Source organism: Acinetobacter lactucae (assembly GCF_001605885.1).
GTDB lineage: Bacteria > Pseudomonadota > Gammaproteobacteria > Pseudomonadales > Moraxellaceae > Acinetobacter > Acinetobacter lactucae.
In genome coordinates this window covers 1-57,671 of sequence record NZ_LRPE01000036.1, presented here as the reverse complement: position 1 = coordinate 57,671, position 57,671 = coordinate 1, and the positions used below count along the sequence as shown (strand labels likewise).

At 38.8% G+C, this 57,671-nt stretch carries 43 protein-coding genes, 3 tRNA genes and 1 pseudogene (1 of these 47 running past the window's edge); 28 read left to right on the top strand and 19 right to left on the bottom strand.

Annotation, left to right across the window (positions count from 1 at the left end):
• From AWW73_RS13330 to AWW73_RS13320, 3 genes are all read left to right on the top strand, one after another.
• Positions 1 to 217: the final stretch of an OmpW/AlkL family protein gene (locus AWW73_RS13330; RefSeq protein ID WP_057105052.1), read on the top strand. Its footprint begins 854 nt before the window's first position; only the last 217 of its 1,071 coding nucleotides appear in the window; the start codon falls outside the window, past its left edge; it ends in the stop codon at positions 215 to 217.
• Between the two features lie 405 nt (positions 218 to 622).
• Positions 623 to 1,969, top strand: a complete 1,347-nt coding sequence (locus AWW73_RS13325) for an MFS transporter (protein ID WP_057105053.1) — start codon at positions 623 to 625, stop codon at positions 1,967 to 1,969.
• Positions 1,970 to 2,140: 171 nt separating this feature from the next.
• Entirely contained in the window at positions 2,141 to 3,355 is a 1,215-nt protein-coding gene (locus tag AWW73_RS13320) for an MFS transporter (RefSeq protein WP_062849886.1), read from the top strand.
• Between the two features lie 243 nt (positions 3,356 to 3,598).
• Here the strand turns inward: AWW73_RS13320 and sthA are convergent, their stop codons facing one another.
• Positions 3,599 to 5,011 carry a Si-specific NAD(P)(+) transhydrogenase gene (sthA, locus tag AWW73_RS13315; protein WP_002118117.1) on the bottom strand — a complete coding sequence of 471 codons (1,413 nt, stop codon included), beginning with the start codon at positions 5,009 to 5,011 and terminating at the stop codon, positions 3,599 to 3,601.
• A 196-nt stretch (positions 5,012 to 5,207) separates the two neighbouring features.
• Here sthA and lipA point away from each other — a divergent pair, with 196 nt between their 5' ends.
• From lipA to AWW73_RS13300, 3 genes are all read left to right on the top strand, one after another.
• Entirely contained in the window at positions 5,208 to 6,221 is a 1,014-nt protein-coding gene (gene lipA, locus AWW73_RS13310) for a lipoyl synthase (protein WP_002118167.1), read from the top strand.
• A 278-nt stretch (positions 6,222 to 6,499) separates the two neighbouring features.
• Complete coding sequence (locus tag AWW73_RS13305) at positions 6,500 to 8,962, top strand: acyl-CoA dehydrogenase (protein ID WP_062849885.1); 2,463 nt, start codon at positions 6,500 to 6,502, stop codon at positions 8,960 to 8,962.
• 106 nt (positions 8,963 to 9,068) lie between these two features.
• The gene (locus AWW73_RS13300; protein ID WP_000043120.1) at positions 9,069 to 9,452 is read left to right on the top strand and encodes a carboxymuconolactone decarboxylase family protein; all 384 of its coding nucleotides are present in this window, start codon (positions 9,069 to 9,071) and stop codon (positions 9,450 to 9,452) included.
• A gap of 34 nt (positions 9,453 to 9,486) precedes the next feature.
• Here AWW73_RS13300 and AWW73_RS13295 read toward each other — a convergent pair whose 3' ends face one another.
• Positions 9,487 to 10,023 (bottom strand): cysteine peptidase family C39 domain-containing protein, encoded by a 537-nt coding sequence (locus tag AWW73_RS13295; RefSeq protein ID WP_062849884.1) that lies wholly within the window; start codon positions 10,021 to 10,023, stop codon positions 9,487 to 9,489.
• Between the two features lie 223 nt (positions 10,024 to 10,246).
• On the opposite strand from AWW73_RS13295, the gene ahcY reads away from it, so the two are divergent.
• The 6 genes from ahcY (at position 10,247) to AWW73_RS13265 (ending at position 20,101) form a co-directional block, all read left to right on the top strand.
• Positions 10,247 to 11,629, top strand: a complete 1,383-nt coding sequence (ahcY, locus tag AWW73_RS13290; protein WP_062849883.1) for an adenosylhomocysteinase — start codon at positions 10,247 to 10,249, stop codon at positions 11,627 to 11,629.
• A 70-nt stretch (positions 11,630 to 11,699) separates the two neighbouring features.
• Entirely contained in the window at positions 11,700 to 12,536 is an 837-nt protein-coding gene (gene metF, locus AWW73_RS13285) for a methylenetetrahydrofolate reductase [NAD(P)H] (RefSeq protein ID WP_062849882.1), read from the top strand.
• Between the two features lie 18 nt (positions 12,537 to 12,554).
• Positions 12,555 to 13,277 carry a 16S rRNA (uracil(1498)-N(3))-methyltransferase gene (locus AWW73_RS13280; protein ID WP_062849881.1) on the top strand — a complete coding sequence of 241 codons (723 nt, stop codon included), beginning with the start codon at positions 12,555 to 12,557 and terminating at the stop codon, positions 13,275 to 13,277.
• Between the two features lie 134 nt (positions 13,278 to 13,411).
• Positions 13,412 to 16,264, top strand: coding sequence for a putative bifunctional diguanylate cyclase/phosphodiesterase (locus AWW73_RS13275; protein WP_062849880.1), 2,853 nt, complete (start codon positions 13,412 to 13,414; stop codon positions 16,262 to 16,264).
• Positions 16,265 to 16,500: 236 nt separating this feature from the next.
• Complete coding sequence (locus AWW73_RS13270; protein ID WP_002118176.1) at positions 16,501 to 18,771, top strand: NADP-dependent malic enzyme; 2,271 nt, start codon at positions 16,501 to 16,503, stop codon at positions 18,769 to 18,771.
• 91 nt (positions 18,772 to 18,862) lie between these two features.
• Positions 18,863 to 20,101, top strand: coding sequence for a multifunctional CCA addition/repair protein (locus AWW73_RS13265; protein WP_062849879.1), 1,239 nt, complete (start codon positions 18,863 to 18,865; stop codon positions 20,099 to 20,101).
• A 43-nt stretch (positions 20,102 to 20,144) separates the two neighbouring features.
• Here AWW73_RS13265 and AWW73_RS13260 read toward each other — a convergent pair whose 3' ends face one another.
• Positions 20,145 to 21,320, bottom strand: coding sequence for a S1C family serine protease (locus AWW73_RS13260; protein WP_031948946.1), 1,176 nt, complete (start codon positions 21,318 to 21,320; stop codon positions 20,145 to 20,147).
• Positions 21,321 to 21,514: 194 nt separating this feature from the next.
• On the opposite strand from AWW73_RS13260, the gene AWW73_RS13255 reads away from it, so the two are divergent.
• The 6 genes from AWW73_RS13255 (at position 21,515) to AWW73_RS13230 (ending at position 24,104) form a co-directional block, all read left to right on the top strand.
• Positions 21,515 to 22,273, top strand: coding sequence for a Nif3-like dinuclear metal center hexameric protein (locus AWW73_RS13255; RefSeq protein ID WP_016145940.1), 759 nt, complete (start codon positions 21,515 to 21,517; stop codon positions 22,271 to 22,273).
• A 145-nt stretch (positions 22,274 to 22,418) separates the two neighbouring features.
• Positions 22,419 to 23,045 carry a superoxide dismutase gene (locus tag AWW73_RS13250; RefSeq protein ID WP_016145941.1) on the top strand — a complete coding sequence of 209 codons (627 nt, stop codon included), beginning with the start codon at positions 22,419 to 22,421 and terminating at the stop codon, positions 23,043 to 23,045.
• Positions 23,046 to 23,191: 146 nt separating this feature from the next.
• Positions 23,192 to 23,267 (top strand) — tRNA-Asn (locus AWW73_RS13245).
• Positions 23,268 to 23,275: 8 nt separating this feature from the next.
• A tRNA-Asn gene (locus AWW73_RS13240) sits at positions 23,276 to 23,351 on the top strand.
• Between the two features lie 178 nt (positions 23,352 to 23,529).
• Positions 23,530 to 23,605: transfer RNA gene (locus AWW73_RS13235), tRNA-Asn, on the top strand.
• 55 nt (positions 23,606 to 23,660) lie between these two features.
• Complete coding sequence (locus AWW73_RS13230) at positions 23,661 to 24,104, top strand: DUF2726 domain-containing protein (protein WP_062849878.1); 444 nt, start codon at positions 23,661 to 23,663, stop codon at positions 24,102 to 24,104.
• Positions 24,105 to 24,108: 4 nt separating this feature from the next.
• Here the strand turns inward: AWW73_RS13230 and AWW73_RS13225 are convergent, their stop codons facing one another.
• From AWW73_RS13225 to glnA, 5 genes are all read right to left on the bottom strand, one after another.
• Complete coding sequence (locus tag AWW73_RS13225) at positions 24,109 to 24,309, bottom strand: hypothetical protein (RefSeq protein WP_031965257.1); 201 nt, start codon at positions 24,307 to 24,309, stop codon at positions 24,109 to 24,111.
• A gap of 103 nt (positions 24,310 to 24,412) precedes the next feature.
• Positions 24,413 to 25,720, bottom strand: a complete 1,308-nt coding sequence (locus AWW73_RS13220; RefSeq protein ID WP_057105063.1) for an alpha/beta hydrolase family protein — start codon at positions 25,718 to 25,720, stop codon at positions 24,413 to 24,415.
• A gap of 109 nt (positions 25,721 to 25,829) precedes the next feature.
• Positions 25,830 to 26,708 carry a 4-hydroxybenzoate octaprenyltransferase gene (ubiA, locus tag AWW73_RS13215; RefSeq protein WP_016145945.1) on the bottom strand — a complete coding sequence of 293 codons (879 nt, stop codon included), beginning with the start codon at positions 26,706 to 26,708 and terminating at the stop codon, positions 25,830 to 25,832.
• A complete protein-coding gene (locus tag AWW73_RS13210) occupies positions 26,705 to 27,214 on the bottom strand; it encodes a chorismate--pyruvate lyase family protein (RefSeq protein ID WP_016145946.1) in 510 nt (169 codons plus the stop codon). The genes ubiA and AWW73_RS13210 overlap by 4 nt, the downstream gene beginning before the upstream one ends.
• Positions 27,215 to 27,339: 125 nt before the next feature.
• Positions 27,340 to 28,755, bottom strand: a complete 1,416-nt coding sequence (gene glnA, locus AWW73_RS13205; protein ID WP_002052696.1) for a type I glutamate--ammonia ligase — start codon at positions 28,753 to 28,755, stop codon at positions 27,340 to 27,342.
• Positions 28,756 to 29,505: 750 nt separating this feature from the next.
• Between glnA and AWW73_RS13200 the strand changes: the two genes are divergently transcribed.
• The 4 genes from AWW73_RS13200 (at position 29,506) to AWW73_RS13185 (ending at position 34,475) form a co-directional block, all read left to right on the top strand.
• Positions 29,506 to 31,065: a peptide MFS transporter gene (locus tag AWW73_RS13200; RefSeq protein WP_081409627.1), complete on the top strand. Its 1,560-nt coding sequence runs from the start codon at positions 29,506 to 29,508 to the stop codon at positions 31,063 to 31,065.
• Positions 31,062 to 32,864, top strand: a complete 1,803-nt coding sequence (locus AWW73_RS13195; protein ID WP_062849876.1) for an aminopeptidase P family protein — start codon at positions 31,062 to 31,064, stop codon at positions 32,862 to 32,864. Before AWW73_RS13200 ends, AWW73_RS13195 begins: the two co-directional genes overlap by 4 nt.
• Before the next feature lie 320 nt (positions 32,865 to 33,184).
• On the top strand, positions 33,185 to 33,646 hold the full coding sequence (locus AWW73_RS13190; RefSeq protein ID WP_062849875.1) for a GNAT family N-acetyltransferase: 462 nt from the start codon (positions 33,185 to 33,187) through the stop codon (positions 33,644 to 33,646).
• 244 nt (positions 33,647 to 33,890) lie between these two features.
• On the top strand, positions 33,891 to 34,475 hold the full coding sequence (locus AWW73_RS13185) for an anthranilate synthase component II (RefSeq protein ID WP_039250772.1): 585 nt from the start codon (positions 33,891 to 33,893) through the stop codon (positions 34,473 to 34,475).
• Between the two features lie 97 nt (positions 34,476 to 34,572).
• Here AWW73_RS13185 and AWW73_RS13180 read toward each other — a convergent pair whose 3' ends face one another.
• Together AWW73_RS13180 and AWW73_RS13175 are read right to left on the bottom strand one after the other, a co-directional pair.
• Positions 34,573 to 37,344: a M1 family metallopeptidase gene (locus tag AWW73_RS13180; RefSeq protein WP_081409626.1), complete on the bottom strand. Its 2,772-nt coding sequence runs from the start codon at positions 37,342 to 37,344 to the stop codon at positions 34,573 to 34,575.
• Positions 37,345 to 37,351: 7 nt separating this feature from the next.
• On the bottom strand, positions 37,352 to 40,084 hold the full coding sequence (locus AWW73_RS13175) for a TonB-dependent receptor plug domain-containing protein (protein WP_062849874.1): 2,733 nt from the start codon (positions 40,082 to 40,084) through the stop codon (positions 37,352 to 37,354).
• A 357-nt stretch (positions 40,085 to 40,441) separates the two neighbouring features.
• Here AWW73_RS13175 and trpD point away from each other — a divergent pair, with 357 nt between their 5' ends.
• Genes trpD through AWW73_RS13160 form a run of 3 tightly spaced genes read left to right on the top strand, consistent with a single transcriptional unit; the run spans position 40,442 to position 43,012 of the window.
• Positions 40,442 to 41,491 carry an anthranilate phosphoribosyltransferase gene (trpD, locus tag AWW73_RS13170; protein ID WP_081409631.1) on the top strand — a complete coding sequence of 350 codons (1,050 nt, stop codon included), beginning with the start codon at positions 40,442 to 40,444 and terminating at the stop codon, positions 41,489 to 41,491.
• A gap of 9 nt (positions 41,492 to 41,500) precedes the next feature.
• On the top strand, positions 41,501 to 42,307 hold the full coding sequence (gene trpC, locus AWW73_RS13165) for an indole-3-glycerol phosphate synthase TrpC (RefSeq protein ID WP_062849872.1): 807 nt from the start codon (positions 41,501 to 41,503) through the stop codon (positions 42,305 to 42,307).
• Positions 42,308 to 42,316: 9 nt separating this feature from the next.
• Positions 42,317 to 43,012, top strand: coding sequence for a Smr/MutS family protein (locus tag AWW73_RS13160; RefSeq protein WP_061875710.1), 696 nt, complete (start codon positions 42,317 to 42,319; stop codon positions 43,010 to 43,012).
• A gap of 10 nt (positions 43,013 to 43,022) precedes the next feature.
• Here AWW73_RS13160 and xdhC read toward each other — a convergent pair whose 3' ends face one another.
• From xdhC to xdhA, 3 genes are read right to left on the bottom strand one after another with little or no spacing between them, the layout of a single operon-like run.
• On the bottom strand, positions 43,023 to 44,006 hold the full coding sequence (gene xdhC, locus AWW73_RS13155) for a xanthine dehydrogenase accessory protein XdhC (RefSeq protein WP_062849871.1): 984 nt from the start codon (positions 44,004 to 44,006) through the stop codon (positions 43,023 to 43,025).
• A 6-nt stretch (positions 44,007 to 44,012) separates the two neighbouring features.
• Positions 44,013 to 46,388: a xanthine dehydrogenase molybdopterin binding subunit gene (xdhB, locus tag AWW73_RS13150; protein ID WP_062849870.1), complete on the bottom strand. Its 2,376-nt coding sequence runs from the start codon at positions 46,386 to 46,388 to the stop codon at positions 44,013 to 44,015.
• A 1-nt stretch (position 46,389) separates the two neighbouring features.
• On the bottom strand, positions 46,390 to 47,889 hold the full coding sequence (xdhA, locus tag AWW73_RS13145) for a xanthine dehydrogenase small subunit (RefSeq protein WP_062849869.1): 1,500 nt from the start codon (positions 47,887 to 47,889) through the stop codon (positions 46,390 to 46,392).
• A gap of 261 nt (positions 47,890 to 48,150) precedes the next feature.
• On the opposite strand from xdhA, the gene folE reads away from it, so the two are divergent.
• Positions 48,151 to 48,699, top strand: a complete 549-nt coding sequence (folE, locus tag AWW73_RS13140) for a GTP cyclohydrolase I FolE (protein ID WP_171068079.1) — start codon at positions 48,151 to 48,153, stop codon at positions 48,697 to 48,699.
• Positions 48,700 to 48,850: 151 nt separating this feature from the next.
• Entirely contained in the window at positions 48,851 to 50,002 is a 1,152-nt protein-coding gene (blaADC, locus tag AWW73_RS13135) for an ADC family extended-spectrum class C beta-lactamase (RefSeq protein ID WP_061875706.1), read from the top strand.
• Between the two features lie 66 nt (positions 50,003 to 50,068).
• Here the strand turns inward: blaADC and AWW73_RS13130 are convergent, their stop codons facing one another.
• The 4 genes from AWW73_RS13130 to hemE all read right to left on the bottom strand — a co-directional run bounded on the left by AWW73_RS13130 (position 50,069) and on the right by hemE (position 54,517).
• On the bottom strand, positions 50,069 to 51,952 hold the full coding sequence (locus AWW73_RS13130; protein ID WP_478209473.1) for an Lnb N-terminal periplasmic domain-containing protein: 1,884 nt from the start codon (positions 51,950 to 51,952) through the stop codon (positions 50,069 to 50,071).
• 70 nt (positions 51,953 to 52,022) lie between these two features.
• Entirely contained in the window at positions 52,023 to 52,493 is a 471-nt protein-coding gene (locus tag AWW73_RS13125; RefSeq protein ID WP_003650547.1) for a DUF3015 family protein, read from the bottom strand.
• 149 nt (positions 52,494 to 52,642) lie between these two features.
• Positions 52,643 to 53,437, bottom strand: coding sequence for a DUF817 family protein (locus AWW73_RS13120; RefSeq protein ID WP_062849867.1), 795 nt, complete (start codon positions 53,435 to 53,437; stop codon positions 52,643 to 52,645).
• Between the two features lie 6 nt (positions 53,438 to 53,443).
• On the bottom strand, positions 53,444 to 54,517 hold the full coding sequence (hemE, locus tag AWW73_RS13115) for a uroporphyrinogen decarboxylase (protein ID WP_062849866.1): 1,074 nt from the start codon (positions 54,515 to 54,517) through the stop codon (positions 53,444 to 53,446).
• Positions 54,518 to 54,819: 302 nt separating this feature from the next.
• Here hemE and AWW73_RS13110 point away from each other — a divergent pair, with 302 nt between their 5' ends.
• Entirely contained in the window at positions 54,820 to 56,058 is a 1,239-nt protein-coding gene (locus AWW73_RS13110; protein ID WP_062849865.1) for a L,D-transpeptidase family protein, read from the top strand.
• Positions 56,059 to 56,176: 118 nt separating this feature from the next.
• Here AWW73_RS13110 and basJ read toward each other — a convergent pair whose 3' ends face one another.
• Together basJ and AWW73_RS13100 are read right to left on the bottom strand one after the other, a co-directional pair.
• Positions 56,177 to 57,346 carry an acinetobactin biosynthesis isochorismate synthase BasJ gene (basJ, locus tag AWW73_RS13105; RefSeq protein ID WP_062849864.1) on the bottom strand — a complete coding sequence of 390 codons (1,170 nt, stop codon included), beginning with the start codon at positions 57,344 to 57,346 and terminating at the stop codon, positions 56,177 to 56,179.
• Positions 57,347 to 57,469: 123 nt separating this feature from the next.
• A pseudogene (locus AWW73_RS13100) lies at positions 57,470 to 57,671 on the bottom strand (phosphopantetheinyl transferase); the annotation flags it as partial.

Here is a 57,671-nt window from a genome sequence, read left to right as displayed (position 1 = left end):
TGAGGCTTCAGATGCAATTGCACCTGTTGCAACTTTAGGTTTTACTTATGACTTCAATGATAAATGGTATGCCGTTGGTTCTGTCTCTTATGCCCACCTAAAAACAGATACAACCATTACAGTCAATGATGCTAAATATGGTGAATTAATTAATGCAAAAGCAGATATCGAAATTAATCCAATTTTAGGTTATGCAGGAATCGGTTACCGCTTCTAACTTTTGTTTCACGCAAAGCTATAAAAACTTATGCACGTTTTTATAGCTTTTTTTAATCTGAGCTCATCTACACTTTGCTTCTTTTTAAATCAAAATGCTAAAAAAATGAGCATTTTTTAATAACAATATAGATAAATTTAACTTTCGCCCTTTCTTATTCTCCAATTTTGTTTTTGTATCCAATTTTTAGATAGAGAAACTAAATTAGGAAAATTAAACACTAATTTTTTCTTTTTAGTAAAATTATTTTTTTGGCACAAGCTTTGCTTTATTCATAGCAAGATGAGTCAACGTTGATTCAATGAATAAACCAAGACGGCCAATGATGTCCGCTCTGATCGGTATGCAGATAGGCAATAACTTGCCATGCAAATTAAAATTTCGTTCAGTTCAGGGGGACGGCGTATGTCTTCAAATATCAATCTAGATGCAAAAAAAGCAACTGAGATTAAATTATTCAGTTTTTCTACTCCAGCGATGCGTGCCTTCCATATGACATGGCTCGCATTCTTTGTGTGCTTCTTCGCATGGTTTGCCTGCGCTCCACTCATGCCAGTGATTAAAGGTGAGTTCGGCTTAACCAAAGATCAAATTGCTAACATTAATATTGCTGCCGTTGCGATTACGATTTTAGTACGACTTGCCGTCGGTCCACTTTGTGATAAATATGGTCCACGCATCACCTACACTGCACTATTACTATTAGGTAGTATTCCAGTATTTGGTGTAGCAGCTGCAAATAGTTATGAGTCTTTCCTTTTTTTCCGCTTACTTATTGGTGCAATTGGTGCAAGCTTTGTAATTACGCAATATCACACAAGCATTATGTTTGCGCCTAATGTTGTAGGCACAGCAAATGCAGCTGCTGCTGGTTGGGGTAACGCTGGTGGCGGTGCAACCCAAGCTCTCATGCCTTTATTACTCGGTGCAATTGTCATGTTCGGTGTCGAGCAAACTATGGGCTGGCGTGTTGCATTAATCGTACCAGGCATCATGATGGTCATTGTGGGTATTCTTTACTGGAAACTCACCCAAGACTGCCCTCAAGGAAACTTTAAAGAAGTTCGCGCGCAAGGCATTGAAGTTGGTAGTGGTAAAAAAGGTGGCATGGCAATTTTAATGCAAGCTGCGCGTAACTACCGTGTCTGGATTTTATTTGTGGCTTACGGAGCATGTTTCGGAATCGAAATTTTTATCCATAACGTTGCAGCTATGTATTATGTTGATCATTTCAAAATGGATTTAAAAACTGCTGGTCTAACTGCAGGAATATTTGGTCTTCTTGCATTATTTGCTCGTGCACTTGGCGGTATTATTTCTGATAAAGTCGCACTCAAAAAAGGGTTGGATGGCCGCACTAAAGTACTGGTGCTTATGATTTTGGGTGAAGGTTTGTTCTTAATACTCTTCTCTCAAATGAATGTGGTTACCCTTGCAATTATTTCCATGACGATTTTTGCACTGTTTACTCACATGGCTTGTGGTGCGACATATGCTCTCGTACCATTTATTGATCGTAATGCATTAGGTGGTGTTGCAGGCATTATTGGTGCGGGTGGTAACGTTGGTGCTGTTGCAGCAGGCTTCTTATTAAAAGGTGTACTAGATATTCAAACCTGTTTATTTATTTTAGGTGGATTAGTTATCGTAGCTGGCTGTAGCGTAATTCTAATTCGATTCACGACTGAACATAAAGAAAAGGAACAAGTCCTTTTTGAACAAGCATTACTTGAACGTAATTCTGCAGCTTAATTTCTACAAGAAGCAGAGATCAAAATGATATCTGCTTCTTTACAGTCCTTATAACGCAATATATGTCTTAAGAACTTTTTAATTTTGCTTAAATATTCCCTCAGCTATATCGATATTGTTCGATATATCTTCTACAATAAATGATCATATTATTATAATTTTCCATTACTCATGACTAAAACTGGTAATCAATTTTCTCAGTCACTCATCTACATGCTGATTGGCAGTGCAATTATTCTGGCACTTTCATTAGGTGTACGACATGGTTTCGGTCTTTACCTTGTACCCATGAGCCATGAGTTTGGCTGGGGACAACATGTTTTTAGTCTAGCAATCGCCATGCAAAATCTAATCTGGGGTGCGGTTCAACCTTTTACTGGAGCAATCGCAGATAAGTATGGCAGCAGAATTGTAGTTGCTGTTGGCGGACTACTTTATACCCTAGGTTTACTCTTAATGGCTTTTAGCTCAAGTGTACTCATTTTGAATTTGAGCCTAGGTCTTATTATTGGTTTGGCTTTATCAGCAACTTCTTTCACGGTATTACTTAGTGCAGTAGGCCGAGCTGCTCCTCCAGAAAAAAGAAGTATGGCAATGGGTATTGCTAGTGCAGCAGGCTCTTTTGGTCAGTTTATTATGCTGCCTTCCACTCTCCTCTTACTTAAAACAGTGGGATGGTCAGCAGCTTTAATGGTAAGTGCGTTATTAATTGCTCTTATCATTCCCTTGGCTTGGATGTTAAAAGGCTCTAGCACTCAAACACCAAAAGCAATTGCACAACCTCAGCTCACCTTTAAACAAGTACTGAATATTGCCAGAAAACATAAGCCCTTCTGGTGGTTAGCTTTAGGCTTTTTAGTATGTGGATTCCAAGTTGTGTTCTTGGGTGTGCATTTACCTGGCTATTTAATTGACCACGGCTTTGATGCAGCTACTGGTACTGTATTTCTTGCTTTAGTTGGGTTATTTAATATTGTGGGAACTTATGGAGCAGGTTGGCTGGGAGATCGATTCTCAAAACCTAAATTATTAATGGCACTTTACGGTAGCCGTGGCATCGCAATCATCGCCTTTTTACTATTACCTCTAAGCACTTATACGGTATATGCTTTTGGCGTCATTATGGGGCTATTATGGCTCTCTACAGTTCCTCTTACAAATGGCATTGTGGCAAATATGTTTGGCGTTAAATACCTTTCAATGCTCAGTGGTATTGTGTTTTTCACTCATCAAGTCGGCTCTTTCTTTGGCGGTTGGCTCGGCGGTGTTAACCATGACTTAACAGGTAATTACAATGCGATTTGGCTATGTTCAATAGCTTTGAGTATATTAGGGGTAATCGTACATTTCTTTGTAAATGAGGAGGCTGTTATTCATGACGTATAATGCCTTACTTTTGAAAACAATTATGACTTTGCTCGTGATTACCCTGCTGGCCTGTTCAATCATTTTATGGAAACAAACTCCTGATTTATTTGTATATTTTAATCAAGCATTTTGTGCCCACTAGAAATCTAAGCAGTCAGACGCATACTGTGAATTGTCATAAAAATATAAAAAACCTATGGTCTAATGAAAATAAAAAAGCCCGCAAGTTTGCGGGCTTTTTTATGGAAAACTTATTTAAAATCAAAACAAACGGTTCATACCATTAAGTGCAGCTACACGGTATGCTTCAGCCATTGTTGGGTAGTTAAAGGTCGTTTCAACGAAATATTTCAGAGTATTGTTTGGACTGTGCATAACTGCTTGCCCAATGTGGATAATTTCGGCAGCATTATTACCAAAACAGTGAATACCCAAAATTTCCATAGTGTCGCGATGGAAAAGAATTTTTAACTCACCTACTGTATCACCAGTAATTTGTGCACGAGCCAAATGACGGAAAGAAGCTTGACCCACTTCATACGGAATTTTCTCTTCCGTTAATTCCTGTTCATTTTTACCAATTGATGAGATTTCCGGAATGGTATAGATACCCGTCGGGATATCACGTACTGGCTTCGCGTCTTCACCACTCATGTTTGCACCCGCACAACGCCCTTGGTCATAAGCAGCAGAAGCAAGTGATGGCCAACCAATCACGTCACCAGCAGCATAGATATTTTCAACTTCGGTTTGGTACTGATCATTTACTGAAAGCTGACCGCGGTTGTTTGGAACTAAGCCAACGTTCTCAAGACCTAAACCTTCTGTGTTTCCTGAACGACCGTTACACCAAAGAATCGCATCGGCTTTAATCTTTTTACCACTTTGTAGATGCAACACAACATGGTCATCAAACGTTTCTAGGTGATCCATTTGTTCATTGTGGCGAATTAATACACCTTGTTCACGTAAGTGATAAGACAAAGCATCAGCAATTTCATCATCTAAATAGCTTAAGAGTTTTTGCTGAGTATTGATCAAGTCAACTTTATGATCTAGACCAATAAAGATTGAGGCATATTCACAGCCAATAACGCCTGCGCCGTAAATAATGATTTTTTGAATTGAGTAATCAAGATCAAGGATTTTGTCCGAATCGAATACGCGAGGGTGATCAAAGTCTAGACCTTGCGGATGATAAGGACGGCTACCTGTCGCAATCACGATTTGTTTACAAATAATGGTTTCTTTAATGCCTTCATGGCTAAAAACTAAAACTGTATTTTTATCTTGAATATATGCACGGCCATGAAATACGCCGATTTTGTTGCGATCGTAAAAACGTGTGTGCGTATCAACCTGTTGTTGAATTACTTTATGTGCATTACGCAACACCTGTTTCATGGTGAATTGTTTCCATTCACCTACTTTTTGAAACATTGGATCACGCTGGTAGCGAATAATACTAGAAACTGTTTGACGCAATGCTTTACTTGGAATAGTACCTACGTGTGCACAGTTACCACCGAGTTGATCACGTACATCTACAATTGCAACACGCTTACCCGCTTTTGCAAGCTTCATTGCCGCGCCTTCACCTGCAGGTCCAGAACCGAGAACTACCGCATCGTATTTAACGAAATTCCCACTAACGACCTCTTTTTTACGTGGCATTGAAAGCTCCTTCCTCACTTGAATGACCATATTTTATAATAAATTATGGCTAATATGCGGTGAATTTATGTATTTCTCAACCCTATATTTCTGAATAACCACATTTATTATATGAATAGTTATTTTCCGCTATTAACTGCAGAAGTTCGCTATAATACAATGTCAATGTCTCTATAAACGAGTGGAAAAGTTAAATATGTCAGAACACCGTAAACCTGAACAGGGTGTAAAACTTCGTGGCGCAGAAAAAGTCGCAAGAATTCCTGTAAAAGTTGTACCTACGGTTGAAGTGCCGCGTAAACCTGACTGGATTCGTGTCAAGATGACGGCACCAGAAGAAGTTCAGCGTATTAAAACCACTTTACGTGCTCAAAAACTCCATACCGTTTGTGAAGAAGCTGCTTGTCCAAACCTGCCAGAATGTTTTGGTGGTGGTACAGCAACATTCATGATCATGGGTGATATTTGTACACGTCGTTGCCCTTTCTGTGATGTAGCACATGGTCGTCCAAATGCACTCGATGCAGATGAACCTCGTCACATGGCAGAGACAATTGCTAATCTTAAACTTAAGTATGCAGTAATTACTTCGGTTGACCGTGATGACTTACTTGATGGTGGTGCACAACACTTTGTGGACTGTATCAAAGAAGCTCGTGCACTAAGCCCAAATACATTGCTTGAGATTTTGGTACCAGATTTCCGCGGACGTATGGATATTGCTTTACGCATTATGACTGAATGTCCGCCAGACGTATTTAACCACAACATCGAGACTGTACCGCGCCTTTATAAAGCAATGCGTCCAGGTTCAGACTATCAACATTCTTTAAACTTATTAAAAATGTTTAAAGAATATTGCCCAGACATTCCAACAAAATGTGGTTTGATGGTGGGTATTGGTGAAACTGAAGAAGAAGTTATTGCCTTGCTTGATGACTTACGTGCTCACGATGTTGACTATGTGACTATTGGTCAATATTTACAGCCATCTAAACAACATGCACCAATTGACCGCTTTGTAACGCCAGAAGAGTTCGAACGTTATGCAGAGCATGGCCGTAAACTTGGCTTTAGAAATATTTGGTCTGCACCAATGGTTCGCTCAAGTTATTTTGCTGATCGTCAATACCACGGTGAACCAGTACCAGAAGTTCGTCGTAAAGTAGATCCAGCTAAAAAAATTGCCGTTCAAGTTGTCGAAGCTTAAAAATTCAAATCAATGAAAGCCCTCTAGTTCAGAGGGCTTTTTATTTGTATAAGAAAATCAATAACATTTCTTGACAAATCGATAAAACAAGCCATTACACTTTCACTTAAAAATATCTTATACCTAAAAGTACGATATATCCCTGCTCTAGCATATACATCAATTGCGACATAAAAAATTAAATTCAAACAGCATTAAAAATTAGCTAGTTAAGCCTTAAATCTCTCCTCGCTTTTTCGCAACTTCTAACTTGAGGGCTTATCTAGCAAGGAGCAAGTATGATTTTCCTACTCTTTGTTTTAAGCATTGTCATTCAGCTTTTTGCAATATGGGCAATTTTCTTTTTTAATCTAAACAGAACCATTGGCAGTGTTATTACGATTGCTGTAGCAATATTTACTGCACTCCTATTAACGCCATGGGCTCTTATTTTAGGTATTCCTCTCATTGCCCTTAGTATTATTATTTTATTTGCACCATTACGCTTTAACCTGATTACCAAACCTGCATATAAAACCTTAGCAAACTCAATGCCGAGCATCAGTACGACTGAACAAGAGGCTTTAGAGGCAGGTACCAGTTGGTGGGAAAAAGAATTATTTATGGGGGCACCCGATTGGTCACAATTTGAAAAATATCCCTACCCAACGTTGTCAGCAGAAGAACAACGTTTTATCGACAATGAAGTTGAGCTCCTTTGTAGCATGCTAGATGAGTGGGAAATTCATCATCACTTAAAAGATCTACCACCAGAAGTTTGGCAATTTATTAAAGATAAAGGTTTTTTAGGTCTCATTATTCCAAAGTCTTTTGGGGGTAAAGAATTTAGCTCATTTGCCCAAAGCCGTATTATGAGCAAAATTGCTTCCCGCTCACTCACCACAGCTGTGAGTTGTATGGTTCCAAACTCATTAGGACCGGGTGAGCTACTCATGCACTACGGTACCGATGCACAAAAACAGCAATATTTACCAGGCCTTGCTAAAGGTGAAGAGATCCCATGCTTTGGTTTAACCAGTCCAGAAGCAGGTTCAGATGCAGGCGCGATTCCAGATTCGGGTGTTGTTTGCTATGGCGAATATGAAGGTGCTCAAGTTCTTGGGCTACGAATGAATTTCTCTAAACGCTGGATTACGCTTGCGCCAATTGCCACCGTTGTTGGTCTTGCATTTAAACTTTATGACCCAGAAGGCTTACTCGGCGATAAAAATAAAACAGAGTACGGTATTACCTGTGCCCTCATTCCTGCCAGTCATGCAGGTGTAAAAATAGGAGCACGTCATTATCCGGGCTCTCCATTTATGAATGGAACAGTAGAGGGTGAAGATGTTTTCATTCCTATCGATTGGATTATTGGTGGTCAAGAAAATGCCGGTAAAGGCTGGCGTATGCTCATGGAATGCTTAGGCGTTGGCCGTGGTATTTCCCTTCCAGCTTTAGCAACAGCAGCAGGTGAAATGAGCTATTTAACCGTTGGTGCTTTTGCGAAAATTCGTCAACAATTCAATATTTCAGTAGGTAAATTTGAAGGCGTACAAGAAGCAACCAGTGAAATTGCCAGCGATGCCTATATGCTTGAAGCATTCCGCTATTTAGTGACATGTGGCCTAAACCAAGGTGGAACACCTGCCGTGATGACTGCCATGGCAAAATATTATGCAACTGAAACGATGCGTAAAGTGGTCAATCACGGAATGGATATTGCTGGAGGACGTGCAATTCAACTTGGGCCACGTAATTTCCTTGCCCTTACCTATCAAGCAATTCCAATTGCTATTACGGTAGAAGGTGCAAATATTTTGACCCGTTCATTGATGATTTTTGGTCAAGGCTCAATGCGTTGTCATCCTTATCTATTTGAAGAGTTACAACTCCTTCAATCTGAAGATAAGAATAATTCAGTCAAAAAATTCGATGATTTGTTATTTAAACATTTAGCTTATACCTTTAACCGCGGTGCTAGATCATTTGCTTACGGTTGGACAGGTGGCTCAAGCGATGCGCCTCAGTCAGCAGACCAATTCACCACAAGTTACTATAAAACGATTAACCGTTTTAGTGCCAACTTCGCACTTGTTTCGGATATGTCACTTGGCTTACTTGCAGGTGACCTAAAACGCAAAGAAATGTTATCAGGTCGCTTGGCTGACATTCACGCACACCTTTTCATTTCTACTTCGATTTTAAAATTTTATGAAGCCGGACAAAAAACTGAAGCTGAACAACTTCACGCTAAATTAGCGCTACAAAAAGCTTTCTTGAATATTCAGGAGGCATTTTGGGGATTATTTGAAAACTTCCCAGCTAAACTTCCTGCAGCATTTGTAAAATGGATCTGCTTCCCATTTGGTCGAGTCATTTCAAAACCTGACGATGAGTTAAAACAGCAAGTCGCTGAACTCATGATGCAAGAGCATCCTTTTAGAGAGCAGCTTAAACATCACGTATTTTATTCAACCAAAGCCGATGATGTGACTGGTCGTTTAGAACACACCTTCCAAATTCTACGAACACTCGAACCGCTTTGGGATAAGTTTAAAAAAGCTGAATCCAAAGGTAAATTTACAGGACTTACTTTTGAAGAAAATATTGAACAAGCAATAAAAGAAGGTTTTATTTCTGAAAGTGAAGCTCAACAATTATTGCAATACAACGCAATTAGATTCGACAGCATGCTTACAGATGTATTTGATGAAGATTTAAATAAAGATCTTCCTTTATCGAACCCTCATCAAATTTAGTGACTGATGCCTCCACTAATTCACTATTGCAATCATGTTTGATTCGCATTAATTAATAAATAGCCATAAAAGCGTCAATCGACGCTTTTATTTTTAGGAGAAATTAATGTCTAAACAAGATTATGAAAATGGATTAAAAGTACGCACAGAAGTGATGGGAGAAGCTTTTGTAAAACGTGCCCAAGAAAATACCGTACCCTTTACCCAGCCTTTACAAGACTGGATTAATGAACATGCATGGGGATCGACTTGGCAACGTGAAGGTGTGCTACCACGTAAATATCGTTCATTAATTACTTTGGCAATGCTCACGGCACTCAAATCACCAACCGAACTCAAAGGCCATGTTCGTGGTGCACTCAACAATGGCTGTACAGTTGAAGAGATTCAAGAAACTTTATTGCATAGTCTGCCATATTGCGGCGCACCCGCTACTCAAGAAGCTTTTCGTGCTGCTTTAGAAGTGATTCAAGAATATCAACAAAAATAATTGCAAATGAGCCAGCCTACTGGCTCTTTTTAATCTAACTCACTTTGGTTGAATGCATCTGAAAATTACGATCATCAATCACGATAGCCTGGCGACAAATCCCATCTACTTGACGTTGCTTTTCAAAAACAGTTACTGACATCGGTTCAAAACTATCAAAAAAGCAGATTTCATTTGAGTCAATAGAATAGATAAGTGACTGATTTCCGACCCCTGCTAAAGTATCGTAATAGACAATCACCATTTTTCCATTTTGAATCGCCGCTTGAATATCTTGATAGCTCAGTGCGGGTCCTGTTGGTATTTTTAATACCTTTGCTTCTTTATAGCTCATTCGTTCGCTAGGGCTAATATTAGGATCTTCATCTGAATGAAATGACACTTGAAATCCTAGTTTCTTTAATGCAACAGCTAAGGCAATCGCATAGGTGCCCCCTTCCTCGTGTCGGCAAACTTTAATCAACTCAGCAACATCAATTTGTACCCCATGATGTTGAAGTACCATCCAAACGGCAAAAACACCACAGTTTGCTTCGAGGTTTGCTAGAACTTGGGGAATATTTACTGCCATAATTCGAATCTATAAGGATAATTAGGCAGATAATAAACAAAACTGGATTGGCACTAAAAGCTTTTCCAAGTACAATGTTTCGCTAGTCGAGGGATGCTGCGACAAATGATCGGCACTAAAGATCAGTTTGCCAGGCTCGACAATCGGTTAAACACTCGTTTTAACCAACAACGGCATCCGCGAACATAATGATCAATTTTTATTTTTAATTAAGGAGATCGTAATGAACGCGGTTAATGCTTCATTTACAGATTACAAAGTTGCTGACATCTCTCTTGCTGACTACGGCCGTAAAGAAATCAAACTTGCTGAAGCAGAAATGCCAGCTTTGATTGGCTTACGTAAACGCTATGCAGCGACTAAACCACTTGCTGGCGCAAAAATTCTTGGTTGTATTCACATGACCATTCAAACAGCGGTTCTTATTGAAACGCTTGTTGAATTAGGTGCTGAAGTACGCTGGACATCATGTAACATTTTCTCGACTCAAGATCATGCTGCTGCTGCAATTGCTGCTCGCGGTATTCCAGTTTTTGCTTGGAAAGGCGAAACTGAAGAAGAATATATGTGGTGCTTAGAACAACAGATCAATGTAAATGGCCAACCTTGGGATGCCAATATGATCTTGGACGATGGTGGTGACTTAACTGCTCTTGTTCATGAAAAATACCCTGCTCTTTTAGAACGTATTCACGGTATTACCGAAGAAACAACAACAGGTGTTCAACGTCTTATCGAAATGTGGAAAGACGGTTCTTTGAAAGTTCCTGCAATCAACGTAAATGACTCTGTTACTAAATCTAAAAACGACAACAAATACGGTTGCCGCCACTCATTAAATGACGCGATCAAACGTGCAACTGACATGCTTTTGTCTGGCCGCCGTGCACTTGTAGTTGGTTATGGTGACGTAGGTAAAGGTTCTGCTCAATCTTTACGTCAAGAAGGCATGATCGTTCGTGTAACTGAGGTTGACCCAATTTGTGCTATGCAAGCATGTATGGACGGCTATGAAGTTGTATCTCCATACAAAAACGGCGTACAAACAGGCAAAAAAGAAGATATTAACCACGATCTTCTTGGCAACACTGACCTTGTTGTAACCACTACTGGTAACTACCACGTGTGTGATGCAGCGATGTTAGATAGCTTAAAAGCTGGCGCAGTTGTATGTAACATTGGTCACTTCGACACAGAAATCGACACGGCTTATTTACGTGGTTACAAGTGGGTTGAAGTTAAGCCACAAGTTCACCAAGTTTATCGTTCAGAAGACGAAAACAACTACCTTATCCTTCTTTCTGAAGGTCGCCTTGTAAACCTTGGTAATGCAACTGGTCATCCATCACGTGTGATGGACGGCTCTTTTGCCAACCAAGTCTTAGGTCAAATTCACTTATTCCAAGAGAAATTTGCTGACCTTCCTGCAAATGAAAAAGCTGCAAAAATTCGCGTAGAAGTTCTTCCTAAGAAACTTGACGAAGAAGTTGCTGCTGCAATGGTTGCAGGTTTCGGTGGTGTACTTACTCAGTTAACTCAAGAGCAAGCCGATTACTTAGGTGTTGCTGTTGAGGGACCCTTCAAGTCTGACGCTTACAAATACTAAGAATTTAAGGGCAGACGGTGAACCGACTGCCCTTTTTTCTAAAATGTTTCGCTGTTTACAAGGATTTGACATGACTAGACGTACGCCTATTTCTTTTGAGTTTTTTCCGCCAAAAACTGATGCTGGTGCTGAAAAACTTCGTATTGTTCACCAAGAATTACAGCTATTAAACCCTGAGTTTTTCTCAATTACTTATGGGGCTGGTGGTTCTACTCGCGAACGTACTCTTGCCGCTATTGAAGATTTTAATGGTAAAGGTACACCAGTTGCACCTCACCTTTCTTGTATTGGTGATGATAAAGCTCGCATTGCTGAGTTACTGGATTTATATAAAGCTCAAGGCATTAACCGTATTGTTGCTTTACGCGGTGATTTACCTTCTGGTCAGGTTGGACTTGGGGAACTTCCTTACGCACAGGATTTAGTACGTTTTATTCGTGAACACTCAGGTGATCATTTTCATATTGAAGTTGCAGCTTATCCAGAAATGCATCCTCAAGCTGAAGACCTTGATTCAGATATCCAACGTTTTATCGAAAAAGTACAAGCTGGGGCCAATGCAGGAATTACTCAATTCTTCTTCAATCCAGATTCATATTTTTATTTTATAGAGCGTTTAGAGAAAGCTGAAATTAACATTCCAGTGGCTCCAGGCATCATGCCAATTACCAATGCAAGCAATTTAATTCGCTTTGCAGACGGTACAGGTGCTGAAATTCCTCGCTGGATTCGTAAGCAATTACAAGCCTATGGCGATGACAGTGAAAGTATTAAAGCTTTCGGTCATGACGTTGTTGTTAAGCTATGTGAACGCCTCATTGCAGGTGGCGCACCAAGCTTGCACTTCTATTCAATGAATCAAATCGAACCAACTCGTCAACTCGTTGTTGATCTTGGTTTAAATTAATTTTGTAAGGCGTACCCAATGAACCGTTTTTTTATCGAAACTGAACTTACAGTTGGCTCAACAATTCAACTGACAGAATCAGTATTCCATCATTGGGTGCGTGTTTTACGTGCACAACTACAAGAACAAGCAACTCTATTTAATGGACAAGGTGGCGAATATCTCGCGACATTAACCGAAATTAATAAAAAAAATGCCTTTGTTACGATCGAGAATTTTAATCCAGCAAACCGTAATGCACCTTTTAAAGCTATCTTGGGTCAGGTCATGAGTAAAGGTGATCGAATGGATTATGCCATTCAGAAAGCCACTGAACTGGGTGTAAGCCAAATTCAATTACTGACCAGTGAGCGTTGTGAAATGCGGTTAAAATACGATCGAGATCAAAAAAAATTAGATCATTGGCAAGCTGTTGCAATTGCAGCATGTGAACAATGTGGCTTGAACTTAGTCCCAGAAGTGTTAGCACCTATTTCCCTTCATGAATGGTTAAGTTCTCCTAAACTTCCTCAATCTAAATTTGTTTTAGCGCCAGAAAAAGAACAAAAAGATGTATTGGCAGGGATACAACCTGAACTTTCCCTATTAATTGGCCCAGAAGGTGGACTAAGTGAAAATGAAATTACCCAAGCCAATCGAGCTGGTTTCGTGAACTGGTGCATTGGTGACCGTGTTTTACGTACAGAAACAGCCCCAGTTGTTGCCTTGTCTATCTTAAATTATCGATTTTTATCCACCTAAGTTCTCTGAACATTGATTAAATCGTGATTTAAAGTTAATTTACTTTTATTGTATGAATAAAATTTCAAATTCTTTTTCACTGATAAATCAGATTCTTTCTGTATATATGTAAAAAAATAGGATAGAAAAATCTTATGTCTGGGCTTCAGGAAGAATATCTACAGCATCAAACAAAAATTGAACAACTAAAACTTTCAACTCAATATATACGCTGGTATTTGTTTAGCCTGATATTATTGTGCCTCATTTCATATGGTATTTTTTCTTATTATTTTTCATCTTCAATAACACCATTTAGCTGGTCTATGGGACTGACCATCGCTTCTTTTATCTGCTTATTATTTATTCCAAACGTTTTAACTCACTATCGTACTATCGATTTCACAAAAAAAGCAGATCGTGTCTTACAAAGTATTTGTTTGTTCTCAGGAATTTTAATTGGAATAAATGTCACGGTTATTCATTTTTATCTTCCTCCTAAGCTAGTTGCACTGCCAGATGCTCATATTTTAATTGCTTTATTTATTACCTCCGCTCATATCATTGGCCTTACATTTTTAACACAACAACCTCGATACTTTTATCTCCTATTTATTCCCAGTACTTTGCCGTTACTGTTCGCTCAATTCACACATAACCCAATTACTGAATTACCATTTTATTTTGCCTATAACCTCACCTTTGTAGCAACTGTACTTTGTGCCTACGCAACTCAACGTAATTACCAAAAGATTTCTCAGCTATTATTAAAAAATAAACAGCTTGTTCAAATTTCAGACCAACATACTCAATGGGCTGAAGAACTATGTGTACAGCTCCAACAAGAAGTGAATAAGTCCAAAGATATTGAAGCCCAACTGCAGTTTAATAATCATTTACTTGAGCAAAAAGTACGTGAACGTACTTATGATCTCACTAAAATGAATGAACAACTCGAAAGCCATCACTACAATTTAGCTTTTGCACATGAAACTGCGGGTATCCGGCCTTGGGATTGGGATATTGAAAATCAAAAGTTAGAAATTACGTTTTTCGATCAGCAAAAACAAAGTCAGACCACTGTTATTCATCTCAATACAATATTAGATCGTATCCATCCAAGTGATAAAAAGCTTTTTGACGAACGCTTAAAACAACATTTAGAAGGTGTTACAGATCATTTTAATATCAACTTCCGGATTTTACGCAGAGATGGTTCTTGGCGATGGATTCATGATGTAGGCCGTGTCATTACGCGAGATCCTAAAACACAAAAAGCGCTTCGCATGGTTGGAATGACCCGGGATATACATCAAGAGAAAAAAGATCAAGAACATCTAAGACTATCTGCAATTGTGCTCGAGCAAGCTGCTGAAGGCATATTTATTTTAGATGAACACCTAAATTATATTGATATTAATCCTTACTATGAAAAATTAACCGGATTTTCTAAATCAGAACTTCTGAATAAAGAGTTATTTAGTATTACAATTAATCAAAAAGAATTACAACAACAGTTTCATACATCAATTAAGCAACAGCTCCTCGAGACAGGAGAATATATGGGTCAGTTTGACGAAAAGTTTAATTCTGGCAAAAGCGCATATTTATGGTTGCATATCAATGTAGTAAAAGATGAGTTCAATCAAATCACCAATTATATTGGATTTGCACGCGATCTCACTGAACAAAAACGACAAGAGCAACACCTATCTTATTTAAAAAATTATGATAGTCTCACCCACTTACCTAACCGTCTTTACTATTACAATCAATTACACCAATATCTTGTAAACCCCTCATATAACATTAAAAGTTTAGCTTTAATACGGGTAAACATTGACCGTTTCCGAGCTTTCAATGAATTTTTAAATAATGATAGTGGTGACGAGTTACTTAAACAGTTCGCACAAAGATTACGCTTAATCAATATCAATGCGATTTTAGTCGCCTATTTAAATAGTGATGATTTCGCAATTATTTATGAAATTTCGCCAATCCATCCAAATATTGAGCAATATTGCCAAAATATTTTGCAAGCGTTAAACGCACCATTCTATATTGATAATCAGGAATATTTTATTACAGCTTCTATCGGGGTGGCATGCTTCCCTGAACATGGCAGACAAATTGACCATCTCAACAATCATGCAGAACAAGCACTTTCAGAGGCAAAACGTTTAGGGGGCAATACCATTTCTTATTACTGCAATAAAACAGATCATCCTTATAAAACTGCCGATTTAGAACAAGAATTACGCAAAGCCATTCAGAATAATGAATTTGTAGTTTATTACCAACCTAAAATTAGTTTACATGACCAATCCATTATTGGTTTTGAAGCACTCATTCGTTGGCAACATCCCGAAAAAGGATTAGTCATGCCGAATATGTTTATACCTTTTGCTGAGCGTAGTAGCCTAATTTCAGACATTGGTAAAGTTGTTTTAGATAAAGTTGGAAAGCAATTACAAGAATGGAAAAATGCAGGTTATATCAATATTCAAGTCTCGGTAAATATTGTTGCTCAACAAATACATAGAGGCTTATTACTCAATGATCTAGATGAAGTTTTGCAAAAATATAATATACAGGGTTCAGATCTCGAACTTGAAATTACTGAGTCAGCCCTTTTAGACAACACTGACAATGTAAAAAAACTATTACACTCTATAAAACAACGAGATATTTCTATTGCCCTAGATGACTTTGGTACGGGTTATTCTTCTTTGGCGTACCTGACTGAGTACCCAATTGATGTATTAAAAATTGATCGTGCTTTTATTTCTAAAATTGGTGACCACAAACAAGAAGCAATTGTTAATGCGATGATTGCGATGGGTAAAAGTATGGGACTTAAACTGGTTGCAGAAGGTGTAGAAACAAAAGAGCAGGTGACCTATCTACAAAAACAACAATGTGATTTTTTACAAGGCTATTTCTTTAGTCGCCCTATCCCTGCCGAGCAGGTCATCCCTTATCTACAAACAAATCCACACATTTCTTAACTGTTTCAGTCATCTATTTTACCCATGCTGCTTTTTCCAAAAATGAGCGTTTTTGACTGTGAGAAATAAAGAAGTAGTGTTATATTCTTTAGCATTTAGCTCACCACGGGGCTATTGGCAATTCGTCTACTATTCTCTTAATTGGTAAAAATTAAAGCATAGTTAAAGAGCCGAGTTGCCTCTCCCTAAATGAGCAATTTGACTAGTTTGCTTTTTTGTATCAAATAGAGACTCAGATGGACGATCAATCTTTAAAACAGGCCGCTTTAAATTACCATGAATATCCAAACCCAGGGAAAATCAGCGTCACCCCAAGTAAGCAACTTGTCAACCAACGAGATTTGGCTCTAGCCTACTCACCAGGAGTTGCTGCGCCATGTTTAGAGATTGAACGTGATCCATCAGCTGCTGCGAAATATACAGCTCGCGGAAACTTGGTTGCTGTAGTCAGTAACGGTACAGCTGTTCTTGGTTTAGGTAATATTGGACCATTAGCTTCTAAACCTGTAATGGAAGGTAAAGGTGTTCTCTTCAAGAAGTTTGCTGGTGTTGACGTATTTGACATCGAAATTGCAGAAAACGATCCAGATAAAATTGTAGATATTGTTGCCTCTCTTGAGCCAACTTTCGGTGGTATTAACCTCGAAGATATTAAAGCGCCAGAATGTTTCTATATTGAGAAGAAACTTCGTGAACGTATGAAAATTCCTGTATTCCATGATGATCAACATGGTACAAGTATTATTGTAGGTTCAGCATTGCTCAATGCATTGCAACTTGTAAATAAGAAAATTGATGAAATCAAAATTGTAGCTTCAGGTGCAGGTGCTGCTGCCCTTTCTTGTTTAGACTTGCTTTGTGCTTTAGGTGTAAATAAAGAAAATATCATTGTTGCCGATTCTCGCGGTCTACTCACTACTTCACGTGAAGGCTTGGATGAATCGAAAAAGCGTTATGTTCAAGACATTAAAGCGACTCAGTTACATGAAGTAATGGCTGGTGCTGATATGTTCTTGGGTCTTTCTGCTGCTGGTATTCTCACCAAAGAAATGGTGAAACAGATGGCTGAGAACCCTATTATTTTTGCTTTGGCAAACCCAGATCCAGAAATTTTACCTGAACATGCGCATGAAGTACGTCCTGATGTGATCATGGCAACAGGTCGTTCTGACTATCCAAACCAAGTAAACAACGCATTATGTTTCCCTTACATTTTCCGTGGTGCACTTGACGTTGGCGCAACGACGATTAATGAAGACATGAAAATTGCATGTGTACATGCAATTGCACGTATGGCACACGTAGAAGCTGATGCAGCTACTTATGGTGAAAAATCTGCTTCATTTGGCCGTGACTATTTAATTCCACGTCCACTTGACCAACGTTTAATTTTAGAAATTGCCCCTGCTGTTGCTAAAGCTGCAATGGACTCAGGCGTTGCAACTCGTCCGATCGAAGATTTCTCTGCATACCGTCAAAAATTATCTGAGTTTGTTTATAACTCTGCATTCTTGATGAAGCCAATTTTTGCTCAAGCAAAAACTGATCCTAAACGCATTGCATATGCTGAAGGTGAAGATGAGCGCGTATTACGTGCAGTGCAAATTGCAGTTGATGAAGATTTAGCTAAACCAATTTTAGTAGGTCGTACTGCTGTAATTGAAGCTAACATCAAAAAATTAGGCTTACGTTTACAACACGGCGTAAATATTGAGATTGTAGATCAAGAACAAAACCCGATGTATGAAGAGTTTTGGAAAGACTACTATCAAACTATGCAACGCAAAGGCATTACTGTTGAATATGCTCAACGTGAAGCTCGTCGCCGTTCAACTTTAATTGCATCTTTACTGGTTAAATTCGGTAAGGCAGACGGTATGTTATGTGGTACTTACAGTAGCTATAACATTCACCTTGACTTTGTACGCAATGTGATCGGTCTAAAAGAAGGTATGAATAACTTCTTCACCTTAAATGCATTAATGCTTGAAGATCGTAATTTGTTTATTGCTGACACATACGTAAATACAAACCCGACTGCTGAACAACTTGCTGAAATGACTATTTTAGCAGCTGAAGAAGTACGTCGTTTTGGTATTACTCCACGTGTAGCCCTACTTTCTCATTCAAGCTTTGGTAGTGACCAGACTGACTCAAGTGCTCAAAAAATGCGTGAAGTTTATCGTATTTTATCTGAGCAAGCTCCTGAGCTTGAAGTTGAAGGTGAAATGCACGGTGATGCAGCATTAGACGAAAACATTCGTCAATTTGCATTCCCTGGTTCACGTTTCAAAGGTTCAGCAAACTTGCTCATTATGCCAAACCTAGATGCAGCAAATATTTCATTTAACTTGTTGAAAGCGACTTCTGGTAACAACGTTACGATTGGCCCAATTTTGCTTGGTGCAGCAAAACCTGTTCATATTTTAACTCCGACTGCAACAACTCGTCGTCTTATCAATATGACTGCTTTAACTGTTGCTGAAATCCAACAACAAGAAAAGTAATTTAGAAACTGCTTTTTACGAAAAGCATCTCTAATGACTTGAGAAAACCTCTATTCTGTAGCATGATTGCTTGAAGAATAGAGGTTTTTTCATGCAAGTGTATTTAGTAGGCGGTGCCGTCCGTGATTTTTTACTTGGGCACCCCTATCAAGAAAAAGATTATGTTGTGGTCGGTGCAACGCCGGAACACATGCTCGCCCAAGGTTTTCAACCTGTAGGCAGAGATTTTCCTGTGTTTCTTCATCCTGAAACGAAAGAAGAATATGCACTTGCACGTACTGAAAGAAAATCTGGTAAAGGCTACCACGGCTTTCAATTTTTTACAGATACCACAGTAAGTTTAGAAGAAGACTTAATTCGCCGTGATTTAACCATCAACGCCATAGCAATGGATCAAGATGGCAAACTATATGACCCATATGGCGGTCAAACCGATTTAGAAAATAAAACTTTACGTCATGTTTCAGAAGCTTTTGCTGAAGATCCTTTACGTGTTTTACGTGTTGCACGCTTTGCAGCACGTTATTCTTCATATGGTTTTCATATTGCACCTGAAACCTTAGAACTCATGCAAACAATGGCCGAGTCAGGTGAACTTGATGCATTAACGCCAGAGCGTGTATGGAAAGAGACTTCACGTGCACTTTTAGAAGAGCACGCAGATGTTTATTTCCAAACATTGCGTGATTGTGGCGCCTTAAAACATCTTTTCCCTGAAATTGACGCATTGTTTGGTGTACCGCAGCGCCCTGAATATCATCCAGAAGTGGACTGCGGCATACACACCTTAATGTCGTTACAGCAAGCTTGTAAATCAAACTATTCACTTGATGTTAGATTTGCTGTGTTAGTGCATGATTTGGGTAAAGCATTAACTCCAGCTAACGAACTTCCTCGCCACATCATGCATGAAGAACGTGGAGTGAAACCCGTTACTGAGCTATGTGAACGTTTAAAAGTTCCAACTCAAACTCGACAGTTGGCACTCTCGGTGTGTAAAGAACATCTAAAATGCCATCAGATTATGTCGTTAAAACCTGGAACTGTATGGCGTCTATTACAGCGCCTAGATGTATTGCGCCGCCCTGAAAGAGTGGAAGCTTTTGTACAAGCATGTGAATGTGATGCTAAAGGAAGACTAGGTTTAGAAGATCGGCCTTACCCTCAAGCTCAGTACATGTTAGATGCGATGCAAATCGTTCGCTCTATTAAAGTCCAGGATTTACCTGAAAACATTAAAGGTGCTGAGATTGGTGAGATGCTAATTCAGTACCGCATTGATGCTTTAACTGAGTTTAAACATCAACATCAAGCACCTTCTCATTCTTAAGTAAAGCTAATAAAAAAGCCTCACTAAGAGGCTTTTTTAATTTTTACTGTTTAGGCAAAGGTATAAATTGTGATTGAGTATTTTGGTTTTTCCGTTCCCCTACTGTCACCACAAAGTTTTGTTGCTTCCCATCTCGCTCAACCATGACATTAATTTCGCTGTTAGGCGCTTGTAATGCGACATAATTGATCAAATGAGATGCCGAAGTGATTGCCTGATTATTCACCTGAATAATTTTATCACCAATCTTAATTCCTGCTGATGCAGCTGGACCATTTTTCAAGACATCTGCAACCACAACCCCAATTTGCTGTTTCGGTGCTAACACATCTTCTTGGGTAGGCGGTAGTAAACTAATACCTAACCATCCACGCACGACACGACCATCTTTCAAAATTGAGTTTAAAACTTGCTGGCAAACTTTAGCAGGAATAGCAAAACCAATACCTAAAGAACCACCTGACTGAGAAAAAATAGCCGTATTTACACCAATTAAATTCCCAGCAACATCAATTAATGCTCCACCAGAGTTACCTGGGTTAATTGCAGCATCTGTTTGAATAAAGTCTTCATAGGTATTAATACCTAAATCAGAACGTTCAGTCGCCGAAATAATACCCTGAGTTACCGTTTGTCCAACGCCAAATGGGTTACCGATTGCTAAGACGACATCACCTACTTCATTACCACTTAGCTTAAATGGCAATACAGGTAATTTATCTAGATCGATTTTAATTACGGCTAAATCAGTATCAGGATCTGTTCCCACAATCGTTGCTTCTGCACGACGTCCATCATGTAAGGCCACTACAATTTGATCAGCTTGAGCAATCACATGATTATTCGTAAGAATATAACCGTCAGCTCGTACAATAACCCCAGAGCCTAAGCTATTTTCATTTTGCTGTTGTTGTTCAGGAACCTGATTTCCAAAAAATTCGCGGAAAACAGGATCACTTAATAATGGATGATTTTGTTTAACTTTCTGGGTCGTAAAAATATTAACAACGGCTGGCGCTGCAACTTTTACCGCAGCGCTATAAGATACCACCCCGCCCGTTCGTGAAGTATCAACCAATGGTTCAACTTTCTCAGCAGGCATTTGCACCCCATCAACTGCAACAGTTGGTTTCGGCTGATGGTATTTTTGCCATGCAATAAAACTGGCAATTACAATAATAAGTAACACCCAAGGTAACCATGTAAAGGTGCGGCGCACGTTCATATCCTCTACGCAAAGAAGTTTTTAATTAAATTAATATATTGAACAAAAAGACTTTTCAGTTAAGCATTTTAAATTAAATATGTCGATATACATAAAAAAGTCAAAAAAGATTTGTCTAGCTTTAGTTACACAACAAAATATGTTTCTATAGCTTTAGCAATTATTTACTACTCAATTCAGGAAATATCATGGCGAATTTGCATGAAATTATTCAGTGGTGCGACCAAACCTTAAAAGCAGCAGAATTTAAAGATTACGCACCTAATGGCCTGCAAATTGAAGGTTCAACTGAAGTAAAGCGTATCGTTTGTGCGGTTACTGCTTCCGAAGATGCGATTGATGCAGCAATTGCTCAAAATGCAGATCTATTACTCGTACATCATGGTTACTTTTGGAAAGGCGAACCGTACCCAATTACAGGAATGCGCGGTAACCGCATTAAGAAACTCATCCAAAATAATATTTCATTAGTTGCTTACCATCTACCTTTAGATGCCCACCCAACTTTGGGCAACAATGTAGCTATTGCAGAAAAACTAAACTTGCAGAATTTAGAACCACTCGATTTAGCCGAGAAACATCCAATTGGCAATATTGGTTATTTAGAACAAGCGCTTTCTGTTGATGAATTTAAAGCAAAACTACAAAACAGTTTTGATTTTAAGGTCATTCATTTGCCAGCAGAAAAACAAAGCATTCAAAAAGTGGGCTTCTGCACAGGTGGGGCTCAAGATTTTATTGCTAAAGCGGCTTTGCAAAATTGTGATGCTTATATCTCAGGTGAAGTCAGTGAACGAACTTTTTATGAAGCAAAAGAGTTAGGTGTTCATTATTTTGCCTGTGGTCACCATGCAACTGAGCGTTATGGAGTTCAGCGTTTGGCACAAGCGATCTCAAAACAGTTTTCAATTGAAGCTGAATATTTTGAATTGAATAATCCGATTTAATTAAGTCTTTTTTTCAATCTGTGTTATGCGTATTAATTAGATCTTTATTGTGTATAGTTCTTTAAAACGATGCCCTATTGTTAACAGAATCATTTACAATAGAGCCACTTAATTGTATAACCCAGCAAATGCAAGGAATAGGAACATGACAACCATTACTTTACCTGCACTTCCATATGGCTATGATGATTTAGCGCCACATATTAGTAAAGAAACTTTAGAATACCATCACGATAAACACCACAATACCTATGTTGTTAACTTAAACAACTTAATCAAAGGGACTGACCTTGAAGGTAAAACTTTAGAAGAAATCATCCAAGCAACTGCTGGTGATGCATCTAAAGCTGGTATTTTCAACAATGCTGCTCAAGTTTGGAACCATACATTTTATTGGAATTCTATGAAGCCAAACGGTGGTGGTAAGCCTACTGGCGCAATCGCTGCTAAAATTGACGAAGCTTTTGGTAGCTACGAAAAATTTGCAGAAGAATTTACTGCTGCTGCAACAACTCAATTCGGTTCAGGTTGGGCTTGGTTAGTTGCTGATGAAGTAAACGGTAAACTTTCTATTACTAAAACTTCTAATGCAGACACTCCACTTGCACATGGTCAAATTGCTGTATTAACAATTGACGTATGGGAACACGCTTACTACATCGATTTCCGTAACTTACGTCCTAAATACATCGCAACTTTCTTAGAAAGCCTTGTGAACTGGGACTATGCAAATGCAAAACTTGCAGGTCAACCAGCAGGCGTAGAGAAATAATTTTATTTCTTTATGAAAAACCACCCTGTTTTGGGTGGTTTTTTTATTTTTAATACAACAAAAGCATATTAATCAAGCAAACGATTCATTTTCTTTAATATTCTTATTGACGGTTTTAGATTTCATCCATAAAATGCGCATCAGATTCTCCAATAGCTCAGTCGGTAGAGCGACGGACTGTTAATCCGCAGGTCCCTGGTTCGAGCCCAGGTTGGAGAGCCATCTACTAATCTCCCATAGCTCAGTCGGTAGAGCGACGGACTGTTAATCCGCAGGTCCCTGGTTCGAGCCCAGGTGGGAGAGCCAAGATTCTAAAAGCCCGCATTTATTGTGGGCTTTTTCTTTTTTATCATCTAATACTTTTATTATTTTTAATAAAATCAACGATTCGAGTATTTTTAGAACAAATGATTAGATATTCTCTCTAATTCTGCTATTAAGGCTTGACCCAGCCCCCTTTCCTGCCTAAAATCCTTTTCCAGATTCTCCCATAGCTCAGTCGGTAGAGCGACGGACTGTTAATCCGCAGGTCCCTGGTTCGAGCCCAGGTGGGAGAGCCAAGATTCTTAAAAACCCACTCATTTTGAGTGGGTTTTTATTTGTATGATGCTTACCATGTTCGAATCGAGTCACTTATTTTTTATTGTTTTAGGTTGCGTAAGCACCTGTATTTTTCTTCTTGTTTGCTTACGTCCTTATTTATTTCCAAAACAAAAATTCTTTGCTCGTCCTGTCGTTACAAACTTTGAAACTCAAATGTTCATCCGTTTAAAACAAAGTTTTCCAAATTATCATGTGTTAGCACAAGTGGCTTTTAGCGCTTTAATTACCAGTAATGACTATAAAATTCGTAGTCAGTTCAATCGTAAAGTTACTGACTTTGTCGTGCTAAACGACAAGATGGAAGTAATGGCCATTATTGAGCTAGATGACCCTACCCATCTTGAAAAAGTAGAAGAAGACCGTATTCGTGATCAAATGCTCACTGAAGCAGGCTACCTTGTAAAGCGTTACACAAATATTCCTACTGTACGCCAATTACAAAAGGATATTCATTAACAAGCTATTTCGTTTCAGAATTTGCAGCTTCTTTTTCAGCGATTCTTTTTGCCATTTCTAAACGCTGCTGTTCATATTGTTTTTTATTCTTAGCATCACTTTTTGCAGCCAAGAAAAGTATTCCAATAATTAGAAAAGGAATAAGTAAACCTAATCCCATTAATAACCAAGGAACAGATTTTTTTTCAACAGGTTGCTGGCTCATAAGTTCTTCAAACTCAAATAGTATCAAATCAAACTGTGTAACAATATAACAAAAAAGGCCCTTTTCAGGACCTTTTTAATTTGAAGATTTTAAATACAAAAAATTATTGTGCTATTCCAGTACATTCAACATTCTTACTAGCATCTATTACTGATGGATCAAGTACTATATTTGTTTTAGCTGGCATCTTAGATTGAACAAATTGATAAATTTCAGCATTTCTACATACAATCGCCTGAGTATGGGCAGCTCCGACAACAGGTACAAATGTCACATCAGTTCCCATTTTTTTAAGTCCCTCTTGTAAGGCATTAGTAACAGGATATGGTACAGCCATATCCGCAGTACCTTGAACAATCATGACTGGTGAATTAATTTTTTTGGTAGCAGGTTGATTATCTACCAAGAATTTTTGCACCGTTGGATTCTCCTGGAAATTACCAGCTAGGCCTGGATAATCTAGAACTGTTTTACTAGTATTAGTCGCAAGAAAATCTCGAATATCATCTGCAAATTTATTATGCAAATCAGTTAAACAGACTCCATTTTCACCCGTAGTGCCTTCTGCAAACTCAGCTATACTTTGAGAACGTTGTTGAAAGATTTCACGATAATTAAATTTAGGTTCATAAGCAGTAATACCCACTGTGGTATATGCAGCATATGCAAGTAGCTCAGCATATACTTCTACAGCCGTACCAACAGGTGCGGTACCAGCCTGCTCTTTTTGAAGAATGTCTCTAATTGCTTGCGGAGCAACTACAGAAATAATATAGCCAAGACTAGAGGCTGGTGCTGTTGCAACCGCTCCTTTGTAGTTACTGTCGTTATTAGCAAATTCAGCTGTTCCTAATGAAGCATGACCTCCTTGAGATTGTCCAATCGACATCCATGAACTATTCAATTGACTACCGTAATGATCTTTAGCAGCTTTAACTGCTGCAATTGCAGATTTAGCCTCACTTCCCAAATTAAGGTATGGATGCATCCCTCTAGTACCTAAACCTTCATAGTCAGGTGCCACAATCACATATCCAGCAGCTAATAAAGTATCAGCTAAAATTTTGAAGCGTGGATTAATCGTATTATTACTTGGTGCACAACTATCCCCTACTCCTACAGTGCCGTGCTCCCATACCACTACGCGATAACCATCCTTTGGTTGAGCAACTTTCGGGAACATGACTAAAGCGGTTGCTTCAGCTGTTTTCCCTTGTACATTCACCATGTTATAAGTCATTACTTTTATAGATGAAGCGCCACTTAAGGTATCCTTAGAATAGGCTTTTTCAGAAACATAAGTTTTATCGGGATTAACACCAATATAGTCATCATCATCGTCATTACACGCTGTAAGAAATAGTGCTGAAATTGATAATGTTATAGCTAAAGCAATTTTTGACCGTTTCATAGAATATCCTTTTTATGTGTTATTTATTCCGCATATTTTTATGCACAAATATTAAGACATAAAAAAAGTGCTCTGCATAGAACACTTTTCAACCTCACGGTCATTTTTACTATATGAAATTTAAAAATATTCCTAGAAAAATGATTAATCCTACCCAGCGATTGTGACGGAATGCCCAAAAACATACTTGAGGGTTGCGGTCTTTCGTTTTAATTGTTTGATATACAAAATCGAATGCCACTACAACTAAAGCAATAATTGCCCATGGGAATAAAATATTTTCTAAATATAGTGCAGTACCAATCAAAACAAGACTAGTTGCTTGTAAAAGAGCAATAATCTGGATGTCATATCGACCAAAAAGAATAGCGGTAGATTTCACACCAATCTTTAAATCATACTCACGATCTGTAATTGCATATTGAGTGTCAAAAGCCACTGTCCAAGCCAAATTACCAAAATAAATGAGCCAGCACGTTATATCTAAAGGCTTACCCATTGCTGTAAATGACATTGGAATACCCCAAGAAAATGCCATACCTAACACTACTTGCGGTAAATGGGTATAACGTTTCATAAAAGGATATATAAATGCTAAAGCCAAGCCCCCTAATGCACAGTAGAACGTCGCGATAGGTAAAAAGAACAACGTACAAGCACTGGCAAATACTAATGCTAAAAATACATACACCGCTTCTCTGGGACTAATTACACCTGTTGCCAAAGGGCGTGTTTTTGTACGCTCTACATGTCCATCCACTTTTCGATCAGCGAAGTCATTAATTGCACAGCCAGCGGCACGCATAAAAATTGTACCTAATACCATCGCCAAAAGAATATGTAGAGGTGGCATTCCCTCTGCTGCAATCCAAAGTGCCCACATGGTTGGCCAAAACACCAGTTCTGTTCCAACAGGCTTATCAAATCGACATAGATAATAATAAGCTTCTAAACGCTGACGCCATGTTGTACCTGTTGCAGTCGTCATAGTAATTCCTTGTCGTGCTGCTGATTTAAAAAAGCTTCAAAAGCCGGTAAGAATGTTTCTTGGACGATAAATTTACATCCATGCCAAGTATAGCAACTTTGTCGCGTCCAGCCTTCTGACAAAAGAATGACACGGCGGTCACAAAGCGGAGTTGTTCTTTGAAATAGAAAAAAGCCAATCGGCTTAGAACCAATATGCTGAAATATACGGGCCTTTTTTTGTAAGCTTTGAATTGGAAAAATACTTTTTGCCTTCACCCACGGCTCTGCCTCACAGCCATATAAATAAGTTTCCCTTACCCACGAGGTGTGAGCATGAGACATATTCATCCATTGACTATCTGCAAAAGTTAAACGCTGAAAGTGTTCTTTAAAGGGCTTTACACTGAACTGGCCACCACCAAGTTCAGTTAATTGTTGGGTCAGAGAACCAGACGCATACAACCATGTTTTCAACTCAGGATTTAAAGTCTTTTCCTGTTTAAGTACTGGTTGCCGTTTACGCATAATCTGCTCACATGAAAACTCGCACCTAGTTTACTCCAATTTTTTGATAAAAAACGTAGAGAATTCAATCAACATTTTGAGCAATAAAAAAGCCTGCATATGCAGGCTTTTTTATGAAATACGTATTACAAGCTGTAGTACATATCAAATTCAACTGGGTGAGTAGTCGTGTTAAGACGACGTACATCTTCAGTTTTAAGTTCGATGTATGCATCAAGCATTTCTTTAGTGAACACGCCGCCTTTTAACAAGAATTCGTGATCTGCTTGAAGTGCTTCAAGAGCCATATCTAAGCTATGAGCAACTGTTGGGATTTTTGCTTCTTCTTCTGGAGGAAGATCATACAAGTTCTTATCAGCAGCTTCGCCCGGATGGATCTTGTTTTGGATACCGTCGATACCAGCCATTAACAATGCAGCAAAACCTAGGTACGGGTTCATCATTGGGTCTGGGAAACGAGCTTCGATACGCTTACCTTTAGGGCTAGAAACGTATGGAATACGGATAGAAGCAGAACGGTTACGCGCTGAGTAAGCAAGCATAATTGGTGCTTCGAAGTGAGGAACCAAACGCTTGTATGAGTTTGTAGATGGGTTTGTGATTGCATTCAATGCACGAGCGTGCTTGATAATACCACCGATGAAATACAATGCCATTTCTGAAAGGCCTGCATATTCATCACCAGCAAACAAGTTCTTGCCATCTTTAGAGATAGACATATGAACGTGCATACCAGAACCGTTATCACCTACCATTGGTTTAGGCATAAAGGTTGCAGTTTTTGCATATTGGTGAGCAACGTTCCAAACAGCATATTTGAACTGTTGAACTTCGTCAGCTTTACGAACAAGAGTATTGAAGCTCACACCAATTTCTAACTGGCAAGAAGCAACTTCGTGGTGATGTACTTCTACACGACCTGGGCCCATGATGTCTTCGATTTTTGCACACATTTCTGCACGCATATCTTGTGAAGAATCAACTGGAGGAACTGGGAAGTAACCACCTTTAACACGTGGACGGTGACCAGAGTTACCAGACTCGTAATCTTTACCAGTAGACCAAGCAGCTTCTTCAGCGATTAATGTATGACGAGCGCCAGACATATCAATGTCCCATTTCACTTCGTCAAAAACAAAGAATTCTGGTTCTGGACCGAAGAATGCAGTATCACCGATACCTGTAGATTTTAAGTATTCTTCTGCACGGCGAGCAATCGAACGTGGGTCACGCTCATAACCTTGACCTGTTGAAGGTTCAATAACGTCACAAGTCACAACTACAGTTGGTTCAGCAAAGAACGGGTCGATGAAACCAGTTTCTGCATCTGGACGTAAAATCATGTCAGATGCTTCAATGCCTTTCCAACCAGCGATTGAAGAACCATCAAACATTTTACCGTCTTCAAAAGTATCTTCATCAATAGAATCAGCTGGGTAAGTTACGTGCTGTTCTTTACCCTTAGTATCAGTAAAGCGAAAATCGACCCATTTTGCGCCACTTTCTTGTATGAGTTGAAGGACCTTGTTCGCCATGCTCATTTTGCTCCAATGAAATTTTGTTGCACTTGTTAAGTGCGTGTTAGTTGCTGGTATTTATATAGCAATTCTCATACCAACTTTATAAGACTTACCTAAAACATTGAATTGCTTATAACTATCCATGATTCAGGCCCCTTGTCTCGAACCCATTATACTGTTTGCATAGTTAAATGCACCATATTCAGACATTTTCAAATTATGGCATACAAGAATAGCTCGCAATCGCCCTAATTTAGTGCAAAATTGTTGCGCCAATATGAATCATCGCATCAATATCTACCAGTCAATCATGATCATAATACTTTCTTATATAGAAAGCCGACTTTGTTACTGCAATGCATGAAAATAATAATCTATTTTATATAAAATTTTTAAGCTAGAGCTAAGACCATGTTGCCTACTACAAGCTTTGCCAAAAAAGGTTCTAGAAAAAAACTACTTCTAAATAGAGATTTTGAAAATGGAGTAATCTAATGGTTCATATTCATCCATAGGAACTCTAAAGCTTTAAAATATTATTCTAATTTTTCTTATATAACTGTTTGTACTAAAGCAAGACTTGGTCAGCTTTGGTGCGCCAAGAAGAATCTTTTTCGCTGATAATTTCCCCTTCTAATTTTTACCATTTGTTATATACCTTTTTTATACATGACCAACTTGCTTTTTCACTTTAAAAAATCTAAAAAATAAAACATAACTTTTTTTTATAATTAAACAAACTAAAAGTTTTGTTTTATCTAAATTACAAATATGTTCAAAGGATTTGAAATGAAGCATGAAATCGAACAATATGACAGAGCTTTTTTCGGCCACCCAAAACCCCTAAAAACTTTATTTTTTACAGAGCTATGGGAACGCTTTTCTTACTATGGAATTCGGCCCTTATTGGTTCTTTATATGGTTGCAATGGTCAATGACGGCGGTTTAGGCCTTGACCGTCCAACCGCAGCAGCAATTGTTGGGTTATTTGCAGGTTCCATGTATTTAATGACCGTTTTCGGTGGTTGGATTGCCGATAATTGGTTAGGTCAGGCGCGATCGGTCTGGTATGGTTCCATTATTATTGCGCTAGGCCATTTATCGATTGCCCTAACCGCACTCTTTGATCAATTCTTCTTTTATTTCGGTTTAGTTCTTATTGTTATTGGTTCAGGATTATTTAAAACCTGTATTTCAGTCATTGTCGGAACATTATATAAGGCTCAGGATAGTAGACGAGATGCCGGTTTCTCCATTTTTTATATGGGGATTAATATGGGTTCGTTTATCGCCCCACTCATTACGGGTATATTAGCTCGTGAACATGGCTGGCACTTAGGTTTTGGAATTGGCGGCCTTGGAATGTTAGTTGCTTTACTTATTTTCCGAGCATTTGCTATTCCACAGCTACAAACTTTCAATGAGTTACGTCAAGAAAATGACAATTGCAATAAACCCGTCGTAGAAAATAAAAATGCGCCAAAAATTGCTTTCTCTTTTTTACTTTCTGTCGGAGTTATTATTGTCCTTACTTTGTTTGATGTCATTCATATTAATCCAGTCGCGGTAGCAACTTATTTAACAGTTGGAATCGGCGTTGGTATTATCGCTTACTTTGCTTATTTATTATTTTTCTTGAATTTAGAACAACATGATAAATTTAAAATTATTATTTGCTTCGTTTTATTAGCCACATCCGCATTGTTCTGGTCTGCTTTTGAACAGAAACCGACATCTTTTAATTTGTTTGCACAAGATTATACAGATCGTATGGTTTTCGGTTTTGAAATACCAACTGTATGGTTCCAATCAATCAATGCCCTGTTTATTATTATCTTCGCTCCAATTGCGGCTTGGCTATGGGCGAGACTAGGTAAATCGAATAAAGATCCGAATTATATCAGTAAATTTATCATTGCATTGTTGCTTGCAGCAGGCGGCTTTCTCGTTATGTCTTTTGCCAGTCGTTTTGCAATTTCTGGTGGCTTAGTTTCACCATTTTGGTTAGTAGGTACTATATTTTTACTTACCATAGGTGAACTTTGTTTAAGCCCGATTGGCTTATCAACCATGACCAAACTTGCACCTGATGTTATACGTGGTCAAATTATGGGCCTATGGTTTACTGGGTCAGCGTTAGGTAATCTCATCGCTGGTCTCATTGGTGGGCACGTGTCATCAGATAGTATTGACCATTTACCTACTCTTTTTATGCGATGTGTTTTGGCATTAGTGATTGGCGCAATCGTGTTATTTTTATTAAAGAAACCTATTAATAGATTAATGAACAAAAGTACCAGTAAAGTTCAACCTGACTTGGAAACTATATGAGCGTTTTAACTGTTCCAGAAAAACTAGAGAAACTTCGCGAACTCATGCGCAATCAGCAGATTGATGCATTTGTTGTGATGAGTGCCGATCCCCACATGTCAGAATATTTACCCGACTATTGGAAGGCAAGACAATGGCTCAGTGGTTTTAGTGGCTCTGTTGGTACATTAGTCGTGACGCAAAACTTTGCTGGCCTATGGGCAGATGGTCGCTATTGGGTACAAGCCGAGCAACAACTTGTTGGAACTGGCTTTAATCTTCAAAAATTAACAAATGATGAGTCTTCAACACATTTAGCTTGGATTGCACAAAACTTAGCAGCAGATTCGATCATTGCGGTAAATGGACATACCTTATCTATTCAACAATTTAAAGCACTCGAACATACTGCACGAGTTCATAGCTATAAACTCGAGACTCAAAAAGATTTAGTTGGAGAGATTTGGTTAGACCGCCCAGAACTACCATCTGAAAAAATCTATTTAATGCCTGAAGGGTTAAATGCCCTATCTCGTAAAGAAAAAATTCAGGCGATTCGTGAGACTTTACATAGCAAGAATATTTCTGGGCATTTCATTTCATCTTTAGATGATATTGCATGGGTCTTAAATGCACGTGGACAAGACGTAGAATACAACCCTGTTTTTCTTTCTCATTTTTACATTAATGCAGAACAAGCTGTTCTGTTTATTGATAGTAGAAAACTAGATTCAAGCATTCAACAAGCTTTTGTAGCCGATGGTATTGAAATTCGTGATTATGAAGATACGGCTCAGTTTTTAGCGAATATTACTGATGCTTCTGTACTTTTAGATCCAGCAAAAGTATCAATTTTTCATGAACAAGCCATCGCAAAAGATATTCAGGTTGTATACGACATCAATCCAAGTACGCTTTTTAAATCGCGTAAGCATGAAAGCGAAATTGCTCATATCCGCCATGCCATGCTTAAAGATGGAGTCGCGCTTTGTCACTTTTTCCATTGGCTAGAAAAAGCACTTCATCAGGATGAACGCATTTCAGAACTGACTATCGATGAGAAAATTACTGCCTACCGCGCTCAGCAAGATGGATTTATAGGCCCAAGTTTTTCAACGATTGCAGGCTTTAACGCCAATGGTGCTCTACCTCACTACCGTGCAACTCCAGAGCAATACTCATTCATTGAAGGTGATGGTTTATTGTTGATTGACTCTGGCGGGCAATATGTAGATGGAACAACGGATATTACTCGTGTGGTTCCTGTAGGTACACCAACGGAGCAACAAAAGCGTGACTATACGCTGGTTTTAAAATGTCACATTGCTTTGGCAAAAACCATTTATCCAGAAGGTTTAGCTGCACCTCTACTCGATTCAATTTGTCGCCATACTTTATGGCAACATGGTTTAGATTATCGCCACGGCACAGGTCATGGCGTAGGCTTTGCGCTTAACGTACACGAAGGACCGCAAGTACTTTCTTATTACGCTCCTGTTCATGCGTACAGTAAATTGCGTGAAGGTATGATTCTCTCTAATGAACCAGGTCTGTACCATGAAGGGCAATACGGTATTCGTATTGAGAATTTGGTTGCAAACAGGGTTCACTCTGGGTTTGAAAAAACCTATGGTGAATTTTTAGAGTTTGAAACACTCACGATGTGCCCAATACATTTAGATTGTATCGTTGTAGATCTGCTAACGAATGAAGAGAAAGACTGGTTAAATGGTTACCATCAAACTGTCCAAGAAAGACTCGCTGAACATTTGTCTGGCGATGTTTTAGATTGGCTAATTTATAACACACGTAAGATTTAAACTTTTTTGTGACTAAGGCAGAATAGTTTTTTATTTCCAATGAAAAGCTTATTCTGCCTTTATTGTCTTTATCTCTATTTTTTAATTAAAAGCTATTAAAGCTGATTTAGTTAAATAAATTTCTAAAAAATCTCCCTGTTTTTAACTAATAAAATAAAAAGTCCTTATTCATTGATAACTCCACAACTAATAGCCATTAAGAATTTTTATAATTAAGAAACATAATCGTAACTATAAAAAAGTAGTTTTGAAGAGAACTTTTTAAGCACCATGCTATTTTTAACCGTATTCAATATTTCTTTGAATTAAAGGGTTTCCCTATGCAGGTATCTAATTTCACAGCCACACGTGATGATCATTATACCGTTTCTACAGATCCCTCTAAACTCGACATAAAAGTGATTCATTCGTTTCTATACCATTCAAAATGGGCAAAAGGGATCGATTTAGAAACAATGCAAACCGCTATACAAAACAGTTTGTGCTTTGGGTTATATGATCCGAACAACCAACAAATTGGACTTGCTCGTATCATTACAGACTATGCAACCTTTGCTTATGTAAAAGATGTTTTTATCATCAATGAGTTTCAAAAATTGGGATTAGGACGATGGCTAATGGAATGTTGCTTAGAACACTTGGAGTCTCTTAAACTTCGCAGAATTATGTTACTTACCAGTACAGCCTCATGGCTCTATGAAAAAATAGGGTTTACTCCACTGAATCAAGAAAATTTTGTATGGCAGATTTTGCCTAATAATAAAGAGATATCTTCAAATTAAATGATCAATTTGCTCCACACTTTTAGTTTAGAAAATACATCGACTTATAATTATTAATATGCTTTTGCTAGCAATAAAGCATGAAGTTATTACAAGACAAGGAAATTCTGGTACATTAGCCGCTTAGATAACGGCTTTATTTTTGTTCAATGAATTGAGCACTAATTTCAAAATGGGTAGCCAAACGGGTATTCAAAACAGCACTATTGAAAAAAACATTAAATATCAAGAGGTTTAGCTAAAAATGCTTCTAATGATCGACAATTACGACTCTTTTACCTACAACATCGTCCAATATTTTGGCGAGTTGAATCAGGAAGTAAAAGTAGTTCGCAATGATCAAGTCACATTAGAGGATATTGAACGATGGCAACCTAAATATCTGGTTATTGGTCCTGGTCCTTGTTCTCCAAGCGAAGCTGGTATTTCAATTCCTGCAATTAATCACTTTGCCGGAAAAATACCTTTGCTTGGCGTGTGTTTAGGGCATCAAAGTATTGGGCAAGCTTTTGGCGGAAACATTGTAAGAGCCAAAACGGTGATGCACGGACGTTTATCTGATATGTACCACAGTAATAAAGGTATTTTCAGTAATCTTCCTAGCCCATTCTCTGCAACTCGTTATCACTCTTTGGTGATTGATCAGCAAACACTGCCTGATTGCCTTGAAGTAACGTGTTGGACCAACGAAGCAGATGGCTCAATGGAAGAAATCATGGGTGTTAAACATAAGACATTGCCTGTTGAAGGCGTGCAGTTCCATCCAGAATCAATTTTGAGTCAACATGGCCATCAAATCTTTAAAAACTTTTTAGATATTTATGCATAAGGCAGCCGTAAATAGATTGTTTTAAAAGTAATTTGATAAGAATCCTTAATAAAAAAAGCCAACTACGATCAGTTGGCTTTTTTCATGTTTGAATCAATTATAACTTTAACTGTTGCACAATTGATCCATCTTGTTTTACCACCAAAGATTCGCAGAGTTGAATTCGCTCTTTGGTCTGTTTCAATCCTCTTTCCACCCCAACCAATTCTTTAGTTCGTGGTGCAAAAAAGTCATTTAACTGGACTGCCTGTTGTTGGGTACATGCGGCCCCACTAAACATTGCAGGAAAACGCCCAGCCGAAGATTTACCTAAACGATCAAACACGGCGTCATGATTTACTTTAAACCAAGACCATAAGCCACCTTGCTCATCTCCATAATTATTGATTGAGTTGACCACGGTACGAACTTCACCAACTTTAACACGTGGGTTTAAAATCAACTGTCGTGCTTGTTGGCGTGTTGCTTCTTGATTTGCTGAACCTAGAGCCGTAAGAATTGCAAGACGTTGTGTCGGTTGAGTCACGCGTTGTAACTCTCCAGATAAACGATCAAAAGCAGGTTGGTCTTTTTCTTGTACACGTACAGCTAAAATAGTTGGCAATAATTCAGGGGTTACTTCAGCAAAGTTAAGCTGCTTTTGAGCAAAGAGTGCATCTGACTGTTTTAACAGTTGGGTACGAACTTCAGGAACTTGAATATCTAAAGCAAGAAATCTAACTAACTCACTACGCCATAAACTGTCTTCAGCTGATTCACCTGTTTTGCTGACATAACCCAACTGATTTAATTTAGGTAAATATAAATTTGCCAAAACTTTTCTAAAATGTTCACGTTCAGCTTCTGTTTTCAATACATGACGTTGAATGGTACTTAACTGGGAAAACAGCGCTGTACTAATTTGTCGACTATTTGAATTGGCGAATTTCTTCGCAGCATCTACGACAGCCAACAAATTAATATCACCGTGGTTAAATGCAGCTGAAATTGCATAGGCATAAGCTAACTGTTCAGTGTTAGAAAGCTTTTCTGTAGCTGCAGTCAGACGAGTAAATTCTTTTTGTGGCAAACTAAATTGGTAGTATCCTGCCGCATCTGCATTTGGTATATACCAACTGCCAAGGCTGGCACCTTTGAGTTCAATTTTGGCTTCTGCCTGATCTACCAATTCACATTGCACTTTACTACCTGCATTTGGAACTTCATAACGCACACATAATGGTACACCCCACAGGCTTCTTGCATCACCTTTTGAACCCACAGGTAAGTAACGGCTTTGCTTCACATTTAAAAAGACTTTATTGCCTTCTTGCTGTAATGCGGTATTAATTAAAGGCACACCAGGTTGATCAAGAAAATTTTTCATCGCTCTAGTAAAGCGCTCACCTTGTCCAGACTGCTCTGCTAAAGCGCTAATTAAATCATTGGCTGTCGCATTACCATATTGGTGCTTATTAATATAATTGCGCACCCCTTGTTTGAATTTTTCTTCACCTAAATAGTTTTCAAACATATTTAAAATAGCTGCACCTTTTTGGTAAGTAATACCATCAAAAGCAGTTTGAATATCGGCATTACTTAAAATAGGCTGGCGAATACGGCGCACACTCACTAAGCTGTCACTTTTCATCGCATCTGCGGTGTCTGTAATACGTTCTAGGTCAGCATTAAATTCGGGATGTAATTTTTGAGTAATTTTACTTTGCATCCATGTGGCAAAAGATTCATTGAGCCACAAGTCATCCCACCACGGCATCGTGACGACATCACCGAACCATTGATGCGCCAACTCATGTGCATTGACATTAAATGAATTCTGTACAAAAGAAACTGGCGAGTCCTTATCTAACAACATTAGATAATCTCTAAAAGTAATTAACCCCGGGTTCTCCATAGCCCCAGCAGCAAAGTCTGGTGCTGCAAGTAAATCTAGCTTGTCAAATGGATAACCAAAGGCAAAATAATCTTCTAAAGTTTTTAAAATGGCTGGCGTTTCAGATAAGGCATGCTGCATTTTTTCAGCTTTAGCATCGGGTGCAATACCACGTAACTGGATCGGCTGCTTACGCCATGAAGTTGCTCCAATATCAGGTCCTTTTTGTAATTGCCACGGCCCGACAGCCAATGCAAGTAAATAAGTTGGCAATGGTTTAGTTTGTGCAAAACTGAGTGTTTTCCAACCCGACTTCTCTGCTTGCTCAGATGTTTGCTGGGTATTGGCAAAACCTGAATATTTGTTTGGAATCGTCAAACGAATATTAAACGGCGTTTTAAAACGTGGCTCATCAAATGACGGAAATGACTGGCGTGCACTAATTGCTTCCATTTGAGTCATCACATAAGGTTTACCCTCAAACTCGATTTTATAAATACCATCGAGCTGCTGGTCATACGCTGCATTAAAATCTAGAACGAGTTGATACTGTCCTGCGGGCAAGGTTTTGGCAAGTTTAATTTTACTCACCCCATCTACTTCAGAGGCTTGCTCATATTTTGCCTTGGTTTTAATACCCTGTGCCGATGTAATATTCACATCTTTAACCGTTAAAGATTTACCATGAATCCAGATGTGATCTGTGGCTTGAGCCAGTTTTAAATGAATAATGGTTTTACCGGTATAGCCTTTTTGTGCGGGATCAATCTTAAAATCTAAATCATAAGATTCGGGTATAACCCACTCGGGTAATTTACCAATCGGGATTTGTTCAATGTTATTCGATGCAAAAATCTGTGTTGCCGATAAAGATAATAATGTTGTAAGTAGCAATCTTTTTCTAAATGAAAGCTTGACCAGCATAAGGGGTTTTATCCTCTGTTGTTTTAAATAAAAAGATGCAGCAAATGCTGTACCACTTCGCTGCATGCCCACATCATTCTTAGAATTTATAGTTAAATTCCAACCAACCTTGACGGCCGAATGGTGAATATGATCCTACCGGATAATATGGCCAACCGCCCGTGTCATCTCGTTTCACTTTGTCAAACAGGTTATTAATAATGATTGAAGCAGAAGCTTTTGGAGAGATTTGATAAGTACCACTCCAGTTCACCAAATACGTTGGGCTTAGGTAAGCAGTTTGGTCGCCGTTTGGAATTTTGCCATAACGATTAACTAATACTGTTGATGCCCAATCTCCAAAACTCCAGCTGAGACTGGTATTAAAACGGTCATGCCAATCAGGAATGGTTAAATCTTTTAGGTAGTCATCTTTCTCGCCATCTTTTGATTGTTGATATTCATGTTCTAGTACACGGCTATAATTTACCGTCCAGAGAAAGTTACCAAAGCTGTCTGTTTTCCAGCGCCATCTGCTAGTGAAGTCAATCCCGCGAGTATGGTCTGATGCAGCATTAATCGGAACAATATTAATATTCTTAATCACATTTGGATCGACAACTGCATTTGCAGGGTTACGCTCTACACGTGCCAATGCATCAATACAGGCCGCAGAGTTAATATCTTGGTTGCCTAAACGACAATCTGCTTCTAAACGTAGAATTTTGTCCGCACTTAAGTTGGTCACAAGATTATCAATTTTGATATCCCAGTAATCGATGCTGATATCAAATTTATTGGTTGGTGACCAAACAAAACCTGCACCATAAGATTTACCCTCTTCAGGTTTCAGCTCTTTGTTTCCAGTTAAAGTATAGTTCGCCCCAGGCGAGTAATCTTTAAAGGTACATTTATCTAAAGGTTGTCCCGTTTGGCTACAACGTAAATAATCGGTGGTACTCGGAAAATAACCTTTTTGTTTATTTAAAAACAGATAGTTCATATCTGGTGCACGAAAGCTGGTCGCGTAGTTACCACGCACCAATAAAGTCGGATGCGGTCTAAACTCCAGACCTGAACCGAAAGTTAGCTTATCAATGCTGTTATCTGACAAAGCATAACGGTCATAACGTCCAGACAGCGTTAAATTTAATGGTTTCGCTAAAGGCAAGAATAATTCTGCACCAAGTGCTTGGCGTGTACGTGTGCCACTATATTCGCCACTAGAACTCGCATTATAAAACTCACCATTTTCAAGTGCCTGATCCGGCTTAATAGAAAAACCTTGACGTCCGATTTCAGCCACAGCCGCAAGTTTGGCAGTTCCTGCAGGTAACTTAAATACGTCACCATTCGCGCTTAAGGTCAAACTTTGTGCCCATGACTTATCTTTTTCTTTTGTTGTGCCCGAAATACTCTCAAATTCGTTTGCTGTCAGTGGTCGACTTAAACGATCTAAATGAGGTGAATAAATAGGAATACCATCTGCATCTGTACCAAGTTGCTGACCTAAGAAATATTCATCAACATTCGAACGTAATAAGCCTTGGCGGCGTAGCTGACTGGTATAGATGGAACCATTATAAGCTGCTTCATAACTCCAGCTCGTCTCTCCAATATCGCCTCGAATTCCAAAATTTAAGTTCGAAGAAAGTTCTTTCCATTTTTTATTTACTCGTTCTACCCCGCCTAATTCTTCAGGTGCAAAACGGCGATTCCAAATTTCATAATTTCCCGAATCTTGATTTAGGAAATAACCACTCGTTGCAGCTAAAGAAGTCCATGTTGGACCACGGGTATTATTTTCAATTTGGTTAGCACCAATTAAAAAATCTGCAAATAATTGAGTTTTATCATTTAACTCATAGTCTAAACCGAGATAACCATTTTGACTGCGATTTTGAGTTTGAATAGTCCAATAAGTCGGTCGTGCCAAACCACTTGCACAATTGTCTGCGCCAGCTTGTCCTATATTATTGACTGATCCGTTAAATAAACCATTAAAGGCCCGACACCCACCAATTGAAAGATATTTACCAGTATCGGCATTTTTACGACCTACAACCGTATCTGGTTTTTCTCCTAAACGAGTTCGGCTCTTCATAAAATCTCGATCGGCTGCCCATATCGGTTCACGGCCACTGAGTTCAATCCCATAAACAAGGTTGAGCTTGTCTAAAGTTTTACTACCGCTCAGTTGTAAACGTAAGTTTTCCCCGCCTTCTTTTGTTCCGCCTGCCTTAATATTAAATTGAGTACCGTCTGTTTTCTTTTTCAGAATGATATTCACGACACCTGCGATTGCATCTGAACCATAAATTGCAGAGGCACCACCGTTTAATATTTCAATACGGTCAATAATGGCAGTGGGAATATTGGCTAAATTCACGAAATTGACAGAGCCATCGTACGGTACAGGATAATCCGCAACCCGATGTCCATTAATCAAAGTTAAAGTATGATTCGGTCCTAACCCTCGTAAACTAATAGCATTAGCCGCAGGTGTAAAAGTATTTCCATAATCGGCACCTTGTACAAAACCCGTGTTCTGCGTCAGGTTATTAAGCGCATCAAATGCATTACTAAAACCTTGTTTTTCAATATCGGCTGCGGTAATGACCGTCACACTGGTCGGGCCATCTTTTTGTGCTTTTGAAATCCGAGACCCTGTCACAGCAACACGGACTACTTTATCTGTTTTAGTTTGTTTTTGTGGTTGCTCTACAGCTTCTTGCGCATAGCTTTCTAGTGGATGAAATAGTGCAACAAATACAAAAATAAATGAGCACTTATTTTTAAAAGCTCCTAGATATTTCAAGTTATTTAAATACATATTTATTAATAGATAAAATAAAGATCGCCCTACTATATCTACTTTTATTTGGTTGATTTATACGCATTTTTCCTAGGTATATTTGCGTTTAAGATATACCAAATGGTTAATTATTTATCATAAAAACTCACAACAAACTAAAATCTTTTTCAATGAATAAATTCTGTTTATTAATCAAACTAAAGTAATAAACCAGCAAAATTTTTAAAACTATGATCGAACAACAAAAATCTTTGATTATTTTCTGCTAACATAGCTCCTCGTAGCTAGTGAAACATGGAACGCAACAAGCTGAACATCCCACTCTTGATCAACTTCACCTAAAAATTTTAATCATTAATGCTGTAAATCATGACTATGAATATCCAACAGGCGCTCAACCACATTACCAAGAACATTCATTTGACTCAGCCTCAAATGGAAGAAATTATGCGCAGCATCATGCAAGGTGAGGCAACCGAAGCACAAATTGGTGCTTTGATGATGGGCCTACGCATGAAAGGTGAAAGCATTGACGAAATGACAGCTGCTGCACGTGTCATGCGTGAATTTGCGATCAAGATCGATGTTAGCGATATCAAACATTTAGTTGATATTGTGGGTACTGGTGGTGATGGTCAAAATTTATTTAACGTCTCTACAGCGTCAAGCTTTGTGATTGCAGCAGCAGGCGCAACTATTGCAAAACATGGTAACCGTGGCGTTTCAAGTAAATCAGGTTCATCAGACCTACTTGAACAAGCAGGTATTCATCTTGATTTAGATATGCAACAAACCGAACGCTGCATCCGTGAAATGGGTGTAGGTTTCTTGTTTGCTCCAAACCATCATAAAGCCATGAAATACGCTGCTGGTCCACGTCGTGAGCTTGGGATTCGCAGTATTTTCAATTTACTCGGCCCACTGACCAATCCAGCTGGTGTAAAACGCTTTGTAATTGGTGTGTTCTCAGATGAACTTTGCCGCCCAATTGCCGAAGTGATGAAACAACTTGGTGCTGAACACGTGATGGTTGTTCATTCAAGAGATGGGCTCGATGAAATCAGTCTTGCTGCTCCTACTGCTGTTGCAGAGCTCAAAGACGGCGAAATCACGGAATGGACACTTACCCCTGAAGATGTCGGAATTGAATCACAAACTTTAAATGGTTTCGTTGTTGCAGATGCAACAGCAAGTCTAAAGTTAATTAAAGATGCTTTAAGCAAAAATAAATCCGATATTGGTGAAAAAGCAGCAAACATGATTGCGCTTAATGCAGGCGCAGGCATCTATGTGGCGGGCATTACCAAAACTTATGCTCAGGCTGTTACATTCGCTCAAGATATTATCTATGGCGGACAGGCTTTAGAAAAAATGAGTGTTTTGGCTGAATTTACCAAAACATTAAAGCAATCTCAGGCAGATTAAGGATTTCTCATGATTAATATTCAAAATACCATTTTAGGTAAAATTGTTGACCGTAAACATGAGGAACTTGCTGCGCGTTTAAAACAACGTAATTTGCAAGATGTGGAAGAATTAGCAAAAGCCGCGACGCCAGTTCGAGGCTTTGCCAACGCTTTACTACATAAACGTCCGGGCGTGATTGCTGAAATTAAAAAAGCATCTCCATCAAAAGGAATCATTCGCGCAGACTTTAATCCTGCCGAAATTGCTCAGCAATATGAACAAGCTGGAGCTGCGTGTTTATCGGTATTGACCGATGTTGATTTCTTTCAGGGTGCAGATGAGAATATTGCGATTGCTCGCAATCATTGTGCCCTGCCTGCTTTACGTAAAGACTTTTTGGTCGACCCGTACAATGTAGTTGAAGCACGTGCTTTGCATGCTGACTGTATTTTATTAATTGTTGCTTGTTTGTCTGACCAGCAACTCGAAGAAATGTCAAAAACTGCGTTTGAACATCAACTTGATGTATTAGTTGAAGTTCATGACGAAGAAGAAATGGAACGCGCTTTAAAGCTTTCTGAGCAATGTTTATTAGGCGTGAATAACCGTAATTTAAAAACGTTTGATGTAGATTTAAATACATCCATTCGATTGAAAAAATTACTTCCGGCCTCACGTTTATTAATTACTGAAAGCGGTATTGCGACACCAGATGATGTGCGTATGATGCAAGAGCATGATATTCACAGCTTCTTGGTGGGCGAAAGTTTTATGAAACAACCACGTCCAGATCAAGCTTTTACTGCCCTTTTTGGACAACCCCAAACGGTTTAATGAAGATATATGAGTAATAAAGATTCATCGCTTTCTAAAGAGCAACAGAAGTTATTGAAGCAATTTAAAAAGCAAATCTCCAATCCTCATTCAAGCAAAATCGCAAGTCAGCCTGAGTCTAAAAAATCTCAGGCTGAGTCTGAAGAATTGGAAGATACCCATCTGTTTCAACAGGCTGTTGCAGGTGTTAAACGCATCAACAATAGCAATGTTGCCGATGTAAAAACACCTCGTGCCAGAAAAGTTGATGCACAAACGCTAGCGAAACGGGCAGCCGCCGAAGGTGGCCGTGATACCGAACATGCCGAGTTATCAGATACGCAAGCTGCTTTAAATCCGGTCGCAAGCCAAGCAACGTTAAGCTATCGCATTGCTACCCTCCAGCATAAGGTTTTTGAAGACTTGAAAGCTGGAAAAATGCGTTGGTTTGAAGCTGTAGATTTACACGGCTGCACCATTGAGCAAGCACGTGACGCAGTGTTACAAATTATCCAGATGGCAAAAGATGAAAATCAAAATGTCATTAAAATTGTGCATGGTAAAGGCCCAGAAGCGGTCTTAAAAACCTACGTCAACGGATGGTTACGTCAACACCGCGATGTTTTGGCCTTTGTAAGTGCGCCAGAAAATCAAGGTGGCACAGGTGCTGTTCTCGTGCTGCTTAAACGTGCAGAGAAAAATCCAAAGTTCGAACAAAAAAAATGATCCTTTGGGATCATTTTTTTACATCAAACACCTGCAATAATTGAGCAACCACTGCAACGGCAATCATTGCAGGTTGTTTCGATGAAATCCCTTCTATCCCGATCGGGCAAACCAAACGTTGTAATGTTTCCTGAGTATAACCACGTACTTGCATACGTTTCTCAAAAATAGCCCTTTTACTTTTTGAGCCAATCATCCCAACATAAGCAAATGGTTTTGCCGTAGGTTTTAAGGCTGTAAAACACAATTGCAAATCTAATTGATGATCATGAGTTAAAATTAAAATTGCACCTGAACGGTCAAAATGCTCGATCTCAGCTTCTAAGGTATCAGTCGTTAAACATTGCACCTGTTCCACTAAATCGGATGGGAAAATATCATCACGCGGATCAATCCATTTCACCCTCATACCAATAGGTAATAAACAGCGAACGATTGCTTCACCCACATGTCCTGCTCCACAAATCAGCACTTGCATAGCATAAGGTTGAATCTGCTGGTCAAATTGCCATTGCTCACTGCTGGCAGGCTGAAACTCGAATCTTGGTTGCTGTTCAATATCCATAGTCTGCCAAGTGGATGCATGTTGATGTGAGACTGTACGCAATATGCGCTGCCCGGCTCGCCATGCTTGCAAACAATGGGATAAATCCGATGCGATCTCAGCGGGTGATATTTTTTCAAATAACAACCACATCACTCCACCACAACACTGCCCCAACCGTGCACTGAGGTTAAAGCGTTCAATACGTCTCATGCAAGCTTCAGTTTCGCTTAACATTGCTTTAGCAATATCAATCGCTTGAAACTCTAAATGCCCACCACCGATCGTATCTGATTGCTGCCATTGCTGTTGCAAATTAAAGCGCAATAACATTGTTGCACCGACTTCTCTTGGTGTTGAACCATCGGCGCGTACCACTGTGACCAATAGCATAGGCAGAGCATCCACTTGCCACGCCACAAAATCAGTCCACCATTGTAAATGTTGCATCATCTTCTACATTTTAGCTTGTGGGCGGTCAGCCAAAGCTTGTCCTCGTCCAATCGCAATTGCGCGTAAAATTTCTTCGGCAGTTGCTGGAGCATTGAGTACGAGCGGTGCATTTTCTGGAATAGCCGCCTGTACCGCCTGACGAATTGCCGAGAAAACTGATAATGCCAACATAAATGGAGGTTCACCTACTGCTTTAGAGCGGTAGATGGTGTCTGCCTGATTTTGATTATTAAACAGTTTGACATTAAAAATATGAGGAATATCCACACTGGTCGGGATTTTGTAAGTTGAAGGTGCATGGGTAAACAAACGGCCTGCGTGTGGCCCCTGCGGCTGCCAATACAACTCTTCTGTCGTGAGCCACCCCATCCCTTGCACAAACCCACCTTCAATTTGCCCTATATCAATTGCAGGATTAATTGACCGCCCGACGTCATGCAAAATGTCGGCACGTAATACTTTCATTTCCCCAGTTAAAGTATCTATTGCGACCTCACTGACTGCTGCACCATAGGCATAATAGAAAAACGGACGCCCTAAATGGTTGACCTGATCATAGTGAATTTCTGGTGTTTTATAAAAACCACTGTCCCATAATTGTATACGCGCCATGTATGCCCGTTGAACTAAGTCAGGAAATGCCCATGAATAGCCATTCGCTGTTGAGACCATACTATCTTCAAATTGGACTTGATGAGCCGCACTATCACTTATTTCTGCGGCAAGTTTTGCCAGACGCTCACGAATTTTAATACAGGCATTTTGAACAGCTTTACCGTTTAGATCTGCGCCACTCGATGCTGCTGTTGCCGAAGTATTTGGCACACGAGAAGTATCGGTTGCGATTAAACGAACGCTATCGATTGGTAAACCCAACTCATGCGCAGCAACCTGACGTACTTTGGTATATAACCCCTGTCCCATTTCTGTACCGCCATGCGTAATCGCGACAGTCCCATCCATGTAGACATAGACCAGTGCACCCGCCTGATTGTAATGCACTGCATTAAACGAAATACCGAACATTAATGGGGTTAACGCGATACCACGCTTAATGATGTCATTATTCTGATTAAAAGCATGGATACTCTGTTTACGTTTCGCATAATCGCTACTTTGCAATAGTTCGGCTACCAATTTTGGCGCAACATTATCACGGATCTCTGCCCCATAGTGCATACGGTCACGTCCTGCACCGGGCTGCTCGGCAAAGAAATTACGCTGACGAATTTCAACAGGGTCACAACCTAAATAACGAGCAATGTCATCAATAATATTTTCGATGACAAACATGCCTTGCGGTCCACCAAAACCACGATATGCAGTATTGGAAACAGTATTGGTTTTACAACGTAAGTTACGTAGCTCAACTGCATTTAAATAATAGGCGTTGCCAATATGGCAAATCGCACGTTCATTTACTGGCCCAGAAAGATCAGCCGAAAAACCACAGTTTGAAGCCAGTTGCACCTTTAAGCCTTGCAAAATACCGTTGTCATCAAAGACTACAGACCACTCATAAGCAAAACCATGACGTTTGCCTGTAGCACTCATGTCATCATCACGATCTAAGCGTAATTTACACGGACGGCCTGTTTTTTGTGCTGCCAAAGATGCAATGCATGCCCACTGTGCCGACTGTGACTCTTTACCGCCAAAACCTCCACCCATACGCCGACTTTCCACACTCACCTGATGCATATTCATGCCTAATGCATGACAAATCAGCAGCTGCATTTCTGTTGGATGTTGTGTCGAGCAATAGACTTTTAAGCTCTGATTTTCTTGTGGAATCGCATAGGAAATTTGCCCTTCCAAATAAAAATGCTCTTGCCCACCCAGTTCAATAGCACCTGAAAGTTGATGGGCTGCGTTTTGAAATGCCTGCTCAACTTCACCATGGCTAAATTCAACAGGCGGTAATACCCACGATTCTTTTTTAATTGCATCTTGAATCGTTAAAATTGGAGTTTCGGGCACATACTCAATTTTTGCCAAACGAACTGCTCGACGGGCTTGCTGATAACTCTCGGCAACAACTACAAACAAAGCTTGTCCATAAAATTCGACCTGCTCTTCGGCAAAAATTGGGTCATCTTTTACAATTGGTCCCCAATTATTTTCAACCTCAATATCTTTTGCCGAAAATACTGCATGGACACCATCAGCCTGACGTACCGCATCCAAATCAAACTTACTGATTTTACCTTTGGCACAACTTGAAAACCCAACCGCCAGATGCATCGTATTTTCAAGCTCGGGTAAATCATCGATATAAGTTGCCTGCCCAGTCACATGTAAATGTGCACTTTCATGTGGAATCGAGTCGCCTGCTTTAGCGTATTTTTTAGAAACACTTAAGTCAATGTTTTGATTCATATTAGATCTCCACCACAGCAATCAAGTCATTCACACGAGTGATCGCTTGAGACAGGATTTTTTCTACATAAAAACGCTGTAAACAGTTTTTGGCAACGTGTAAACGATATGCCGAGCTAGCACGTCCATCATCTAAAGGCTGATAGTCTTGCGACAATGTCTCTTGAGCCTGAACCATCAATTCTGCTGTAAGTTGCTGACCTTCTAAGATGGCTTCTGCATATTTTGCACGTTTGGGAGTAGCCGCCATACCACCAAAAGCAATTCTCACTTTGTGAGCGACATAATGAGTATCTAACTCGCATGAAATGGCCGCACATACCGCAGAAATATCTTGCTCAAAACGTTTGGCAATTTTATAGCTGGCAAATTTAAAACGCGTCTGCTCCTCACGAAGCGAAATAATAATTGCCTCAACAAACTCACCAAGCTGTAATGCTGTTTTTTGATAATCTAGATAAAAGTCTTCCAAGGCGATTTCACGGGTTTGTTCACCTACACGCAAAATCAATCGTGTACCTAGCGTAATTAATGCCGGCATTGAGTCACCAATAGGCGAACCATTGGCAATATTTCCACCTAGGGTTCCTGCATTTTTAATAGGCATGGAAGCAAAACGGCGCTGTAATTCTTGTAAGTCAGGATAAAAATCTGAAATTTTGATGAGTGCATCATTCAAACTTACATTTGCCCCAATCTTTAAAGCATGATCTGTGACTACAATTTTTTTGAGTTCTTCCACTTGACCAATATAAAGCATATCGCCTAAATCACGGCCCTGCTTTGTTACCCACAAACCGACATCTGTGCTACCAGCAACAATACGCGCTTGAGGTAACTGCAAACGTAATGCGGCAAAATCCTGCAAACTCTTTGGTGCAAAGAATTGCTGACCATAATTATTCAAATGTAATGCAGGTAATGCTTTGATCTCTTTTAATACATCAATTACTTTTTGACGTTGTAATAAAACACGCGGATAGTCATATGCTTTTTGTGCTGCATCTAAAATAGGGCGATAGCCTGTACAGCGGCATAAGTTTCCAGAAATATAATCACTGATTTTATCTTTGCTCGGAGAATGCTGTTCATTTTCATACATTGACCATAGCGACATAATAAAACCGGGTGTACAAAAACCGCATTGTGAACCATGCATATCGACCATTGCCTGTTGTACAGGATGAAGTGTGCCATCTTGGGCAGGCAATAAGTGATGAAGATCTTCCACTGTAAATAGTGCTTTACCATCTAAAGTCGGTAAAAACTGAATACACGCATTCACATTGCGCAATTGTAGGTTGTCATTGACCAACTCACCAATCACTACTGTACATGCACCACAATCGCCCTCAGCACATCCCTCTTTTGTACCAGTCTGCCTAGTCTTACCAGTTTGAGTATATTCTCGCAGAAATTGCAAAACCGTCATTGTAGGTACTACATTTTCTATTTGCTGCTGACCACCACGGAAAAAAAAGGTGATTGGACGTTCTGACATGTTTTATCCTTATGCTCTATAACACTGCATCTCTGCAAATATGATGCCACTAGGCGACCATTTAGAACTTACCTATATTAAATGCACATTTCATGTTCAAACACTTGACTATTAACGATAAAAAACATGAATTTTATTCATCTTTTATCAAGCATGCGCAAATCCAAAATAAATATAGTGCGAGGATTTATGAACATCAGGTCATGTTTCTGATACAATGCCGAGCTTGTCTAATAGAGTAAACTTATACGTCTTATGTCAATGCAGCAATCGTACGCAAATATCCTGACTGCCGTCGGTGAAGATCTTGATCGTCCCGGCCTTAAAGATACGCCTGTGCGTGCGGCTAAAGCTTTTTCATATTTAACTTCTGGCTATAGTAAAACTTTAGAAGAAGTCACCAATAACGCTGTTTTCCCATCAGATAACCATGAAATGGTATTGGTGAAGAATATTGAATTCTATTCGCTTTGCGAACATCATCTCCTCCCGTTCTATGGTCGTGTCCATGTTGCCTATCTACCGGAAGGCAAAGTTCTCGGCTTATCAAAATTTGCACGTATTACCGAAATGTTTGCACGTCGTTTGCAAATTCAGGAAAACTTGACCAAACAAATCGCAGAAGCTGTCGCAGAAGTGACTGAGGCTCGCGGTGTTGCTGTAGTCATCGATTCAGCACATATGTGTATGATGATGCGTGGTGTAGGTAAACAAGAATCAACCACACGTACTGTTTCATTTATTGGAGATTTTAAAACCGATAAAGAAGCACGTCGTGAGTTCTTAAGTGCCGTACCTGAAAGTTACTAATTTTTATTTAGTAAACTAATTAAAGCCCGACGAAGTTGGGCTTTTTTTACATCTAAACGCTTCGCGAACTCCATAAAACATAACAATTAAATTATGTGATTTTTGTTATAAAACTACATGACTTCACTTTAAAATTTTTGATGAGTTAATCATGCGATTCCAAAAAATTTCTTGCTTACTTTTATCCCCTCTTTTTATTTTTAGCACCTCAATTTATGCAGGTAATACACTAAAAGAACAAGAAATTAAAAAACTGGTAGATCAAAACTTTAAACCGTTATTAGAAAAATATAATGTGCCCGGTATGGCGGTTGGCATCGTCCAGAATAATAAAAAGTATGAAATCTATTATGGTCTACAATCCGTTCAAGATAAAAAAGCTGTAAATAGCAGCACCATTTTTGAGCTAGGTTCAGTCAGTAAATTATTTACTGCGACAGCGGGTGGATATGCCAAAACAAAAGGAACTCTCTCTTTTGAAGACACGCCCGGAAAATATTGGAAAGAACTAAAAAACACACCGATTGATCAAGTTAACTTACTTCAACTTGCGACATATACCAGCGGCAACCTTGCTTTGCAATTTCCAGATGAAGTACAAACAGACCAACAAGTTTTAACTTTTTTCAAAGACTGGAAACCTAAAAATTCAATCGGTAAATACAGACAATATTCAAACCCAAGTATTGGTTTATTTGGAAAAGTTGTGGCTTTGTCTATGAATCAATCTTTCGACCAAGTCTTAGAAAAAACAATTTTTCCAGATCTTGGTTTAAAACATAGTTATGTCAATGTGCCTAAACTTCAAATGCAAAACTATGCATTTGGCTATAACCAAGAAAATCAGCCCATTCGAGTTAACCCCGGCCCACTCGATGCACCAGCATACGGCGTCAAATCGACATTACCAGACATGCTGAGTTTTATTAATGCCAACCTCAACCCGCAGAAATATCCAGCAGATATTCAACGTACAATTAATGAAACACATCAAGGTTTCTATCAAGTCGGCACAATGTATCAAGCACTTGGCTGGGAAGAATTTTCTTATCCAGCGCCTTTACAAACTTTATTAGACAGTAATTCAGAACAAATCGTGATGAAACCTAATAAAGTGACTGCTATTTCAAAAGAACCTTCAGTTAAAATGTTCCACAAAACTGGCTCAACCAACGGTTTTGGAACATATGTCGTGTTCATTCCAAAAGAAAATATTGGTTTAGTCATGTTAACTAATAAACGTATTCCCAATGAAGAGCGTATTAAAGCCGCTTATGCTGTGTTAAATGCGATTAAGAAATAATCGTCTTTTCTAAAACAAAAAAGAGAAATGAGATTATTCATTTCTCTTTTTTTATGCACTTATTCTTTAAAAGAACCAAACATATCCTAAGCTTGATTTCATCCAGTCTTGATGATTTTGTTGTTCATAATCCCAGTTTAATCGAACAACATTATTGCGATTAATCACATATTGCCACTGCGTATTGACTCTCAAATTCCATTCATTTTGGTCTTCCCAATAGGGCAATTCGATTTGCACGACAGAGTTGAAGCGCTCAAACCATTGGTTCATACAGCCTAAAGTTGGGCCTACGCCTACACGCCATCCTTTATCTAGATTTGAACCTGTTTGTACGTAGCTTTGCAGTTGCCCATAGCAAATATGCTTGCGCTCATAGTCTGCAAGACTATAACCGACCTGTGCATTAAAGCTCGCAACGCCGTGTTGTTTATCTTCACTAAAGCTTCCGTCATGAATGGCTTCCTGACGCCAACCTAAGTTAAATCCCCAACTCAGCGGTGTTTTAAAAGGTTGAATCGGGTTATAAGAATTTACTTCGAGCAAATCAAGACGTTCTAGTTTTAAATGATCATTACGCCACTGGGCATTACCATTTAAAAAGAGTAATTGAGTACCTGCACGATATCCGCCTTGAGGGTCTATTAAGTCATGATAGACTTGTCGATGACTAAGTTCGATAAAATTATCACCTTGCACCTCACCGGCTTTCACTGAAAGATTACGAGCATTATGACCTTGAGTTGGTTCCTTTGCTGGTCTTTTAGGTTCTTGACGTTGCTTATCTAAATCAATCTGACTTCTTAGCGCTAAAAGCTGACGTAACTGCGGTTGAGCAACACTTTCTTCTATTTTTCGGCTAATAAATTGGAGATATAAATCATCGTAAGCCATCTCGAGGATTTTAGCCTGATCCTGTTCACTAAATGATTTTAAAATCTGAGAAGACTGCTGTGTAGGCAGCATCGTAATTTGATGAGCCACCTTTGCCAAAGAGGCACCATGCTGATGAGCTTGGGCTAGTAGCTGAGTTTCTAAAGCAGGTCGGTAGACAGGAGCTTTGGTCAGTCCCTGCTGCTGCATCGATTTAATGGTTTCCATTGGAATGGAGGCATAAGTAAATTTTTCTTGTAAGTTAGATTCAGGTTTTACTAAATCGACTAACCCTAAAAGCCTATAGGCGCAGTTATCACTCACAAAATAATAAGGGAAGCTCACATGTTGCATTTCCCAAATATGACTTACTAAAAACCGAGTTTCTTCAGGTGATAGATTTAACTCATATTCCCATAAATCACGGCTTTCAAAATCGCCGTACTCTTTTACTTTACGGTAATAAGGCATGAGTGAATATTCGCCTGGATATTGGCCTGTTAAACCTTTCCATGCGTATGACCAGTTGTCGTTGCCTGCCACAGTTGCTGCATAATTTACAGCATAGGAAACTAAATTTAATTGTTGCTGATCTTTAGGGTCTAAACGCAATAACGTATGGCCAAACATGGAGCTCGGATTGCCCATAAAATCGGTCGCATAAATTAATGTCGCTTTGTAGGGCTTAATCTGCCCAATCCAATTTTCAAATTCGGTACACTTGACTTGAGGTAATTCATTTTCTTGAATACCTACTTTTTGTATGAGCCATTGGCTACGTGCCGGGAACTTACAACGAATCGACTGATTATCTTGAGCAGGCATAAGTAATGCCGAGATGTCAGTTTTCAGTTCTTCTTTTAAATTATTTTTTCCATTTTTTGATAGGAAATAGCCAGAATAAGTGACCTCACTCTTCTGGTTTTTATTGGCATACATGAGCCTTTGCCATGTAATGTCTTGATCTAGATTTTGTTGTTCTGCGATTGACCAATATTTTTGAATAGATGGATTTATATCTGCTGAATACGCAATATTCACTGCCAAAGAGGCAAAAACTAAAACAACTGACTTCATTAAGCTCATCAATTTTTATCATTAAATATAAGAAAAACCCTGCCATAAGACAGGGTTTTCAGTTTCAAACTTATACGTAAGCTTTTAAAACGTCGTCTTTAGCCATTACAGTTTGTAATGATGCTAAAACTTGAAGCGTATTTTGGTTGTTTGCAGAATAGATTTCACCAAAGTTTGCTTTTGAAACTTTGAAGAAACGGTCTTTATCTTGAGGTTTAATTTGCATTAATTCAGCAAGTACGTTCAGGCTCTCACCTTGGCCTACTGCCATATCACGTGCTAGAGCTTCAGCATTTTCATTTGTGAATGTAACCACTTGCGCAGTTACTGTTCCACCTTGACGGCAGCCTAAAGTACCAAAAGTGATCCCTAGTAATTGGTTAGTAAAAATACCGTTTGTTGTCGCAGCAAGAATTTTAGGCGCTACTCCTTTTTTGCCAGCCCAGACTTGTGTACCCACACCACAACCTACATCGTTGTCAGCCATTGCAACACTTGAACCAGCCGCTAATAAAGCAGCTAAAGCTAATTTTTTTAACATAGATGTATAACTCCAAAATCATTATTGATTGTTTCTTATGTGTTGTATTGTTATGTGTAATTTTTATTACACGATATTAAAGATAACGAGAAGGCTGTGAATTAGCAATTAAAAAATAAACAATATGATAAAAAGTGCAAAAGAAAAATTTATCTTAAATTCCAATTACCTTGATTATCTCGATGACCTAATATTTTAAGTACCAATACTAAACTCAAGAGTAATAATAAATACCATGAACCAAGTTTACCCCAGCCCACCATATGCCAAGCATCTACCTGACTTGGATAGAGCCAGATTTTATAAAAAGTACTAATATTTTCAGCAATCCAGATGAGAAAAGCGAGGGTAAACAACACAGGTAACATCGGGATTTTAAATCTATGTTCATTTAACTGAAAATAAAGCTTAGTCTTCCAAAAAATAAACATACTGATCGCAAATAAAATATAGCGAATATCAGGTACAAAAAATTTACTCATAAAGTTTATATATGAGAAAAATGCCAATAAAAGCATACTTCCAAAACTAGGAAGCTTTTCAAAAGAAACATGAAACAGCCGAATTGAACGTGCAAAAAAACTACCTACAGCCGAATACATAAAGCCTGCAAATAGAGGTACAGTTAAGATTTTAAATACGGCGGGCTGAGGATATTGCCATGACGCAATCGCAGGATGCGTTAAAAAGATTTCCATGACCATCGCCATGACGTGAAATAAAGCAATAACTTTGGCTTCTGCCCATGATTCAAGCTTTAAATATAAAAGACAAATTTGAATCAGCACTGCATAGATGAGTAAATAATCATAGCGATAGAAACCCATATATTCATGGCTTCCCATCGGTGCCGTGAAAGCAAAAGCAATTAAAAGCAGAATACCAAACAAGGCTGCCGAAACAGCCTTGCCGATAAAATGAATGGGTAAAGTCAGATGGCGCACAAAAAACTATCCTAGATATTTAGCACTATACTCATGCACTGTATCTACAAAGATTCTTGGCTGTGCAGGGTCTACCCACTGGGTAATCCCGTGGCCTAAGTTAGCAACGTAACCTGTTTTTTCGCCATTTGCGTAGGCATCGTCTAACATCGCTTTCACTGCTTTTTCAATTGAAGCAGCCGAGCCATATAAAACAGCAGGATCAAGATTACCCTGTAACGCTACGCGTCCAGAGACAACATTACGAGCTGTATTAAGCGGAGTGGTCCAGTCCAAACCTAATGCATCTGCACCAGTGGTAATCATTGGCTCTAGCCATTGACCACCACCTTTGGTGAACACAATAACAGGAATACGTCGGCCATCTTTCTCACGCTGTAAACCAGCAATGATTTTATTCATGTAGTTTAAAGAGAATTCGACGTATTCGCGGTGTGCTAATGCCCCACCCCAACTATCAAAGATCTGGATGGCCTGAGCACCTGCATCAATTTGAGCATTTAAATAATCAATGACTGAATCTGCTAAATGATCAAGTAAAGCATGCAAAACTTCTGGCTGCGCATACATCATTTGCTTGGTAAAACGGAATTCTTTACTTGAACCACCTTCAACCATATAAGTTGCAAGTGTCCAAGGGCTACCCGAAAAACCAATCAGTGGAACTTGACCGCCTAAAGCTGAGCGAATTGTGCTTACCGCATTCATCACATAATCAAGATCTGATTTTGCATTTAACTTAGGTAAATTCGCGACATCTTGTTCAGTACGAACAGTCTTTTGAAACTTAGGACCTTCTCCAGTTTCAAAATAAAGCCCTAAACCTAATGCATCAGGAATGGTTAAAATATCTGAGAATAAAATCGCTGCATCTAATTCATAGCGGCGTAAAGGCTGCAAAGTCACTTCACAAGCAAATTCTGTATTTTTACATAGAGATAGAAAGTCGCCTGCTTTTGAACGTGTTTCACGATATTCAGGCAAATAACGTCCTGCTTGACGCATCATCCATACCGGTGTGGTATCTACAGGTTCGCGTAACAAAGCTCGTAGGAAACGATCATTTTTCAAAGTCGTCATTACCAATCTCTATATTCTTTATGTGGCTGCATCATATCAAAAACATAGAGATTTTTATAATTTCAATTTCACACAAAAAGCTTGTCAAACTACTAAAAAATGCATATTTACACAAAAGTCTACTGCAAGCTGCAGGGTTTTCTGCAATACTTGCAACATGTTACATTGGGTTTATTGATATTCTTTTAATCACTAAATTGCCAATCTTGGGCTCATAGAGATGAGTTATTGGTAGTTTTATGCACTTTGAGATCAAATCAATCTTCCTATTGCTTATATGAAAATTCTTAAGGTTGAATTACATGTTTGTTCGCTCATTACTCGCTATGAGTTTAAGTTGTATTATTGCTAATGTTGCTTTTGCTGCTTCAACAACTGAGCAACCCCTGACCCCTAAAAAGGTATCAGCTCCTGTAGAAGATCCGATTGATCCTTTAGCAGTAGAAGCAGCTTCTAATGTACAAGCTCAAGCTCCGACACAAATTACCGCTCAAGAACAAAATGACTTAAATCGAGCGTCAACAACATTACAAAATTTACAGAAAACTGAAGACCCAAATGCTGAATCAGGCATCGCGGCGTCGACTCCAGCTGTTGCTAAAACCACTGCTACGTCTACGACTCCTGCGACAACCGCTGCATCATGGACTTTAGATAGCTTAAACTCGGCAGAATGGTCTGAAAATAATGGTAAAGGCCAACTTCCAGTTTACGCACGCGCACACGTTATGCTGAATAATGCACATGCATCACCAGGTGCGATTGATGGCATGAGCGGTAAAAACACATTAAAAGCAATTTCTTCATTCCAACAAATGAATGGTTTGTCACCTACTGGTGAACTCACTAAAGAAACTTGGGATGCGTTAATTGCTAAACAAACCAAGCCAGCATTTATTGAATACACCATTACTGATGCTGATTTAAAAGGCCCATACGCACAATCAATCCCTTCTGACTATGCGTTACAGGCTAAAATGAAAGGTTTGTACTACACACGTGTTAGCGAAATGTTGGGCGAGAAGTTTCACATTGATGAAGCTTTCTTAAAGAAAATTAACCCAACTGCGACATTCAAGAAAGCGGGCGAAAAAATCATTGTTCCAAACGTACGCAATGATTTACCAGAAGATATTCATTTGATTATTGCGCATAAAGGTGCAAAACAACTGTATCTGTTCAATAGCCGCAACCAAATGATTGCGTCATTTCCTGCAACAATTGGCAGTACTGATACGCCTTCTCCGACCGGTACTTACAAGGTAGTTGGTGTAGCTCGTAACCCTTGGTATAGCTACTCACCTTCAAACTTTATTCAAGGTAAAAACTTAAAACCTCTTTCTTTACCACCGGGTCCAAATGCTCCTGTAGGTAATATCTGGATTGGTTTAAGTAAAAAATCTTTCGGTATTCACGGAACTCCAAATCCATCTTTAATTTCTAAAACAGCATCACACGGTTGTATTCGTTTAACCAACTGGGATGCAAATGATTTAGGAAGTAAAGTACGTTCTGGCGTAACTGTTAAATTCTTAGAATAATCCTCTTAAATAAAAGAGCCTGCTTTATGCAGGCTTTTTTATTTAATTTTTAATATATCTCAGTGGATATTTAGTTATTGTTTTGACTATAAAAATAAAATCAGCCTAGGTTTACTCATTACACAGCAATTTTTGTATTTAGAATATTCAGCATGGTTTGCATTTTGGCTTCTGTTTCTAACCATTCAGCTTCAGCATCTGATCCTTCGACAATTCCAGCACCAGCATATAAGCGCATTTTATTTTCACTGAGTAGACCACATCGAATCGTCACTACCCATTCTCCATTACCCTCGGCGTCCATCCAACCTACTAAACCCGTGTAATAATGTCGGTCATAACCTTCATGATCTAAAATAAACTGCTTAGCAACATTGGTTGGTGAGCCACAGACTGCTGGTGTTGGATGTAATTCTAATGCGAGGTTTAATGCATTCGGTGCCTGTTGTTTGAGCACACCTTGGAATTCTGATGATAAATGCAACATTGTTGATGTTTCTAAAATATCTGGAAATTCAGAAACCTTGAGCTCTACACAATGAGTGGCTAAATTTCTAATAATATTTTCAACCACAATTCGATGTTCATGTTGGTCTTTCTCCGAATGATTTAATTCTTGTTGACTGACGAAATTTATTTCAGAAATCTGAGATTTGGGTCTAGAACCGGCCAAAGGATTACTGGTTACAATACGGCCTTCTTTTGATAAAAGCAGTTCTGGGCTTGCGCCTAGAATATAATTATTATGTTCTACTGGAATCACAAAATTATAAGCATTTGGATTTTGTTTTAATAAAGCAGCCAATAAATTTTCTGGCTCTTGATGACGGTTAAACTCATATTCAACAGCCTGAGAAAGAACGACTTTTTCTACCTTCTTTTTTTCAAAAGCATCTAATGCTAACTGCACTGTACCTTCAAATTTTTGGCGTTGAATAAGTAATGATTTATTAATTACCTCAACATTATTACGATTTTTTAATGAGTTAATCGTAGAAGATGCTTGTGTTATTTTTTTATGATCAGCATAAAAATTTAAGCTACTTTTCTTTGTAATATCAAAAGGTATAGCACCAATTAAAACTGGATTTTGATGTCCTTGCTTTTTAATTTCTTCAAAACATTTTGAAATCTCTTCATTAAATAGTGCCGTATTTGCTGCAGGTGTATTTACCGTTTTAACGAATTCGTTCACTTCGAGATAATAATTCTTCGTAGAAAAACATGAAAATTTCTTTTGACCGATATGATCTAAATTTTGCTCTACTGATATTTGAGTCTGCATCATCTGTATATCACCTCTCACATTGATTTTTTTCAAGCAAATTCTGTAGTACTTCTTTTTAAATATAGGAGTATAAAAATACTGAAACACACCTTAATGCAAATGATTATTATTATCAATAAAAATTTATTTTTCAATGCAAGAAATTGTAATTATCTCGTTATTTGTATAAAAAAATTGAACTTTAACTTCTAGATTTATCTCGATTAAACTTTCTTGTCTAAGGTGAAAATAAATAAACTCGCCATCTAGCTGTTTAAATTTTATACTTTTAAAATCAATAATTTGCTTATATTTCAAATAAATTGCTTTAATGATACTTTCTTTA

Coding starts and splice junctions, on each gene's coding strand:
- trpC (WP_062849872.1), top strand. CDS start 41,501: ATGATTAATATTCAAAATACCATTTTAGGTAAAATTGTTGACCGTAAA.
- AWW73_RS13320 (WP_062849886.1), top strand. CDS start 2,141: ATGACTAAAACTGGTAATCAATTTTCTCAGTCACTCATCTACATGCTG.
- AWW73_RS13175 (WP_062849874.1), bottom strand. CDS start 40,084: ATGTATTTAAATAACTTGAAATATCTAGGAGCTTTTAAAAATAAGTGC.
- AWW73_RS13280 (WP_062849881.1), top strand. CDS start 12,555: ATGAACCGTTTTTTTATCGAAACTGAACTTACAGTTGGCTCAACAATT.
- AWW73_RS13250 (WP_016145941.1), top strand. CDS start 22,419: ATGACAACCATTACTTTACCTGCACTTCCATATGGCTATGATGATTTA.
- metF (WP_062849882.1), top strand. CDS start 11,700: ATGACTAGACGTACGCCTATTTCTTTTGAGTTTTTTCCGCCAAAAACT.
- AWW73_RS13265 (WP_062849879.1), top strand. CDS start 18,863: ATGCAAGTGTATTTAGTAGGCGGTGCCGTCCGTGATTTTTTACTTGGG.
- AWW73_RS13185 (WP_039250772.1), top strand. CDS start 33,891: ATGCTTCTAATGATCGACAATTACGACTCTTTTACCTACAACATCGTC.
- folE (WP_171068079.1), top strand. CDS start 48,151: ATGCAGCAATCGTACGCAAATATCCTGACTGCCGTCGGTGAAGATCTT.
- xdhC (WP_062849871.1), bottom strand. CDS start 44,006: ATGCAACATTTACAATGGTGGACTGATTTTGTGGCGTGGCAAGTGGAT.
- AWW73_RS13305 (WP_062849885.1), top strand. CDS start 6,500: ATGATTTTCCTACTCTTTGTTTTAAGCATTGTCATTCAGCTTTTTGCA.
- hemE (WP_062849866.1), bottom strand. CDS start 54,517: ATGACGACTTTGAAAAATGATCGTTTCCTACGAGCTTTGTTACGCGAA.
- AWW73_RS13220 (WP_057105063.1), bottom strand. CDS start 25,720: ATGAAACGGTCAAAAATTGCTTTAGCTATAACATTATCAATTTCAGCA.
- AWW73_RS13110 (WP_062849865.1), top strand. CDS start 54,820: ATGTTTGTTCGCTCATTACTCGCTATGAGTTTAAGTTGTATTATTGCT.
- AWW73_RS13160 (WP_061875710.1), top strand. CDS start 42,317: ATGAGTAATAAAGATTCATCGCTTTCTAAAGAGCAACAGAAGTTATTG.
- AWW73_RS13255 (WP_016145940.1), top strand. CDS start 21,515: ATGGCGAATTTGCATGAAATTATTCAGTGGTGCGACCAAACCTTAAAA.
- AWW73_RS13270 (WP_002118176.1), top strand. CDS start 16,501: ATGGACGATCAATCTTTAAAACAGGCCGCTTTAAATTACCATGAATAT.
- lipA (WP_002118167.1), top strand. CDS start 5,208: ATGTCAGAACACCGTAAACCTGAACAGGGTGTAAAACTTCGTGGCGCA.
- AWW73_RS13230 (WP_062849878.1), top strand. CDS start 23,661: ATGTTCGAATCGAGTCACTTATTTTTTATTGTTTTAGGTTGCGTAAGC.
- AWW73_RS13200 (WP_081409627.1), top strand. CDS start 29,506: ATGTTCAAAGGATTTGAAATGAAGCATGAAATCGAACAATATGACAGA.
- sthA (WP_002118117.1), bottom strand. CDS start 5,011: ATGCCACGTAAAAAAGAGGTCGTTAGTGGGAATTTCGTTAAATACGAT.
- ahcY (WP_062849883.1), top strand. CDS start 10,247: ATGAACGCGGTTAATGCTTCATTTACAGATTACAAAGTTGCTGACATC.
- AWW73_RS13190 (WP_062849875.1), top strand. CDS start 33,185: ATGCAGGTATCTAATTTCACAGCCACACGTGATGATCATTATACCGTT.
- AWW73_RS13210 (WP_016145946.1), bottom strand. CDS start 27,214: ATGCGTAAACGGCAACCAGTACTTAAACAGGAAAAGACTTTAAATCCT.
- AWW73_RS13225 (WP_031965257.1), bottom strand. CDS start 24,309: ATGAGCCAGCAACCTGTTGAAAAAAAATCTGTTCCTTGGTTATTAATG.
- AWW73_RS13130 (WP_478209473.1), bottom strand. CDS start 51,952: ATGAAGTCAGTTGTTTTAGTTTTTGCCTCTTTGGCAGTGAATATTGCG.
- AWW73_RS13295 (WP_062849884.1), bottom strand. CDS start 10,023: ATGGCAGTAAATATTCCCCAAGTTCTAGCAAACCTCGAAGCAAACTGT.
- blaADC (WP_061875706.1), top strand. CDS start 48,851: ATGCGATTCCAAAAAATTTCTTGCTTACTTTTATCCCCTCTTTTTATT.
- AWW73_RS13325 (WP_057105053.1), top strand. CDS start 623: ATGTCTTCAAATATCAATCTAGATGCAAAAAAAGCAACTGAGATTAAA.
- xdhA (WP_062849869.1), bottom strand. CDS start 47,889: ATGTCAGAACGTCCAATCACCTTTTTTTTCCGTGGTGGTCAGCAGCAA.
- glnA (WP_002052696.1), bottom strand. CDS start 28,755: ATGAGCATGGCGAACAAGGTCCTTCAACTCATACAAGAAAGTGGCGCA.
- AWW73_RS13275 (WP_062849880.1), top strand. CDS start 13,412: ATGTCTGGGCTTCAGGAAGAATATCTACAGCATCAAACAAAAATTGAA.
- trpD (WP_081409631.1), top strand. CDS start 40,442: ATGAATATCCAACAGGCGCTCAACCACATTACCAAGAACATTCATTTG.
- ubiA (WP_016145945.1), bottom strand. CDS start 26,708: ATGACGACTGCAACAGGTACAACATGGCGTCAGCGTTTAGAAGCTTAT.
- xdhB (WP_062849870.1), bottom strand. CDS start 46,388: ATGAATCAAAACATTGACTTAAGTGTTTCTAAAAAATACGCTAAAGCA.
- AWW73_RS13195 (WP_062849876.1), top strand. CDS start 31,062: ATGAGCGTTTTAACTGTTCCAGAAAAACTAGAGAAACTTCGCGAACTC.
- AWW73_RS13300 (WP_000043120.1), top strand. CDS start 9,069: ATGTCTAAACAAGATTATGAAAATGGATTAAAAGTACGCACAGAAGTG.
- AWW73_RS13125 (WP_003650547.1), bottom strand. CDS start 52,493: ATGTTAAAAAAATTAGCTTTAGCTGCTTTATTAGCGGCTGGTTCAAGT.
- basJ (WP_062849864.1), bottom strand. CDS start 57,346: ATGATGCAGACTCAAATATCAGTAGAGCAAAATTTAGATCATATCGGT.